The organism is Streptomyces sp. NRRL S-646, from assembly GCF_000720765.1.
In the GTDB taxonomy this organism is placed as follows: domain Bacteria; phylum Actinomycetota; class Actinomycetes; order Streptomycetales; family Streptomycetaceae; genus Streptomyces.
This window is the reverse complement of sequence record NZ_JODC01000032.1, coordinates 1-57,671: the sequence shown is the minus strand read 5'-3', so window position 1 is coordinate 57,671 and position 57,671 is coordinate 1. Positions and strand designations below refer to the sequence as shown.

47 protein-coding genes and 4 pseudogenes (1 of these 51 running past the window's edge) are annotated in these 57,671 nt (G+C 70.3%); 15 read left to right on the top strand and 36 right to left on the bottom strand.

Annotation, left to right across the window (positions count from 1 at the left end; all coding sequences use genetic code 11):
• Positions 1-2,748, top strand: the 3' portion of a protein-coding gene (locus tag IH68_RS60020; RefSeq protein ID WP_199932003.1) for a non-reducing end alpha-L-arabinofuranosidase family hydrolase. The gene continues 681 nt to the left of window position 1, outside the view; the window shows 2,748 of its 3,429 coding nt (coding positions 682-3,429); its start codon lies off the left edge, out of view; its stop codon occupies positions 2,746-2,748.
• A gap of 90 nt (positions 2,749-2,838) precedes the next feature.
• A complete protein-coding gene (locus tag IH68_RS0145425) occupies positions 2,839-4,485 on the top strand; it encodes a glycoside hydrolase family 27 protein (RefSeq protein ID WP_030948720.1) in 1,647 nt (548 codons plus the stop codon).
• A 160-nt stretch (positions 4,486-4,645) separates the two neighbouring features.
• Here the strand turns inward: IH68_RS0145425 and IH68_RS54510 are convergent, their stop codons facing one another.
• From IH68_RS54510 to IH68_RS0145355, 14 genes are all read right to left on the bottom strand, one after another.
• The gene (locus IH68_RS54510; RefSeq protein WP_078912907.1) at positions 4,646-6,028 is read right to left on the bottom strand and encodes a RodZ domain-containing protein; all 1,383 of its coding nucleotides are present in this window, start codon (positions 6,026-6,028) and stop codon (positions 4,646-4,648) included.
• A 125-nt stretch (positions 6,029-6,153) separates the two neighbouring features.
• Entirely contained in the window at positions 6,154-7,575 is a 1,422-nt protein-coding gene (locus IH68_RS0145415) for a DEAD/DEAH box helicase (RefSeq protein WP_030948715.1), read from the bottom strand.
• Between the two features lie 287 nt (positions 7,576-7,862).
• Positions 7,863-8,585 (bottom strand): FadR/GntR family transcriptional regulator, encoded by a 723-nt coding sequence (locus tag IH68_RS0145410; protein ID WP_030948711.1) that lies wholly within the window; start codon positions 8,583-8,585, stop codon positions 7,863-7,865.
• On the bottom strand, positions 8,576-9,589 hold the full coding sequence (locus IH68_RS0145405; RefSeq protein ID WP_037886356.1) for an aldo/keto reductase: 1,014 nt from the start codon (positions 9,587-9,589) through the stop codon (positions 8,576-8,578). The genes IH68_RS0145410 and IH68_RS0145405 overlap by 10 nt, the downstream gene beginning before the upstream one ends.
• A gap of 36 nt (positions 9,590-9,625) precedes the next feature.
• A complete protein-coding gene (locus tag IH68_RS0145400) occupies positions 9,626-10,663 on the bottom strand; it encodes a sugar kinase (protein ID WP_030948705.1) in 1,038 nt (345 codons plus the stop codon).
• Positions 10,660-11,292, bottom strand: a complete 633-nt coding sequence (locus IH68_RS0145395) for a bifunctional 4-hydroxy-2-oxoglutarate aldolase/2-dehydro-3-deoxy-phosphogluconate aldolase (RefSeq protein WP_030948703.1) — start codon at positions 11,290-11,292, stop codon at positions 10,660-10,662. Before IH68_RS0145395 ends, IH68_RS0145400 begins: the two co-directional genes overlap by 4 nt.
• Entirely contained in the window at positions 11,289-12,050 is a 762-nt protein-coding gene (locus IH68_RS0145390; protein ID WP_030948700.1) for an SDR family NAD(P)-dependent oxidoreductase, read from the bottom strand. Before IH68_RS0145390 ends, IH68_RS0145395 begins: the two co-directional genes overlap by 4 nt.
• Positions 12,047-13,090, bottom strand: a complete 1,044-nt coding sequence (locus IH68_RS0145385; RefSeq protein WP_030948696.1) for a (R,R)-butanediol dehydrogenase — start codon at positions 13,088-13,090, stop codon at positions 12,047-12,049. The genes IH68_RS0145390 and IH68_RS0145385 overlap by 4 nt, the downstream gene beginning before the upstream one ends.
• Positions 13,087-13,524 (bottom strand): RbsD/FucU domain-containing protein, encoded by a 438-nt coding sequence (locus tag IH68_RS0145380; protein ID WP_030051921.1) that lies wholly within the window; start codon positions 13,522-13,524, stop codon positions 13,087-13,089. The genes IH68_RS0145385 and IH68_RS0145380 overlap by 4 nt, the downstream gene beginning before the upstream one ends.
• Positions 13,515-14,417 carry an amidohydrolase family protein gene (locus IH68_RS0145375; RefSeq protein ID WP_030948692.1) on the bottom strand — a complete coding sequence of 301 codons (903 nt, stop codon included), beginning with the start codon at positions 14,415-14,417 and terminating at the stop codon, positions 13,515-13,517. The genes IH68_RS0145380 and IH68_RS0145375 overlap by 10 nt, the downstream gene beginning before the upstream one ends.
• Complete coding sequence (locus tag IH68_RS0145370; protein WP_030948690.1) at positions 14,410-15,744, bottom strand: L-fuconate dehydratase; 1,335 nt, start codon at positions 15,742-15,744, stop codon at positions 14,410-14,412. Before IH68_RS0145370 ends, IH68_RS0145375 begins: the two co-directional genes overlap by 8 nt.
• Before the next feature lie 95 nt (positions 15,745-15,839).
• A complete protein-coding gene (locus IH68_RS0145365; RefSeq protein ID WP_030948687.1) occupies positions 15,840-16,883 on the bottom strand; it encodes an ABC transporter permease in 1,044 nt (347 codons plus the stop codon).
• On the bottom strand, positions 16,876-18,438 hold the full coding sequence (locus IH68_RS0145360; RefSeq protein WP_030948684.1) for a sugar ABC transporter ATP-binding protein: 1,563 nt from the start codon (positions 18,436-18,438) through the stop codon (positions 16,876-16,878). The genes IH68_RS0145365 and IH68_RS0145360 overlap by 8 nt, the downstream gene beginning before the upstream one ends.
• Before the next feature lie 45 nt (positions 18,439-18,483).
• On the bottom strand, positions 18,484-19,548 hold the full coding sequence (locus IH68_RS0145355; protein ID WP_030948682.1) for a sugar ABC transporter substrate-binding protein: 1,065 nt from the start codon (positions 19,546-19,548) through the stop codon (positions 18,484-18,486).
• A gap of 433 nt (positions 19,549-19,981) precedes the next feature.
• On the opposite strand from IH68_RS0145355, the gene IH68_RS0145350 reads away from it, so the two are divergent.
• Both IH68_RS0145350 and IH68_RS0145345 read left to right on the top strand, forming a co-directional pair.
• Positions 19,982-22,213: an alpha-L-fucosidase gene (locus IH68_RS0145350; RefSeq protein WP_030948680.1), complete on the top strand. Its 2,232-nt coding sequence runs from the start codon at positions 19,982-19,984 to the stop codon at positions 22,211-22,213.
• Positions 22,214-22,387: 174 nt separating this feature from the next.
• The gene (locus tag IH68_RS0145345) at positions 22,388-23,341 is read left to right on the top strand and encodes an expansin EXLX1 family cellulose-binding protein (protein WP_051834058.1); all 954 of its coding nucleotides are present in this window, start codon (positions 22,388-22,390) and stop codon (positions 23,339-23,341) included.
• A 69-nt stretch (positions 23,342-23,410) separates the two neighbouring features.
• On the opposite strand, the gene trpC is transcribed toward IH68_RS0145345, so the two are convergent.
• Positions 23,411-24,196 carry an indole-3-glycerol phosphate synthase TrpC gene (trpC, locus tag IH68_RS0145340; protein WP_030948675.1) on the bottom strand — a complete coding sequence of 262 codons (786 nt, stop codon included), beginning with the start codon at positions 24,194-24,196 and terminating at the stop codon, positions 23,411-23,413.
• A gap of 461 nt (positions 24,197-24,657) precedes the next feature.
• On the opposite strand from trpC, the gene IH68_RS0145335 reads away from it, so the two are divergent.
• The 3 genes and pseudogenes from IH68_RS0145335 (at position 24,658) to IH68_RS0145330 (ending at position 28,029) form a co-directional block, all read left to right on the top strand.
• Positions 24,658-26,682, top strand: coding sequence for a non-reducing end alpha-L-arabinofuranosidase family hydrolase (locus IH68_RS0145335; RefSeq protein ID WP_030948672.1), 2,025 nt, complete (start codon positions 24,658-24,660; stop codon positions 26,680-26,682).
• Positions 26,683-26,707: 25 nt separating this feature from the next.
• Positions 26,708-26,854, top strand: a pseudogene (locus IH68_RS60015) (aldehyde dehydrogenase family protein); the annotation flags it as partial.
• Between the two features lie 275 nt (positions 26,855-27,129).
• Positions 27,130-28,029 (top strand): thermonuclease family protein, encoded by a 900-nt coding sequence (locus IH68_RS0145330; protein ID WP_234341809.1) that lies wholly within the window; start codon positions 27,130-27,132, stop codon positions 28,027-28,029.
• Positions 28,030-28,129: 100 nt separating this feature from the next.
• Here IH68_RS0145330 and IH68_RS52175 read toward each other — a convergent pair whose 3' ends face one another.
• Positions 28,130-28,780 (bottom strand): TetR/AcrR family transcriptional regulator, encoded by a 651-nt coding sequence (locus tag IH68_RS52175; RefSeq protein WP_078912906.1) that lies wholly within the window; start codon positions 28,778-28,780, stop codon positions 28,130-28,132.
• Positions 28,781-28,872: 92 nt separating this feature from the next.
• Between IH68_RS52175 and IH68_RS0145320 the strand changes: the two genes are divergently transcribed.
• Complete coding sequence (locus IH68_RS0145320; protein WP_030948663.1) at positions 28,873-29,934, top strand: oxygenase MpaB family protein; 1,062 nt, start codon at positions 28,873-28,875, stop codon at positions 29,932-29,934.
• 225 nt (positions 29,935-30,159) lie between these two features.
• Positions 30,160-30,513: a hypothetical protein gene (locus tag IH68_RS0145315; RefSeq protein ID WP_030948659.1), complete on the top strand. Its 354-nt coding sequence runs from the start codon at positions 30,160-30,162 to the stop codon at positions 30,511-30,513.
• 25 nt (positions 30,514-30,538) lie between these two features.
• Here the strand turns inward: IH68_RS0145315 and IH68_RS50930 are convergent.
• Positions 30,539-32,538, bottom strand: a pseudogene (locus IH68_RS50930) (hypothetical protein); the annotation flags it as partial.
• A 255-nt stretch (positions 32,539-32,793) separates the two neighbouring features.
• Here IH68_RS50930 and IH68_RS0145305 point away from each other — a divergent pair.
• Complete coding sequence (locus IH68_RS0145305) at positions 32,794-33,819, top strand: ArsR/SmtB family transcription factor (RefSeq protein WP_030948656.1); 1,026 nt, start codon at positions 32,794-32,796, stop codon at positions 33,817-33,819.
• 272 nt (positions 33,820-34,091) lie between these two features.
• A complete protein-coding gene (locus IH68_RS0145300) occupies positions 34,092-34,484 on the top strand; it encodes a hypothetical protein (RefSeq protein WP_051834068.1) in 393 nt (130 codons plus the stop codon).
• Between the two features lie 203 nt (positions 34,485-34,687).
• Here IH68_RS0145300 and IH68_RS0145295 read toward each other — a convergent pair.
• From IH68_RS0145295 to IH68_RS0145245, 11 genes and pseudogenes are all read right to left on the bottom strand, one after another.
• Positions 34,688-35,410, bottom strand: a pseudogene (locus tag IH68_RS0145295) (asparagine synthase-related protein); the annotation flags it as partial.
• A 31-nt stretch (positions 35,411-35,441) separates the two neighbouring features.
• Entirely contained in the window at positions 35,442-36,443 is a 1,002-nt protein-coding gene (locus IH68_RS0145290) for a LacI family DNA-binding transcriptional regulator (RefSeq protein ID WP_037886372.1), read from the bottom strand.
• 108 nt (positions 36,444-36,551) lie between these two features.
• A complete protein-coding gene (locus tag IH68_RS0145285; RefSeq protein ID WP_030948644.1) occupies positions 36,552-38,075 on the bottom strand; it encodes an alpha-N-arabinofuranosidase in 1,524 nt (507 codons plus the stop codon).
• A gap of 145 nt (positions 38,076-38,220) precedes the next feature.
• Complete coding sequence (locus IH68_RS0145280; RefSeq protein WP_030948641.1) at positions 38,221-39,099, bottom strand: potassium channel family protein; 879 nt, start codon at positions 39,097-39,099, stop codon at positions 38,221-38,223.
• Between the two features lie 386 nt (positions 39,100-39,485).
• Positions 39,486-40,346, bottom strand: coding sequence for an MOSC domain-containing protein (locus IH68_RS0145275; RefSeq protein ID WP_051834056.1), 861 nt, complete (start codon positions 40,344-40,346; stop codon positions 39,486-39,488).
• Positions 40,347-40,365: 19 nt separating this feature from the next.
• On the bottom strand, positions 40,366-41,034 hold the full coding sequence (locus IH68_RS0145270; protein WP_030948636.1) for an O-methyltransferase: 669 nt from the start codon (positions 41,032-41,034) through the stop codon (positions 40,366-40,368).
• Between the two features lie 76 nt (positions 41,035-41,110).
• Entirely contained in the window at positions 41,111-43,279 is a 2,169-nt protein-coding gene (gene helR, locus IH68_RS0145265; protein ID WP_030948633.1) for an RNA polymerase recycling motor ATPase HelR, read from the bottom strand.
• 181 nt (positions 43,280-43,460) lie between these two features.
• Complete coding sequence (locus IH68_RS50925) at positions 43,461-43,877, bottom strand: GNAT family N-acetyltransferase (RefSeq protein ID WP_234341802.1); 417 nt, start codon at positions 43,875-43,877, stop codon at positions 43,461-43,463.
• 153 nt (positions 43,878-44,030) lie between these two features.
• Positions 44,031-44,573, bottom strand: coding sequence for a hypothetical protein (locus IH68_RS0145255; protein WP_030948630.1), 543 nt, complete (start codon positions 44,571-44,573; stop codon positions 44,031-44,033).
• 231 nt (positions 44,574-44,804) lie between these two features.
• Positions 44,805-46,016: a 4-hydroxybenzoate 3-monooxygenase gene (locus tag IH68_RS0145250; RefSeq protein WP_051834055.1), complete on the bottom strand. Its 1,212-nt coding sequence runs from the start codon at positions 46,014-46,016 to the stop codon at positions 44,805-44,807.
• Between the two features lie 101 nt (positions 46,017-46,117).
• Complete coding sequence (locus IH68_RS0145245) at positions 46,118-46,705, bottom strand: rhodanese-like domain-containing protein (RefSeq protein ID WP_030948622.1); 588 nt, start codon at positions 46,703-46,705, stop codon at positions 46,118-46,120.
• Between the two features lie 107 nt (positions 46,706-46,812).
• On the opposite strand from IH68_RS0145245, the gene IH68_RS0145240 reads away from it, so the two are divergent.
• Positions 46,813-47,100 (top strand): metal-sensitive transcriptional regulator, encoded by a 288-nt coding sequence (locus tag IH68_RS0145240; RefSeq protein ID WP_030948619.1) that lies wholly within the window; start codon positions 46,813-46,815, stop codon positions 47,098-47,100.
• A gap of 24 nt (positions 47,101-47,124) precedes the next feature.
• Here IH68_RS0145240 and IH68_RS0145235 read toward each other — a convergent pair whose 3' ends face one another.
• From IH68_RS0145235 to IH68_RS0145225, 3 genes are read right to left on the bottom strand one after another with little or no spacing between them, the layout of a single operon-like run.
• Complete coding sequence (locus IH68_RS0145235; RefSeq protein ID WP_030948615.1) at positions 47,125-47,874, bottom strand: sulfite exporter TauE/SafE family protein; 750 nt, start codon at positions 47,872-47,874, stop codon at positions 47,125-47,127.
• Complete coding sequence (locus tag IH68_RS0145230; RefSeq protein ID WP_030948612.1) at positions 47,871-48,251, bottom strand: rhodanese-like domain-containing protein; 381 nt, start codon at positions 48,249-48,251, stop codon at positions 47,871-47,873. The genes IH68_RS0145235 and IH68_RS0145230 overlap by 4 nt, the downstream gene beginning before the upstream one ends.
• Positions 48,248-49,630 (bottom strand): MBL fold metallo-hydrolase, encoded by a 1,383-nt coding sequence (locus IH68_RS0145225; RefSeq protein WP_030948610.1) that lies wholly within the window; start codon positions 49,628-49,630, stop codon positions 48,248-48,250. Before IH68_RS0145225 ends, IH68_RS0145230 begins: the two co-directional genes overlap by 4 nt.
• A gap of 172 nt (positions 49,631-49,802) precedes the next feature.
• Between IH68_RS0145225 and IH68_RS0145220 the strand changes: the two genes are divergently transcribed.
• Complete coding sequence (locus tag IH68_RS0145220) at positions 49,803-50,279, top strand: tautomerase family protein (protein ID WP_030948607.1); 477 nt, start codon at positions 49,803-49,805, stop codon at positions 50,277-50,279.
• Positions 50,280-50,282: 3 nt separating this feature from the next.
• Here IH68_RS0145220 and IH68_RS0145215 read toward each other — a convergent pair whose 3' ends face one another.
• Entirely contained in the window at positions 50,283-50,867 is a 585-nt protein-coding gene (locus IH68_RS0145215) for a TetR/AcrR family transcriptional regulator (protein ID WP_030948602.1), read from the bottom strand.
• 112 nt (positions 50,868-50,979) lie between these two features.
• Here IH68_RS0145215 and IH68_RS0145210 point away from each other — a divergent pair, with 112 nt between their 5' ends.
• On the top strand, positions 50,980-51,420 hold the full coding sequence (locus IH68_RS0145210; RefSeq protein ID WP_030948599.1) for a tautomerase family protein: 441 nt from the start codon (positions 50,980-50,982) through the stop codon (positions 51,418-51,420).
• Positions 51,413-51,892 (top strand): annotated as a pseudogene (locus tag IH68_RS0145205) (alcohol dehydrogenase catalytic domain-containing protein); the annotation flags it as partial. The gene IH68_RS0145210 and the pseudogene IH68_RS0145205, both read left to right, overlap by 8 nt.
• A 59-nt stretch (positions 51,893-51,951) precedes the next feature.
• On the opposite strand, the gene IH68_RS0145200 reads toward IH68_RS0145205, so the two are convergent.
• The 4 genes from IH68_RS0145200 to IH68_RS0145185 all read right to left on the bottom strand — a co-directional run bounded on the left by IH68_RS0145200 (position 51,952) and on the right by IH68_RS0145185 (position 57,498).
• Entirely contained in the window at positions 51,952-53,508 is a 1,557-nt protein-coding gene (locus IH68_RS0145200; protein WP_030948593.1) for a serine/threonine-protein kinase, read from the bottom strand.
• 287 nt (positions 53,509-53,795) lie between these two features.
• A complete protein-coding gene (mshA, locus tag IH68_RS0145195; protein WP_420719036.1) occupies positions 53,796-55,133 on the bottom strand; it encodes a D-inositol-3-phosphate glycosyltransferase in 1,338 nt (445 codons plus the stop codon).
• A complete protein-coding gene (fdhD, locus tag IH68_RS0145190) occupies positions 55,130-55,975 on the bottom strand; it encodes a formate dehydrogenase accessory sulfurtransferase FdhD (RefSeq protein WP_030948589.1) in 846 nt (281 codons plus the stop codon). The genes mshA and fdhD overlap by 4 nt, the downstream gene beginning before the upstream one ends.
• Before the next feature lie 140 nt (positions 55,976-56,115).
• On the bottom strand, positions 56,116-57,498 hold the full coding sequence (locus tag IH68_RS0145185; protein WP_030948587.1) for an L-serine ammonia-lyase: 1,383 nt from the start codon (positions 57,496-57,498) through the stop codon (positions 56,116-56,118).
• Positions 57,499-57,671: the final 173 nt, after the last annotated feature.

The window sequence follows — 57,671 nt, the reverse complement described above, 5'->3', positions numbered from 1 at the left end:
CAGATGCAGGCCATGCTGGGAACCGAGTTCGGCGGCATGAACACCGTGCTGACCGATCTCTACCAGCAGACAGGCGACGCACGGTGGCTCAGCGTCGCCCAGCGGTTCGATCACGCCGCGGTGTTCGACCCCCTGGCGTCCGGCCAGGACCAGCTCAGTGGTCTGCACGCCAACACCCAGGTGCCCAAGTGGATCGGGGCCACCCGGGAGTACAAGGCCACCGGCACGAGCCGCTACCGGGACATCGCCACCAACGCCTGGAACTTCTGCGTCAATGCGCACACCTATGCCATCGGCGGCAACAGCCAGGCGGAGCACTTCCGCACCCCGAACGCCATCTCCGGCTACCTGAACAAGGACACCTGCGAAAGCTGCAACACCGTCAACATGCTCACCCTCACCCGAGAGCTGTTCGCGCTGGATCCGAACCGTGCCGCGCTGTTCGACTTCTACGAGCGGGCGTGGCTGAACCAGATGATCGGCCAGCAGAACCCGGCCGACGACCACGGCCACGTCACCTACTTCACCCCGCTCGACCCGGGAGGCCGCCGTGGTGTGGGCCCGGCTTGGGGCGGCGGCACCTGGAGCACCGACTACGGCACCTTCTGGTGCTGCCAGGGCACGGGCCTGGAGATGCACACCAGGCTGATGGACTCCATCTACTTCCACAGTGACGACACGCTGATCGTGAACATGTTCGTGCCCTCGGTGCTCAACTGGTCGGAGCGCGGCATCACGGTCACCCAGACCACGTCGTACCCCGTCAGCGACACCACGACCCTGCGAGTCACCGGCAATGTCGGCGGAACCTGGGCGATGCGCATCCGCATCCCGGGCTGGACCACCGGTGCCACCGTCAGCGTCAACGGCGTCGCGCAGAACATCACCGCCACGCCCGGCAGTTACGCCACCCTGAGCCGCTCGTGGACCTCCGGCGACACGGTCACCGTCCGTCTGCCCATGCGGGTCGGCATACGACCGGCCAACGACAACGCGAACGTCGCCGCGATCACCTACGGCCCGGTGGTCCTGTCCGGCAACTACGGCGACACCACGCTCAGTTCGCTCCCCACGCTGAACACGTCATCGGTCAAGCGGACCAGCGGCAGTTCGCTCGCCTTCACCGCCACCGCGGGCGGCTCCACCGTCAACCTGGGCCCGTTCCACGACGCGCACGGCGTCAACTACACCGTCTACTGGGACACTTCGGGCAATACCGTCCGTCTGGCCAACGTGGGCAGCGGCCTCGTGCTGGGCATCCAGAACATGTCCACGGCCGACGGTGGCCGCGCCCTGCAGTGGACCGACTCGGGCACCGCGGACCACGACTGGCAAATGATCACCGACGGAAACGCGGTCCGCTTCCGCAATGCCCACAGCGGCAAGGTGCTCGGCGTCCTGAACATGGCCGCAACAGACGGTGCGACCGTCCTGCAGTGGTCGGACAACGGCACCGCCGACCACAAGTGGACGCTGCTCGACCAGGGAGACGGAACCTACAAGATCCGCAACGTGAACAGCGGCAAGCTGCTCGCCATCGCGGGCAACTCCACCGCCGTCGGCGCGTTCGCGGTCCAGGACTCGGACGACGGCACCACCAAGTGCCTCGACGTCCCGGGCCACGCCACCACGGCCGGCACCAAGGTGGAGATCTGGTCCTGCAACGGCGGCACGAACCAGCAGTGGCGGGTGAATGCCGACGGCACGGTCGTCGGCGTGGAGTCCGGGCTGTGCCTGGACGTGTCGGGCGCCGCCACGGCCAACGGCACGGCGGTGCAGCTCTGGTCGTGCACCGGCGCCAGCAACCAGAAGTGGACCGGCCTGTCCGGCACGACCAACTCGTGTGCTCTTCCGTCGACGTACCGGTGGAGCTCGACGGGTCCGCTGGCACAGCCGGCGAACGGGTGGTACTCGCTGAAGGACTTCACCACCACGACGTACAACGGCAAGCACCTGGTCTACGCGACCTACTCCGACGGTAATTGGCACTCGATGGGCTTCAGCCCCTTCACGAACTGGTCGGACATGGCGACGGCCCCCCAGACCGCGATGAGCTCTTCCGCGGTGGCGCCCCAGCTGTTCTACTTCGCGCCCAAGAACATCTGGGTGCTGGCCTCTCTGGGATGGGGCACCCAGTGGCCCTTCACCTACCGCACGTCCAGCGACCCGACCAACCCCAACGGCTGGTCCGCGCCGCAGCCGCTGTTCACCGGCAGCACCCCCACCGGCGGTCCGATCGACCCGACCCTGATCGCCGACGACCAGAACATGTATCTGTTCTTCGCCAATGACGACGGCAGCATCTTCAAGTCGACCATGCCGATAGGGAACTTCCCGGGCAGCTTCGGCTCGTCCTCCACGACGGTCATGACCGACTCGGCGAAGAACCTGTTCGAGGCGCCGCAGGTCTACAAGGTCCAGGGCCAGAACCAGTACCTCATGATCGTCGAGGCCCGGGGTGCGACCGAGCAGCGCTTCTTCCGCTCGTTCACCGCCTCCAGCCTGAACGGTCCGTGGACCCCGCAGGCCGCCACCGAGTCCAACCCCTTCGCGGGCAAGGGCAACAGCGGCGCCACCTGGACCAACGACATCAGCCACGGCGACCTGGTCCGCAACAACCCCGACCAGACCATGACCATCGACCCCTGCAACCTGCAGCTCCTCTACCAGGGCAGGTCCCCCAGCTCGGACGGCACCTCCTACGAGAAACTGCCGTACCGGCCGGGCGTCCTCACTCTGCAGCGCTGACCCGTGCGCACATGACCACAGGCTTGTGACCGTGCCTGCCAGGCACGGTCACAAGCGGCTTCCGCTCCATCTCCCAGGAAGGAACCTTCCGTGGTTCCCATACACAGACGACTGCTGCGTCTCGTCGCTGCCACCGCGCTGACGCTCACCGCCTGCGTCACCGCCTCCGCCGGCACGACCGCCGAGGCCGCGCCGGGCAGCCCCGCGCTGACCCCGCCGCTGGGCTGGAACAGCTGGAACAGCTTCGGATGCGGTGTCAACGAGACGCAGGTCCGTCAGGCCGCCGACGCGATGGTGTCCTCGGGCATGAAGGACGCCGGCTACCAGTACGTCGTCGTCGACGACTGCTGGTTCGACCCGCAGCGTGACAGCGCGGGCAACCTCCGGGCCGACCCGGCCAAGTTCCCCGGCGGGATGAAGGCGCTCGGGGACTACATCCACAGCAAGGGCCTGAAGTTCGGCATCTACGAGGCGCCCAACGAGCGCACGTGCGCACAGGGCGTGGGCACCTACCCCGGCTCCACCGGCAGCAAGGGCCACGAGGCCCAGGACGCCACCACGTTCGCCTCCTGGGGCGTGGACTACCTCAAGTACGACTGGTGCTCCTCCAGCGGCACCCTGGACCAACAGGTCGCGCAGTTCTCCCTCATGCGCGACGCGCTGCGCGCCACCGGCCGCCCGATCGTCTACAGCATCAACCCCAACAGCTTCCACGCCATCACCGGTGCCACCTACAACTGGGGCCAGGTCGCCGACCTGTGGCGGACGACCGAGGACCTGCTCGACATCTGGCAGAACGGCAACACCAACAGCTACCCGATGGGCGTCGGCAGCGTCCTCGACATCGACGCGCCGCTGGCCGCTCAGTCGGGTCCGGGCCACTGGAACGACCCCGACATGCTGGTCGTCGGCCGCCCCGGCCTGTCACTGACCGAGTCCCGCTCCCACTTCGCCCTGTGGTCGCTGCTCTCGGCCCCCCTCATCGCGGGCAACGACATCCGCACCATGTCCGCCGACGTGAGCGCGATCCTGCGCAACCCCCGCCTGCTGGCGGTGAACCAGGACCGGCTGGGCGCGGGCGGGCGCCGGGTACGCGACGACGGCGACACCGAGGTGTTCGCCAAGCCCCTGTCCGACGGCTCGGTCGCGGTCGGCCTGTTCAACCGGGGAAGCGGCACCGCGACCATCACCACCACGGCCGCCCAAGTCGGCCTGTCGGGCGGGCCGTTCACCCTGACGGACCTGTGGACCGGCAGTACGTCGAGCACCTCCGGCCAGATATCGGCGAGCGTCCCGGCGCACGGTGTCGCCGTGTTCAAGGTGACCGGTGGCAGCCCGCTGGCCTCCACCACGGCACGCCTGCGCGGTACCGGCTCCGGCCGCTGCCTGGACGTGGATCGCGCCTCCACCGCGGCCGGGACGACGACGCTGATCTGGGACTGCCACACCGCCGCCAACCAGCTGTGGACCACGTGGGCCGGAGGCGAGATCCGCGTCTACGGCGACAAGTGCCTCGACGCCTCCAACCAGGGCACCAGCAACGGCACGCCGGTCATCATCTGGCCCTGCAACGGCCAGGACAACCAGAAGTGGACCATGCAGGCCGACGGGTCGATCCGCAACGTCCACGCCGGGCTGTGCCTGGACGCCCAGCAAGCGGGTACCGCCAACGGAACCCCGCTCATTCTGTGGACCTGCAGCGGCCAGAACAACCAGAAGTGGACCACGCTCCCGTAACCCGCCCCCCAGCCGCGCAGGCAGATGTCCGACGGGAAGAGGGGCAGTCCCACGACAGCAGGCCAAGCTGCGGGGGCTGCCCCTTCCCGCGCCGGGACCGGGACTTCGACCGCCTCGCCGCAGTCACCGGCCAGGCGCTCCACTCGCAGGTCGCGTCCGCCTAGTCGTCTCTGCCGTAGGTGAGACGTTGGACCTGGCCGGCCTCGAAGTCGTCAGTGACCTCCTTGCCGTTGACCACGAGCCCGACGGCGGAGGCGTCGCCAAGGACCAGGGTGATCCGGTTCTTGTCCGTGAAGTTCTTGGTCTCGCCGTTGTGCAGCAGTCCGTCGAACAGCACTCGGCCGTCGTGGTCCTTCGCCGAGATCCAGCTCTGGCCGCTCTTGGCGGTCACCCCGACGGTGACCCGGTCCCTGGGGGCTGCGCTCACCCGGGACGATCCCGGCGTGGAAGGCGGAGCGGAGGCCTGCGATGTGGACCGCCGGGTGTCCGAAGCGGTTGCGGAGGGTCCACCGGCCTTGTTGTCGTCCCCGTGCCGGGTGAGGGCGAGGATGGCGCCCACCAGCGCGCTCGTCACGGCCGCGGCCACGATCAGCAGGGTGATCACGCGGCGCGTGCGCGAGCCTCCGGCCGGGGCGGGCAGCGGAGGCTCGTCGGCGCGGCCGGGATCGGCGAGAGGCACGACCGGGACGGGCGGCGCGACGCGCGGCGGGTCGGGCGTGGCGAGCGCGAGCGTGGTCGGGTCCGGGGCCGGGTCCGCGCTGAGCGAGACCAGGAGCGCCTCGAGCGTGGGACGGCCGGCCGGATCCTTCGACAGGCAGGCGGCGACCACCGACCGCAACTGCTCCGGCAGCGCGGAGAGATCCGCAGGCTCGTGCACCGACCGGTACATCAGCCCCAGGGGCGTGCCGGTGCCGAAGGCGCTGCCTCCGGCCGCCGAGACGAGCACGGCCCCGAGCGCGAACACATCGGCGGCACCGTCGACTTCGTCGCCCTGCGCCTGCTCGGGCGCGAGGTATCCGGGAGTGCCGAAGGCCGCCCCGGTGGCGGTCAGCCGGGTGGACTCCACGGCCCGCGCGATGCCGAAGTCGAGGACGCGTGGGCCGTCGTCGGCCATGATGATGTTGCCCGGCTTCAGATCGCGGTGTACGAGCCCGCAGGCGTGGACGGCTTGGAGCGCCTCGGCGAGCGCTGCACCGAGGGACCTCAACTCCCCTTCGCCCATGGGACCTTGACCTCTGATCAGCTCTGCGAGGGTCGGTCCGGGGACGTACGCGGTCGCCAGCCAGGGCGCCTCCGCGTCGGGATCGGCGTCCACGACCGGAGCCGTGTGGAAACCGCCGACTTTGCGGGCGGCCTCGACCTCTGCGCGGAACCGTTCGCGGAAGTGCGGGTCGGCCGCAAGCTCCGGGCGGGCCACCTTCACCGCGACGGCCCGACCGCCCCGCGACCGGGCGAGGTAGACCGTCCCCATACCGCCCGCGCCCAGCTCTCGCTCGACGGTGTAGACACCGATCCGCCGCGGCAGGTCCGCGCCGTTCCCCATCGCCTGCACGCCTCCCCCTGCGCATGGTCACCCGTGCGCGACGCCGGCCGGTGCACCCCGGCCGATTTCCGCTCCCGCGTATACGCCCAGCAGCGTAGACGAAGATACGGCCCGGGAAGCCGGGCTCAGCCGCCGCGCCGCACCCGGGCCGCCTTGCGGGCCTCCGCGAGCTTGCGGGCCTCGTTGCTCTTCCGGGACGGCCTGCCACCTGAGCCGCTCTGCGCGTCCTTGGTGCTGCCCAGGCCGCGGAACGGGGCGTTGTGGTTCTTGGCGCGCGCTACGGCCGGACCTCCGTCGAGCGGCTTTCCGGAGGGGGCCTTGGCGCCGGTGATCCGGCTCAGCTCCGCCTCGCCGGACCGCACGGTGGTGACCTTGGCGGCGACGTCGGCATCCGCCATGACCTGGCTCGTCTCACGGCGCTGTCCCGACAGGACGAGTGTCACGACGGTGCCGGAGCGGCCGGCCCGGGCCGTGCGGCCCGCGCGGTGGAGATAGTCCTTCGGGTCGGTGGCCGGGTCGACGTTGACCACGAGGTCGAGGTCGTCGACGTGCAGGCCGCGTGCCGCGACGTTCGTCGCCACCAGCGCGGTGACCTGCCCGTTCTTGAACTGGGCCAGGGTCCGGGTGCGCTGCGGCTGGGACTTCCCGCTGTGCAGGGCGGCGGCAGCCACGCCGCTGGCCCGCAGATGCCGGGTGAGCTGGTCGACGCCGTGCTTGGTGTCCAGGAACAGCAGGACGCGGCCGTCCCGCGCGGCGATCTCCGTCGTCACGGCGTACCGGTCCGGGCCGTGCACGACGAAGACGTGGTGCTCGATCGCGGAGACCGCGCTGGACGAGGGATCCACGGAGTGGACGGCGGGGTCGCGCAGGTAGCGCTGCACCAGCTGGTCGACGTCGCGGTCGAGGGTGGCGGAGAACAACATCCGCTGCCCGTCCGGACGCACCTGGTCCAGGATCTCGGTGACCTGCGGGAGGAAGCCCATGTCACACATCTGGTCGGCCTCGTCCAGGACCGTGATGCGCACCCGTCCCAGTCGGCAGCCCTTGCGCTCGATGAGGTCGTGCAGCCGACCGGGCGTGGCGACGACGATCTCTGCGCCGTCCCGCAGCGCGGCGGCCTGCCGTCCGATGGACACTCCGCCCACCACGGTCGCGAGCCGCAGCCGCAGCGTCTCGGCGTAGGGCGTGAGCGCCTCACCGACCTGCTGCGCCAGCTCCCTGGTGGGCACCAGCACGAGTGCCAGCGGCTCCTTGGGCTGCGCGCGCCGCCCGGCCGTCCGCGCGAGCATCCCCAGGCCGAAGGCGAGCGTCTTGCCGGATCCCGTGCGGCCCCGGCCCAGGACGTCCCGTCCCGCGAGGGCGTTCGGCAGCGCCGCCGCCTGGATGGGGAAGGGCACCGTCACACCGCGCTCGTCGAGCGCCCGCAGAACCTCGGCCGGCAGCCCCAGTTGAGCGAAGGACGACGCCGTGGGCAGCGCCGAAGTGGCGCCCGACGCCTGGGACACATGGTCCTGCTGCCGGGCATCGGCACGTGCTGATTCGCTCACAGAAAGCCTTCCTCCAAAGGGACCGTACCGAGGAAGGCGCGGCGAGGACGCGGCCACCGGTCAGGGACACCGAAGGGTGCACCGACACAGTGACGCTGCAAACGCGCAACGCTAGCACAGAGTGCGCCGCCCGGTCTCCCGCGGCCGCGCCGCTCAGCCGAGGAACGACAGCCGGACCCGCCGGCCTTGCCTGGACCTTCTGGACGCCCGGCCACGTCGACGTCAGCCGTCCAGCGGAAGGCCGATCACTCGCGCTGAGGGATCGGCGGGGGCGGGCAGTCAGTACGTCACTTCCGCGCCGTCGTCCCGAAGGGCAGGGGTTCGCGCGAGCGCAGGTGTTCCCGCAGCCACTGCTCGGTGTTGCTCACGTGCAGCAGTGCGGCGGCCTGGCTGAGGGCGGCGTCACGGGTGGACAGGGCGTTGAAGATCGCCTCGTGCTCGGCGAGGGTGCGGCCCGCGGCCCTGTCGTCGACGAGACCGCGCCAGATGCGGGCGCGCAGGGTGCGGCCGGAGATCCCTTCCAGGAGGGTCAGGAGGGTCTCGTTGCCCGTGGCCGAGACGACGGCACGGTGGAAGGCCGCGTCGTGGGCGTTGAGCTGTTCGACGTCGTCGCGGGCCTCGCGCATCGCGTCCAAGTGCCGCTTCACTTCGGCCAGTTGGGCGTCGGAAATCCGGGTGGCGGCGAGGGCCGTGGCGAGCGGTTCGAGGAGCCGCCGTACCTCCATGAGGTCCTGCAGGGCGACCGAGTCGCCCTGCAGCAGTTCCACCGCGCCGCCGAGCCCCTCCAGGAGCAGGCTCGGCTGCAGGCTGGTCACATACGTGCCGTCGCCGCGCCGGACCTCCAGTACGCGGGCGACGGCCAGTGCCTTGACCGCTTCGCGGGCGAGGTTGCGGGAGAGCCCCAACTGGGCGGCCAGGTCCGGCTCCGGCGGGAGCTTCGAGCCCGGCGGCAGCGCGCCGGTGCGGATCAACTCCCGGATCTGCTCGATTGCCTTGTCCGTCAGAGACACCGCGCATCCCTCCCGCCACCGCGCCCCACGAGCGCGTCCGACCTGATCAGCCCCTGAGTGCGGAGATCGTCCCAGAGGGCGTCCGGGACGCGCTGATCATGGAGTTCCACGTTTCGTCCGACCTGTTCCGCAGTCCGCATGCCGAGGGTGACGTTGATGATACTGGGATGCGTGTGCGGGAAGGCGATCGCGGCGGCGGGCAGGCTGGTCCCGTGCGCCTCGCAGACGTCGGCGATCGTCCGGGCGCGGGCGACCAGAGCGGGTGGGGCGTCCGCGTAGTCGTACTTCATGCCCTCGGCGGGCCGGTCGCGGGAGAGCAGTCCCGAGTTGAAGACACCCACCGCCACCACGCTCTTGCCCAGTTCCCGCGCGGCGGGCAGGACGTCGTCCAGCGCCGACTGGTCCAGGAGCGTGTAGCGCCCGGCCAGCATCACCACGTCGGCGGCGGTCTCGCGCAGGAAGCGGGCGAGCATCGCCGACTGGTTCATGCCTGCGCCGATCGCGCCGATCACGCCGTGGTCGCGCAATTCCGCGAGGGTGGGCATGGCCTCCTCGGCGGCCTGCCGCCAGTGGTCGTCGGGGTCGTGCAGGTAGACGATGTCGAGGCGGTCCAGGCCGGTGCGCTCCAGCGTGTCCTCGATGGAGCGCAGGACGCCGTCCCGGCTGAAGTCCCACTGCCGACGCAGGTCGTCCCGTACGACGAAGCCCTCCGTGTCGACTCCGCCCGGTTCCTCGTTGGGCACGAGCAACCGGCCCACCTTGGAGGAGACGACGTACTCGTCCCTCGGGCGCCCTCTCAGAGCTGCGCCCAGGCGGCGCTCGGAGAGGCCGAGGCCGTAGTGCGGCGCGGTGTCGAAGTACCGTATGCCTGCCTCCCAGGCCGCGTCGACGGCGGCCGTCGCCTCCTCCACCGGGGTCACCCGGTACAGGTTGCCGATCACGGAGGCCCCGAAGCCGAGATCGCTGAGGGCGACGGACGTGTTCTGGATCGTCCCTTGGTGCAAGACGTGCTCCTGGAGTGACGGGTGGTGGGGCGCAGGTCAGCGTCTGACGTGGGCCGAGCCGCCCGCGACGAGCGCCTCGACCTCGGCGAGCGAGGCCATGGACACGTCTCCGGGCGTGGTCATGGTGAGCGCACCGTGGGCGGTGCCGTAGGCCAGGGCCCGTTCCAGGCCGGTGCCGCCCAGCAGTCCGTGGATCAGACCGGCGGCGAAGGCGTCGCCGGAGCCGATGCGGTCCAGGACGTGCAGGCCGGGCATCCGCGGGCCCGTGACGAAGCCCGTTTCGGCGGACCAGGCGGCCGAGGACCAGTCGTTGACTCCGGCCGAGGGAACCTCGCGCAGGGTCGTCGCCAGTACTTTCGCCGCGGGCAGCAGGTCGGCCACCTCCGCGAGCGCGTCCGCCACCTCGTCGGCCCCGAGGCGCTTCTGTCCTGGGTGGGTGCCGGCCAGGCCGAGGGCGCCCACCACGACGTCGGCCTGCCGGGCGAGCCGCAGGTCGACCTCGCGTGCCCGTTCGGCGCCGCCCCGGCCGGCCCAGAGGCTGGGGCGGTGGTTGGGGTCGTAGGAGACGGTGACCCCGTGACGGCGGGCCGCGGCCATGGCCTCGTCCGCGACGTCCACCGTGGTGTCGGACAGGCCGGCGAAGATGCCGCCGGTGTGGAACCAGCGCACCCCGGCCGAGAACACCGACTCCCAGTCCACGTCCCCTTTGCGCAGCTGGGAGACGGCGGTGTGCGCGCGGTCGCTGACGCCCAGCGCGCCGCGGATGCCGTAGCCGCGTTCGACGAAGTTCAGGCCGTTGCGGGCGGTGCGGCCGATGCCGTCGTCGGGCACCCAGCGGATCAGCGAGGTGTCGACTCCGCCTTGGAGGATCAGGTCCTCGACGAGCCGGCCCACGGCGTTGTCGGCGAGGGCGGTCACGACGGCGGTGCGCAGGCCGAAGCAGCGGCGCAGTCCGCGGACGACGTTGTACTCGCCGCCGCCTTCCCAGACCTGGAAGGTGCGGGCGGTGCGGATGCGTCCCTCGCCCGGGTCGAAGCGCAGCATGACCTCGCCGAGGGCCAGCACGTCGGTCACCTCATGCTCCTTTCCACCGCGTCGGCGGTCAGCCGGCGGATCTCCTCGTGGTCGCCGCGCTCCAGGTGGTCGGCGGTGGCCATCCAGCTGCCGCCGACGGCGAGCACCGCCGGATCGGCGAGGTAGGCGGCCATGCGGTACGCGTCGATCCCGCCCGTCGGGACGAAGCGCACCCGGGGGAAGGGGGCCGCGAGCGCGCGCAGCGTGCGCAGGCCGCCGAGCGGCTCGGCGGGGAAGAGCTTGACGGTGTCGAGACCCGACTTCAGTGCGCGCATCAGCTCGGTGGCGGAGGCGATGCCCGGCACGACCGGGACCCCCAGCTCACCGCACTTCGCGACGACCTCCTCGTCGAAGCCGGGCGAGACCACGAAGCGGGCCCCGGCAGCCACGGCCCGCTCCACCTGTTCGGGGGTGAGCACCGTGCCGGCGCCGACGACGAGGCCACCGTGGGCGGCCATCGTCTTGAGTACCTGCTCGGCGCCCGGGGTGCGGAAGGTGACCTCGGCGCACCGGGCGCCGCCCGCCGCGAGCGCGTCGGCCAGCGGGCCGGCGGTCGCGGGGGACGGCACGGTCAGCACCGGCAGGAGGCGGGCTCCGTCCAGTACGGAAGCCAGGTCGGTGCCGCTCATCGGCCCAGCCATCCGCCGTCCACGGGCAGGACGACGCCGTGGACGTAGGCGGCGGCCTCGGAGGCGAGGAACACCGTGGCGCCCGCCAGGTCGTCGGCGTCCCCCCAGCGGCCGGCCGGGATGCGGTCCAGGATCGCTCGGCTGCGCACCGGATCGTCCTGCAGCGCCTGGGTGTTGTCGGTGGCGATGTAGCCCGGCGCGATGGCGTTGACGTTGATGCCGTGCGGGGCCCACTCGTTGGCCAGGGCCTTGGTCAGGCCGGCGATGCCGTGCTTGGCGGCGGTGTAGCCGGGGACGGTGATGCCGCCCTGGAAGCTGAGCAGCGAGGCGGTGAAGATGATCTTTCCCTGGCCGCGGGTCACCATGGTCGTGCCGACCGCACGGGTCAGCGTGAACTGCGCATTGAGGTTGACCTGGAGCACCAACTCCCAGTCCTCGTCGGCATGTTCGGCGGCCGGAGCGCGGCGGATCGTGCCCGCGTTGTTGACCAGGATGTCCACCGGCCGTTCGCGCCCTGCCAGCTCCGCGCCCAGGGCCCGCACGGCCTCGGCGTCGGCGAAGTCGGTCCGGATCGCCTCGAAGGTACGGCAGGCGGCGTGGACGTCCTTCTCCACCGCGCTGCCGGACTCCTCCAGTGACGCGCTGACGCCGATGACGTCCGCGCCGGCCTCGGCGAGTGCGCGGGCCATGGCCCGGCCGATGCCGCGCCGGGCGCCGGTGACGACGGCGAGCTTTCCGCTGAGGTCGAAGGCGGTCATAGGGCGGCTCCCTGAGTGTCGTCGGTGCAGTCCACGAGGATCTTCATCACGTCGCCGCCACCCTCCAGCGCCTCGAAGGCGGCGGGCGCCTCGGTGAGCGGCACGACCTTGCTGATCAGCCGCTCGGCCGGGATGGTGCCGTCCGCGACCAGTGCCACTGCGCGCTCGAAGTCACCGCGGTCGTACAACCGGGCGCCGACGAGGGTGAGTTCGCGCCAGAAGAAGCGGTGCAGGTTGATCTCGCGGGGGCGGGGGTGGATGGCGACGAGGCAGAGACGGCCCCGCACTCCCAGCACGTCGACCGCCGTGTCCACGCCGCCCGCCGCGCCGGACACCTCGAAGGCGACGTCCGCGCCCGCATCCCCCGTCCACTCCCGCACGAGCTCCGGCACGTCGTCGTCGGCCGGGTTCCAGGACGTCAGTCCCAACTCCTCGGCGAGCAGCCGACGGTGGGCGTTCAGCTCCACGATCCGCACGTCGGCGCCCGCGGACCGTGCGACCAGTGCGATGAGGATGCCGACGGGGCCGCCGCCGACCACGACGGCCTTCTCGCCGTCCTTCACGGCTGCCCGGCCCACGTCGTGCATGGCGACCGCCGTCGGTTCGACGAGTGCGGCCCGGTCCAGGGGCAGGGTCTCGGGCAGCCGTATCAGGGTGGAGGCGGGGACGGTCCAGCGCTGCTGCATCGCGCCCGGGGAGTCGATGCCGATGAAGTCGAGGTGCTGGCAGACGTGTTGGTGGCCGGCACGGCAGGCCGGGCAGGTGTCGTCCCAGCGCAGCGGCATCACGGTGACCGCGTCGCCGGGCCGCCAGCCCTCGACGTCCGGGCCGACGCCTACGACGCGGCCGGACATCTCGTGTCCCAGGACGGCGGGCGCGGCCACCCGGGCGTCCATGTCGCCGTGGAAGATGTGCAGGTCGGTGCCGCAGATGCCGACGTAGGCGGGGGCGAGTTCCACCTCGCCGGGGCCGGGCGGCGCAGTGCGTGCGGGGGCGGTGTCCAGGGTGCGGGCGGACGTGTAGCGGACGGCGAGTGTCATCGTGTCGTCAGGGTCCCTTCAGCGCGGACGCCGATGGTCAGCAGCAGGTTGGCGTAGGTGCGGGTGTCGGCGGTGACGATCGCCAGTGCCAGGTCGGGCGAGCGGGCGGCGTCGTAGAACTCGAAGCGGCCGAGCGTGTCGACCGGGAGGGGCGCCAGCATCGAGCGGTACTCGGCGATGGCGGGCGGCTCCGGTTCGCCCTCGGGCGGCACCATCACGTGCGCCGCCTCGACGGGCAGGGCGCGCAGCAGGACGTCGAGCACGGTGGTGACGTCGAGCAGGCCGGGGGCGAGGTTGAGGTGGACGGTTCTGGCGCGCTCGCCGGTGGCGGTGCTCGCGGGGTAGTGGCCGTCGGCGAGCAGTACGCGGGCGCCGTGGCCGGCTCCGGCCAGGGATTCGAGGATGCCGGGGTGCAGCAGTTCGGTCAGGAGCACGGCGTCGCCTTGTTCGTCGGGGCGGGGGGCAGGTGGTAGAAGGCGGTCGCGGTGCCGGCGAGCACCGCGCGGGTCTCCGTTTCGGAGCAGTCGTCCAGGAGTTCCTCGACGGTGGCGGCCCAGCGGTTCCAGCCTCCGGCGAGGACGCAGACGGGCCAGTCGGAGCCGAACATCAGCCGGTCGGGACCGAATGCGGAGAGCAGGACGTCCCACACCGGGCGGATGTCGTCGGCGGTCCACTTCTCGTGGTCGGCCTCCGTGGCCAGACCCGACACCTTGCAGTGGACCTGCGGATGCCCGGCCAGTTGCCGCAACTGCCGTTCCCAGTCGGCCAGTTCCCGCCGTGCGACGGAGGGCTTGCCCGCATGGTCAAGGACGAGCGGCAGCTCCGGCAGCCGTTCCGCGAGGCGGATCGCCTGCGGGAGCTGGTGGGTGCGGACCAGCACGTCGTATCCGAGACCGCGTTCCGCAACCGCCCGCAACCCCCGCTCGACGTCCGGGCGTTGGAGCCACCGCGGATCGGACTCGCCCTCCACGACGTGCCGTACGGCCCGCAGGTACCGGCCTGCGGGCCAGGCACGCAGGCCGTCGAGTACGTCGCCGATGTCGGGGGACGTCAGGTCCGCCCAGCCGACCACGGCGCCGATCAGCGGATCGCTTTCGGCCAGGGCGAGGAGGTCACGGGTCTCGGGCCCGGAGGCGATGCACTGCACGACCACCGTGCTCGTCAGTCGCCGTCCGGCGATCGGCCGGGTCGCGGCCGAGCGCAGGGCATGCGAGCTGAAGTTGCGGCGGATCGGCTCGTGACCGGGCTCGTCCAGCCAGGGCTGCGGCCTGAGGTCCAGGTCCCACATATGGTGGTGGGCGTCGACGAGGGCCGGGGTGTCAGACACGGGCGGTCCAGACGGGGCCGTCGGGGTAGGCGTACTCCTTGAGGGACTCGGCGTGCATCTGCGCGCTCAGGCCCGGCAGCGTCGGCGCCAGGTAGTGGCCGCGGGCGATGCGTACCGGGTCGACGAAGTGCTCGTGCAGGTGGTCGACGTACTCGATGACGCGGTCCTCTGTGGTGCCGGAGACGGCGACGTAGTCGAACATCGACAGGTGCTGCACCATCTCGCACAGGCCCACGCCGCCCGCGTGCGGGCAGACCGGCACGCCGAACTTGGCGGCCAGCAGCAGGATCGCGATGTTCTCGCCCACGCCACCGACCCGTGCGGAGTCGATCTGCACGATGTCGACCGCGCCGGCCTGCAGGAGCTGTTTGAAGACGACCCGGTTGGCGATGTGCTCGCCGGTGGCGACCTTGATGGGGGCGACCGCCTTCCGGACCGCGGCATGGCCGAGGATGTCGTCCGGGGAGGTGGGTTCCTCGATCCAGTACGGGTCGTACGGGGCCAGGGCCTGCATCCAGTCGATGGCGGGCTGCACGTCCCATCTCTGGTTGGCGTCGACGGCGATGCGGATGTCCGGGCCGACCGTCTCGCGGGCGGTGCGCATGCGCCGTATGTCGTCCTGCAGGTCCGCGCCGACCTTCAGCTTGATCTGAGTGAAGCCGTCGGCGACGGCCTCGCGGGCCAGGCGGGCCAGCTTCTCGTCGGAGTAGCCGAGCCAGCCGGGGGTGGTGGTGTAGGCGGGGTAGCCCCTCTCGAGCAGGTGGGCGATGCGCTGTGCGCGGCCGGGCTCGGCGCGGCGCAGGATCTCAAGGGCCTCCTCGGGGGTGAGGGCGTCGGAGAGCCAGCGGAAGTCGACCTGCGCGACCAGCTCCTCGGGGGACATCTCGCCGAGGAAGCGCCATACGGGCTTGCCGGCGCGCTTGGCGGCCAGGTCCCAGGCGGCGTTGACGACGGCGCCGGTGGCCATGTGGATGGCGCCCTTCTCCGGGCCGAGCCAGCGCAGTTGGGGGTCGTGGACGAGGGTGCGGGAGAAGGCGCCGAGGTCGGTGCAGACTTGTTCGACCGAGAGGCCGACCACGTGCGGGGCGAGGGCGGCGATGGCGGCGGCCTGCACGTCGTTGCCGCGGCCGGTGGTGAAGGCCAGGGCGTGGCCCTCCAGTCCGTCGGAGGCGTCGGTGCGCAGGACGACGTAGGCGGCGGAGTAGTCGGGTTCGGGGTTCATCGCGTCCGACCCGTCCAGGTGCTCGGACGTCGGGAAACGCACGTCCAGTACGTCCAGGGCGGTGATGCGGGCAGAGGCCGGTGAAGCGGACAGGGCGGATGACATGGCGGCAACTCCTGTGAGGGCAGGGGCGATACGGCCCCTTGCGACGAGATGGCGGTGCGGCGGAGGGTGCCGGGCGGCCGGGCGGGCCGCCCGGTTCACTCCTGGACCTTGCCGCCCGTGATGCGTGAGATGGCGAGGGCGACCAGGATGATCAGGCCGTTGAGAGCGCCGATCCACTGCGCGGGGACGCCCGCCAGCGTGAGCACGTTCTGGATCATGAAGAGCAGCAGGATGCCGCAGAAGGCCCCGAACATGGTGCCCTTGCCGCCGTTGAGGCTGATGCCGCCGATGACGGCGGCGGCGAAGACGGTGAAGATGTAGCCATTGCCCTGCGCGGAGGCGACCGAGGCCAGGCGTCCGGAGAGCATCAGCCCGGCGAGGGCGGCGAGCAGACTGCCCGTGACGATGACGATCCACAGCACCCGGTCGGTGCGGATGCCGGCGGCCTTCGCGGCGTCGACGTTGCCGCCGATGGCGTACAGGGAGCGGCCGAAGCTGGTCCAGCCGAGCACCACGATCGCGACGGCGAACAGCGCCAGGCAGATCCAGATGGACGCGGGCATCCCGAACCATTCGGCGGTGCCGGGGTAGAGCATCGACTGCGGCAGCTGGAAGAAGGTCTGGCCGCCGGAGATACCGGTGAGGACACCGCGCAGCACGATCAGCATGCCGAGCGTGACGATGAAGCCGTTGAGGCCGAAGCGGATGATCAGCAGCGAGTTGACGACGCCGACGAGCGCGCCCACGGCGAGGGTGACGGGGATGGCCCAGGCGCCGGGGAGCAGCCCGAGTCCGTGTCCGGCGCCGGCCGGGACGACCAGCCAGGCCGCGACGCCGGGCGCCAGGCCCATTGTGGACTCCAGGGAGAGGTCCATCTTCTTGACGATCAGGATCATCGTCTGGGCGAGGACCAGCAGGGCCATCTCGGACATGGTCTGCAGGACGTTGATGAGGTTGTCGGTCTGCAGGAACACCGGGTTGACGATCTGTCCGACGATCGCGATGACCACGATGGCCGGGACGAGCGCGAGGTCGCGCAGCCGGGCCAGGGGTATCCGGCCGCCGAGCAGCGCGGTCCGCTTCGCCTCGGGCTCCGGGGCGCCCGCCGCGGCGGTGTCCACGAGGACGGTTTCAGGCATGGAGGTCCACTCCTTCCATCGCGGCCACGAGGTCGTGGTCGTGCCAGCCGCGGGCGATCTCTGAGGTCACACGGCCCTGGAACATCACCAGGACCCGGTCGCACATGCGCAGGTCGTCCAGTTCGTCGGAGGCGATGAGCACTCCGGTGCCGGTCTGCGCGGTCTCCTCGACCTTGCCGAGGAGGAACTCCTTGGAGCGCACGTCCACGCCCGCGGTCGGGTTGATCAGGACCAGCAGCCGGGGGTCGTTCGCGAGGGCGCGGGCCATGACGACCTTCTGCTGGTTGCCTCCGGAGAGAGAGGAGACGGGCAGGTCGGGGCCGGGGGTCTTGATCGCCAGGTTCTCGATCATGCCCTCGGCGAGCCGGTCCCGGCGGGTGCGGCTGAGGAAGCCGTTCGGACCGAGCCGCTTCGGCACGGACAGCGTGGCGTTGTCGGCGATCGACATGTCGGGAACGAAGCCCTGGTGGTGCCGGTCCTGCGGGACGAACCCGGCGCCTGCGGCGAGCGCGGCGGGCACACTGCCCGGCCGGGGCCGACGCCCGGCGATCTCCACCTCCCCCGCCGCTGCCGCCCGCAGCCCCACGACGGTTTCGGCGACCTCGGTGCGGCCGCTGCCGGCGGCCCCCGCGAGGCCGACGATCTCGCCGGCGCCGATCTGGAAGCTGACGTCGTCGTACCCCTCGCCCTGCAGCGCGCGGATGTTCAGTGCGGCGGTGGCGCCGGGGTCGAGGGTGGCGGCCCGTTCCTCGCGCCGGTCGGCCGCTGCCTCGCCGGTCATGGCGGCGACGAGTTCGGCGCGCGGAAGGTCCGCGACCGGGGCGGTGACGATGTGCCGGGCGTCGCGGAACACGGTCACCATGTCGCAAATCTCGTAGATCTCCTGGAGGTGGTGGCTGATGAACAGGAAGGTGACGCCCTGGCGTTGCAGGTCGCGGATGCGGTCGAAGAGGCGGTTGATGGCCGCCCCGTCGAGCTGGGCGGTCGGCTCGTCGAGGATGATGAACCGGGCGCCGAAGGACAGCGCGCGGGCAATTTCGACGAACTGCCGCTGCTCGACGCTCAGTTCACTTGCGGGGGTCTGCGGGTCGACGTTCACCGACCAGGCCGACAGCAGATCCTGTGCGCGGCGGCGGGTGGCCCGCCAGCTGATGAGACGGCTCGATCCGTGGTCGTGCCGGTTCAGGAAGAGGTTCTCGGCGACGGTCAGCGTGGGGATGATCGTCGACTTCTGGTAGACGCAGGCCACGCGCCGGCGCCAGGCGTCGCGGTCGCCGAGCCGGGGGGCCGGCTCGCCGCCGAAGGTCACCGTTCCCTCGTCGGGGGCCTGAAGGCCGGTGAGGACGGAGACCAGCGTCGATTTGCCGGCTCCGTTGCGGCCGACGAGCGCGTGGGTCTCGCCGGGCCTGATGGTGATCCGGGCGCCGTTCAGGGCCACCGTCGGACCGAATCGTTTGACCATGCCCGTCGCCTCGACGACGGGCGGGGCTGCGGGGGCCCGCCCGTCGTCCGCCGGGGCGGGCGCGGGGGTGACTGCTCGCTCCCCGTCGCTCATCTCAACCGCCTTGTTCTCGTGGGCCGTTGTGTTCCGGAGGAGGGATCAGCCGAGGTTATTGCCCCACAGCGACTTGTCGTCGCTCTTGACACTGGGCACGCCGCCGTAGGTGGCACCGTCGGCGGTGACGAGCGGGGCGGAGAGCTGGTCCTCCAGCACGCCCTCGCGGACCTGGATGATGGTGCTGTCGTGGTCGGTCTTGCCGGGCTTGAACGTCTTCCCGTCGATGGCGGCCTTGAGGTAGTACAGGGCGTACTTGGCGTAGAGGTCGGCCGGCTGGGAGACGGTGGCGTCGATCTTGCCCTCGGCGATGGACTTGAGCTCCTCGGGGATGCCGTCGTTGGACACGATGAAGACGTGCTTCTTGTCCTTCGGGTCCACCAACAGGCCCTTCTGCTTGAGCACCTGGAGCGTGCCGGACAGGGCGAAGCTGGACTCCATGTAGACGCCCTTGATATCCGGGTTGGCGGTCAGGTCGGTCTGGAGCTTCTGCGCGGCGACCGCGCCGTCCCAGTTGGTGGCCTCGCCGAGCACCTTGATGCCGGGGTAGTTCTTCTTCATGCAGTCGTTGAACGCCTCGGTGCGGTCACGTCCGTTGATGGAGTCCAGGCCGCCCTCCAGCATGACGACCTTGCCCTTGCCGCCGAGCTTGGTGCCCAGGTACTGGCAGGCCTTCTCGCCGTAGGCGCGGTTGTCTGCGCGCACCACCATGAACACCTTGCCGGTGTCGGGGCGGGTGTCGACGGTGACGACGGGGATCTTCTTCGCCTCCAGCTGCGCGAGGGTGGGCGCGATGGCGGCGGTGTCCTGCGGGGCCATCGCGATGCCCTTGACGCCCTGGCTGATGAAAGTCTGCGCGTTGGCGGTGAGCTTGGCGACGTCGTTCTGCGAGTTGGTGGTCTTCAGGTCCAGGCCCAGCTGCTTGCCGTACTGGGGCGTGTACTTGATGTAGGAGTTCCAGAAGTCGGTGTCGGAGCGCGGGTAGTCGACGCCGACCAGCGGCTTGCCGCCCGACGACGCCGAGGTGGTGGAGCCGTCGCTGCACGCACTGAGCAGAGCCAGTGCGGACACGGCGGAGACGGCTGAACAGAGGGCGGTCCTGAGTCTCATCGATGCTTCCTCGCGCTCGTCCCTGGGCGGGAGATGTATCGCCTCGACGACATCTGTGTATCGCCGTGCGGTAGAGATGGGATGTTTATAGGCGCGACTCCGACGCGTTGTCCACCCCTCTGCTCAAACCATCAAGAAGTGGCAGCTCAGAACAGGTCCTCCAGGAGAGCGAGTGACAACCCGGAGACGAGATCCATCCCATCAATCGCTTCCATTGAACAGCTTGGATCGACCACGAAGGCTCCGACAGACATGCCATGTTTGGATGGCCTTAAATCGCCCCACAAGGTACACAACAGTGATGAACTGCCCTGCAGAACAGCGTCTTTCATCCCTGCACGCATGTTGACATCCCAGGGAGACATGGCCGACCTTCATGCGTAACAAGCGCCGCTCCACATTCCCCTGTCCTCTTCTGCACCAGGGATGTTCCATGTCAAGTTCGCTCAGCAGACGCCACTTCCTGGCCGGCGCCACCTGCGTGGCCGCTGCCGCCGTCGCGGGAGGTGTGTTCGGTGCCGGCACAGCCCAGGCGGCGCCCAGCACGTACACACCGGACTGGAACTCGGTCGACCAGCACCCGCCGGCCCCGGAGTGGTTCCAGGACGCGAAGTTCGGGATCTACTTCCACTGGGGCGTCTTCAGCGTCCCCGCGTACGACAGCGAGTGGTACCCGCGCAACATGTACCAGGCGGGCAGCAACGCCAACCAGCACCACGTCGCGACCTACGGTCAGCCCTCGGCATGGCCGTACCACAACTTCATCGACGGAGCGCGGGACCTGGCGGGCAACTTCGTGAAGTTCGCGCCGAAGCTGAAGTCGGCGGGCGGGAACTTCGACCCCAACGAGTGGGCGCAGCTGTTCGTCGACGCGGGCGCCAGGTTCGCCGGCCCGGTCGCCGAGCACCACGACGGCTTCTCGATGTGGGACAGCCAGGTCAACGAGTGGAACTCGGTGAACAAGGGCCCGGGGCTGAACCTGCTGCAGCTCTTCTCCACGGCCATCCGCGCCAAGGGCCTCAAGCTGCTGGTGGCCATGCACCACGCGTACCACTTCAACGGCTTCTACGAGTACGCCCCCGCCCAGACGGACCCGAGCCTCAAGAAGCTGTACGGGCAGCTGGGTTCGGCTGCGGAGAACCAGCTCTGGTACGACAAGCTCAAGGAGGTCGTCGACCGCGCCCAGCCCGACATCCTGTGGCAGGACTTCAAGCTGGACGCCGTCGACGAGACGCAGCGCCTGAACTTCCTGTCGTACTACTACAACCAGGCCAACAGCTGGGGCCGTGAGGTCGTCGCCACCTACAAGGACGGGTTCGACAACAAGGGCGAGGTCTTCGACTACGAGCGCGGCGGCCCGGCCGACATCACCGCGTCCTACTGGCTGACCGACGACAGCATCTCCAGCAGCAGCTGGTGCTACACCCAGGGCATCGGTTACTACAGCATCCAGCAGATGCTGCACTCGTTCATCGACCGGGTCAGCAAGAACGGCAACATGCTGCTGAACATAGCGCCGATGGCCGACGGCACCATCCCCCAGGCACAGAAGGACGTCCTGCTCGGCATCGGCGACCATCTGAAGCGCTTCGGTGAGTCGATCTACTCGACCCGCGCCTGGAGCGTGTACGGAGAGGGCCCGACGAAGATGGGCGGCGGCGCCTTCACCAATCCGACGGCCGGCACCGCGCAGGACATCCGCTTCACCCGCAACAAGGACAACAACGTCCTGTACGCCACCGTCCTGGGCTGGCCGGGCAGTTCGCTGACGATCAAGACACTCGGCTCCGGCAGCATCAACCTGTCGTCGCTGACCTCGGTGAAACTTCTCGGCTCCACCGCCGGAACCTACATCGACCTTCCGACGCCGGCCCAGAGCGCCTCCGGCCTCACGGTCACCCTGCCGTCCTCCGCGCCGTACAGCGCCAACGCCTATGTCCTGAAGCTCTCCTTCTCCGGCACCATCCCGGCCACGGCTCCGCTCGCCGGGGCCGTCGCGTTCGCGGACGTGAACTACTCCGGCAGCTCCGCCACGTTCGCCCTCGGCGACCACACCGCGGCCGACCTGACCGCGGCGGGAGTGGGCACGCGCAACATCTCCTCCCTCCGTCCGGCCCCCGGCTACCAGGTGATCGGCTACTCGGCAGACAACTTCACCGGCACCGCCTGGACGTTCACCGCCGACAACCCCGACCTCAGGGTCACCGGCAACAACGACCAGATCACCTCGCTGAGGGTCCAGTTCAACCCGTCGACGTACTTCCGGCTCACCAACGTCACCGACGGTCTCGCCCTGGACAGCGGCGGCAACGTCGCATCCGGATCGAACCTCAAGCAGTGGACCTGGGACGGCAGCTCCAACCTCCAGTGGCAGGCGGTCGATGTGGGCGGCGGCTACTACAAGCTGGTCAACCGCACCAACGGCATGGTCGCCGACGGCTGGGGCGCCACCGCCGACGGCTCCGCAGCCCAGCAGGCGCCGTGGAACGGCGGCTCCAACCAGCAGTGGAAGATCACCCCCCGGGGCGGCAACAGCTACTCGATCGCCAACCGCACCACCGGCCTGGTCCTCGACGGCGGCGGCAACGTCGCCTCGGGCTCCGTCACCAAGCAGTGGACCTACGGAGGCAGCACCAACCTGCTGTGGACCTTCACGGCGCTCTGATCCCCGGGACGTGTGAGCGGCTGCGGCGGCGTACTTCTCGTGCGCTGCCGCAGCCGCGTTCGGCTGGGAAGACTCGCATGGCCACCGACACGCCGAGAAAAACGTCGGCAACCTTTTCGCTGCCCGCGGCAACTGAGCAGTGCACCATCGGCTCGATCTTCCGAACGGACAGGTATGAAGACAGCGAGACAGGCCGCGCGGCAGCGCAGGCACAGAAGGCGACTCGTGCTGGGCACCACGTTGGCGCTGACCGCCGCGGGCGTTCTCGCCTACCTGGTCATGGGCGCGTTCCCGGGCCGCGGGACGGATGCAGGGCCTGTCGCGGCGACCCCCGCCACCACCAGCCAGGTGGGGGCCGCCACCTCGACCGAGTCGCGCGCCGCAACCACGTCGGCGTCCCCGTCCACGACCGGAACGCCGAAGCCGACGGCCACTGCGACCACCCCTTCGGCTCGTCCGTCGGCCAAGGCGACCCCGCGCTCCCGGCGCACGGCGCCCACCACGGCATCACTGGCAGGGCGGATTCGGCCCAGGATCACCTACAAGGGGGTCGCCACCGCCTATGAGGCGGGCGACGGAGACGGGGCCTGCCTGTTCGGCCCCAGCGACACCCTCATGATCGCGGCGATGAACACCACCGACTACGAGACGTCCAGGGCGTGCGGCGCGTACGTGCTCGTGCGCGCGGCCAACGGCGCCTCCGTCACCGTGCGGATCACCAACGAATGTCCGCTGCCCTGCGCACCCGGGCAACTCGACCTCAGCCAACAGGCCTTCGCCAAACTGGCCGACCTCAAGGTCGGACGGATACCGATCACCTGGCAGCTGCTGAGCCCCAGCACATCCGGCCCAATGTCCATCAGGTACAAGACCGGGTCCAGCCCCTATTGGTGCGGCATCCAGGTGATCGGTCACCGGAATCCGGTGGCGCGGCTGGAGGTCCGCACCCCGGGCGGCTGGCGACCGTTGCCGCGCACCGACTACAACTACTTCATTTCCGCCGACGGCAGCGGGTGCGGCGGCTCGATCAGAGTCACGGACATCTACGGGGAACGGCTGACCGTCAGCGGGATCGCGCTGCGGCCGAACGTCGTGCAGCCGACCTCGGTCCAGTTCGCCCGGCACTGATCGCGCCGGCGACACGGTCGATGGCTCGGCTCGGCATGTCCAAGCACGCCGCGGCCGAGCCGGCCGCCGTTACGCCCCGGCCGCCTCGATGAACTCGCGCACGGCGGTGCGCGGGTTTCCCGAGCGGACCAGTGCCTCGCCGACCAGGACCACGTCGGCTCCCCAACCGCGGTACTCCGCGACGTCCTCCGGGCCCGTCACCCCCGATTCCGCGACCCTGACCGTGCCTTCCGGGATGCCCGTCACGAGGTCGGCGAACACTTTGCGATCCACGTCCAGCGTTGTCAGGTCCCGCGCGTTGATGCCGAGGAGCTCGGCTCCTGCGGCAGCGGCACGCCGCACTTCCTCGGCCGTGTGCGCCTCCACGAGCGGCGTGAGACCCAACTCCTTGCACAGCCCCATCAGATCGGCGAGTTGGCCGTCGTCCAGCGACACGACCATGAGAAGGGCAAGGTCGGCGCCGTGTGCGCGGGCTTCCCACAGCTGGTAGGGGTCGACGATGAAGTCCTTGCGCAGGACGGGCACATCGACCCGGGCGCGTACGGCGTCGAGATCGGCGAGGGAGCCGCCGAAACGCCTGCGCTCGGTCAGCACGCTGATCGCTGCGGCACCACCGGCCGCGTACTGGGCCGCGAGGGATGCAGGGTCGGGGATGTCTGCCAGTGCCCCCTTGCTGGGGCTTTTCCGCTTCACCTCGGCGATGATGGACACCCCCGGAGCCCGGAAGGCGGGCAGCGGGTCGAGCGCGGGCGCCGCGTCCGCAGCCCGGGAGCGCAGCTCCACCAGCGGCGTCGCGCGCTTACGCTCCTCCAGATCTTCGCGAACTCCCGCGAGAATCCCATCAAGAACGCTCATCGTCTTCTCCTTGTCAGGTCGCTGGGATCGATCATGACGTGCGTCCCTGCCGCCCGGACGACCGGGTGCCGTGCCTTCGCCGCCGGCATCGCCCCAGCCGTCTTGAGGTCCGAACTTTCGCTGGTCATTCCGAAACTCGGGCGCCATGGATATTGACAGGCAATCGAACATGTCAACCCTCACCATCGAAGCAGCTTCACCTCGCAACCACCGACGTCGATCCAAAGTGGCACAAGTGCAGCATCCGGCAACTGGCCTGCAGCGTTCCAACATCAGAATTATTCGAATGTTTCGAAGCGGCTGACGAATCATGCGAGAGGTATTGACGGGCTTTACCGCGTCCCTATCATCCGAGATGCTCGGCAAGTCGACTGTTGTTCGACATTCCGCACGAGAACTCGCATCTCTGAATGTCATGCACGCGCCAATGATCACCCGCACCCGACCGTACGAGGAGAAAAATGAACCCGCTGAAGCGGCTCGGCCGTCGCCGAGCCTCGGTCTTAGGTCTGCTCGCCGTGGCCGCCCTGGTGACACCCGGGACCGCCGCCGGTGCGCCCGGCCCCGCGATCCAGGCATCCACGCTGGGTGCCCAGGCCGCACAGTCCGGGCGGTACTTCGGGACCGCCGTGGCCGCCGGACGGCTCGGCGACAGCACGTACAGCAGGATCCTGGACCGCGAGTTCAACGCGGTCACGCCCGAGAACGAGATGAAGTGGGACACGACCGAGCCGTCCCGCGGCTCGTTCAACTTCGGCCCCGCCGACCAGATCGTCAGCCACGCCGCGGCGCACGGTCAGCGGATGCGCGGCCACACCCTGGTCTGGCACTCCCAACTGCCCGGCTGGGTCGGTTCCATCAGGGACGCGAACACGCTGCGCAGCGTCATGAACAACCACATCACCACCGTCATGAACCACTACAAGGGCAGGATCTACTCCTGGGACGTGGTCAACGAGGCCTTCGCCGACGGCGGCAGCGGCCAGCACCGCTCCTCGGTGTTCCAGAACCTGCTGGGCGACGGCTTCATCGAGCAGGCCTTCCGCACCGCACGGTCGGCCGACCCGGCGGCCAAGCTCTGCTACAACGACTACAGCATCGAGAACTGGAGCGACGCCAAGACCCAAGGTGTCTACCGCATGGTGCGCGACTTCAAGGCGCGCGGTGTGCCCATCGACTGCGTCGGCTTCCAGTCCCACTTCGGCACCGGCGGACCGCCGTCGAGCTTCCAGACCACGCTGTCGAACTTCGCCGCGCTCGGCGTGGACGTACAGATCACCGAGCTGGACATCGCGCAGGCCTCGTCGACGGCGTACGCGAACACGGTGCGGGCCTGCATGAACGTGCCGCGGTGCAACGGCATCACCGTCTGGGGCATCCGCGACAGCGACTCCTGGCGCAGCGGGGAGAACCCCCTGCTGTTCGACCGCAACGGGAACAAGAAATCGGCCTACCAGGCGGTGCTGTCGGCGCTGGGCGGCACTCCCGCGACACAGCAGGCCACCGCCCCGTCGACCCGGTCCGCCACCGCGCTGCCCTCCCGCTTCTCGTGGAGCTCCGGCGGCCCGCTGATCGCACCCAAACCGGACGCCACCCACAACATCGCCGGAATCAAGGATCCGACGGTCGTCCGCTACAACGGCAAGTACCACGTGTTCGCCAGCGTCGCCAGCCCCTCCGGATACAGCCTGGTGTACCTGAACTTCAGTGACTGGTCCCAGGCAGGCTCGGCCACGCACCACTATCTGGACCGCACCGCCATCGGCACCGGATACCGGGCCGCACCCCAGGTCTTCTACTACGCGCCGCAGCGCCTGTGGTACCTCGTCTACCAGACCGGCAACGCCTCGTACTCCACCAACTCCGACATCAGCAATCCCAACGGGTGGAGCACCCCGCGCAACTTCTACTCGTCGATGCCGGACATCATCCGGCAGAACATCGGAGGCGGCTACTGGGTCGACATGTGGGTGATCTGCGACAGCGCCAACTGCTACCTGTTCTCCTCCGACGACAACGGGCACCTCTACCGCTCGCAGACGACCGTCGGCCAGTTCCCGAACGGCTTCACCAACACCGTCATCGCGGCCCAGGACTCCAACAAGTACGCCCTGTTCGAAGCGAGCAACGTGTACAAGGTGCAGGACAGCAACCAGTACCTCCTCCTCGTCGAGGCCATCGGCTCGGACGGGAAGCGCTACTTCCGCTCCTGGACCGCGAGCAGCCTCGCGGGCTCCTGGTCACCCCTGGCCGCGTCCGAGAGCAACCCGTTCGCCAGGGCGAGCAACGTGACGTTCCCCGCCGGCACCTGGACCCGGGACATCAGTCACGGCGAGATGATCCGCGCGGGCTACGACCAGACGCTCACGATCCCGGCCTGCAAGCTGCAGTACCTGTACCAGGGCAAGGACCCCAACGCCGGCGGTGACTACAACAGCCTGCCGTGGCGGCTGAGCCTGCTCACCCAGACCAATTCGACCTGCTGACCAAATGGGCCCCGCCGCTCGTGCGGGGCCCACACCGACCGTCGGTGCCCGGCTCGCCGAGCACCCGGACATCAACATGATCGCGCTGACCGGATCGGTCGGCAGCGGCCGCGCAGTCGCCCGGGCCGTCGCCGACAGCCTCAAGCGCGTACATCTCGAACTCGGCGGCAAGGCCCGGTGGCGATCTTCCCGGACGCCGACCTCGCGGCCGCCGCATCGTCTTCCCTGGGCGGAGTGCTCACGATCACGGACACCACGAGAAGTCCCTGCGCGACTTCGACTACCGCGCCAACCCGCGGGCGTCGAGACGAAGAGGCGCTGCTGGAAGCTGCTCCTGCCCGACCCGGCGGCCCGGGCCGCCCCGGCGGGGCTCCCGGCGCGAGATGCCCCCGACGCAGCACCGGGACATATACTGAACGTAATCGAAAAATACGCACAGTGATGCCCATGACGGGAGTCGCCATGCCCATGCTGCTCATCGAAGGCTCGTTCAAGGTGTCGGAGACGGCCAAGCCGGACGGCGACACCGTCCCGTTCATCCCGGACAACGTGGCCGACTGGAAGCTCGTACCCGGGTGTAAACCGATCCTGCCCGCGGCCGACGGCCACGCCAACATCCGGCTGGAAGGCATCGATGCGCTGGAGACCCACTACGGGGGCAGCTACGGACCGGACCAGCACCAGCCGATCGAGCTCGCGCACCAGGCCGCGGACGAGCTGCTGAAGTGGCTCGGCTTCACCAGCATCGTCCGCAAGGCGGACGAGACCGTCACCCTCACCCCCACCAGCGTGCCCGGCTTCATCCTCACCCGGGGCACCGACATCTACGGCCGCTGTGTGGCCCTTGTCGGCCGCGGCGCCCCGCCCGGCTGCACCGGCTACGAGATCAACGTCGACGACGCCCTGCTGAAGAAGACGGCCAACCACTACCTGCTCTCGCTCGGCCTGGTCTACCCGACCTTCTACACGGGCTTTCCCGTCTCTCTGCGCAATGTCCTCGCCGCAGCCGCCAAGCAGGCGCGCGAGTCCACGCCTCCGCTGGGCGTGTGGGCCAAGGACGTGACGCAGTCCGGAGTGAAGATCACCGGGATGGCCTCGCTCACGGCCGACGACGGGGCGGTCATCCTCCCGAAGCTGTTCCGCCGGCTGAAGGAGTATCTGGACCTCAACCCCACGGACCCGTCACTGACCTGCTTCCCGTCCTACCTGGGCGGAGGCGCGGACAAGTTCTACCTCCCGCCCGCCACGAAGCAGATCACCGGCCTGCAGCACGCGGTCGAGATCACCAACGGCAACACCGTGAAGATGACCCACCAGCCCGAGGAGATCATCTTCGACGAGAAGTGAACCCGGCCGGGAGCCAACTGCCCATGACCTCTCCACGTGAGCGATGCGCCCGTGGCCTGCTCAGGCGTCGCTGAGGTTACTGTGCTCCGCCGACATGCCGTCAACGCGTCGGCGGCCAGATGACACCGAGGATCACCTGCACTTGGTCGACCAGATGCGACGGATCGAATCTGCCGGGATCGGTGAGCGCGATACGGCCGAAGTGTTCGGCGCAGGCGACAAGGGCGTGGGCGAGGACCTGCGGGTCGAGTGCCGGGCCGCTCCTGTCGGCCAGGACGACGGAGATCCATTCCTCGACACGGAGCCGAAACCGCTCTCGGTCCGCTTCGATGCGGTCGCGGACGACGGTGGGCATGTTGCCGGGAGTCAGCAGGATCAGCCGCCAGGTGTCCGGGTCCTCGCGGAGCATCGCGGACATCCGACGCACGGCCTCGGAGACGTACGCAGCGGGGTCGCGCAGATCGGGCGTGCCGGGGATGGTCTCAAGCAGGCGTCCGAAGGCCCGCGCCTGCTGCCGGTCGAGCAGTGCGGTCAAGAGAGCGTCGAGGTTCTCGAAGGCGCCGTAGACCACCGACCGGGCGACATCGGCCCTCTTTGCGATGGCATCGATGGAGACCCGGTCGTAGCCGTCACTCACGATCACGGCGAGGGCCGCGTCGAGCAGCTGCTCGCGGCGTTCCGCGATCGGGACGCGCGGGGCGTAGGGGCGTCGCTTGCGTGGCCTGTCTTCCGAAGTTGCGGGTGCTGACACCTTGGCATCTTACGACATGCGTGTCTTAATTTAAGACAGTAGTGTCGTAATCGAGGGCGGCGTGCGCCCGGACGCGCATGAGGAGCGGCTCCATGGCGAAGTCGAAGCGGAGTGAGGTCGAACCGCACGAGGACTACGGCTTCTTCGGCCCGGGTTCGGTGGTCTGGAAGGTCTGGAGCTATCCGACGGCGCCGACGGTCGGTTTTCAGCGGGCCGTGGTGGTGGAGGAACTCGACCCACCGCTGGTGGCCGCCGTCCACGCGACCCAGGGCATCTACCGGCGCTCCCGCACCCGCTACGACCGCACCCTGCGCTACTTCGCGATGGTGGCCTTCGCCGGCTCCCGGGAGGTGTGCAAGGCCGCGGACGTCCTCGTGAAGGTCCACTCCAAGGCGATCGGCGAACTGCCCTACGGCGGCGGGACCTACGACGCCAACAACCCTGCCTCGCAGCTGTGGATCCAGCTCACCGGCTGGCACTCGATCCTCTACGCGTACGAGAAGTACGGCCCCGGGAAACTCACCGCGCAGGAGGAGAAGGAGTACTGGGAGGCATGTGCGGTCGCCGCGGAACTGCAGACCTGCTCGCCCGACGACATCCCCCGCAGCCGCGAAGGCGTCCGGGCCTACTTCGAACGTATGCGCCCGCGGCTGTCCGCCAGCCCGATCGCCCGGCAGGCGATGCACCACCTGCTTCGGAGCGAGCTCGTACTGCCGCCGACACCGTGGTGGGCGAAACCGGCGACTCTGGCTGTCGCGAGGGCACAGCGGATCGCCACGATCGCCACCATGCCGCGTTGGATGCGTGAGATGTCCGGGATCCGGCAGTCACGCCTCCTCGATCTGCTCATCGTGCCCGTCATGAAAACGGCCTTCGCGCTCGCCCACCTCAGCCCCAGGGCCGAACTGCGCCTGCTGGCGCGGCTCTCGCCCTCCACGGTTCCGGTGATCGCGCCGATCAAGCTCGGCATCCCTCCCCGCAAGGAGGAAGTGCTGGCGCCTGCGGAGGCCCGCACCCGCTACGGCTACGCCAAGCCCGCCGAAGCCCACCTCGAATTCCGGGCCCGGCAGGCCGCGCGCGTCTTCGACGACAGCAAGGCACCCAGCGACCAGGGGCTCATCGAGTCCCAGGAGATCCTGGGGCCGCTCTCATGACCTCGACGCGAGAGTCGACCGCGCCATCCTCAAATGTACTGCCGCACCCGAACATTTGAGTAAGTGCCCGAATAGGAAACCATATTTGGGACATCGCGGATTGGGGTGTAACGCGGCCAGGTCGGCAAGGCGCTGAAGAACAGAGGCGTGGGAAAACCTCGGACTGAATTCAGACGCCCCGGGCGACCGTGCCGACACGACACCTCATCAGATCGGAATTTCCTCGTGAGCAACACAGACCCGGTTTCCGGATACCAGACGTACAACCAGCCCTCGGGGCCGGACCGCTCCCTGCAACGTCAGGCCGCCGGTCGGCGCACGGCGCTGACGATCTGCACGATCGCCGACACGGCGGCAGGTCTGCTGGTCCTGTGGATCCTGCTGTTCCTGCTCGACGCGAACCTGGCGAATGTATTCGTCAAGTTCGTGCACGGAATGGCGGACTGGCTGGCCTGGTGGTCGCAGGACATTTTCACGATGGACACGGAAGGCCTGCGCGTCCTCCTCAATTATGGTCTCCCGGCCGTTCTGTATTTGCTGATCGGTCACGGAATCGCCGCACGGCTCAATCGCGCCTGACCTGAGCTCCCCGGCAACCGTCGCGTCACTCCTCGTCACGCAGCCGGGCCGCCAGGGAGGTCAGCGGCTCGCTCTCCTCGGTGTGGCCCAGGGCGGTCAGGTGGGAGATCGCCGCGTCGAGGCGGGTGAGGGCGGGGGCGGGGCGTTCCAGGTAGAGGCCCTCGACGGCACCCGCGAGGCGGATGCACTCGGCCCACTCGCCGGCGCGGCCGTCGTCCGTTCCCGGTTCGCCGAGCAGTGCGAGGGCCTTGTCCAGGGCTGCCAGGGCGTCCTCGTACTCGCCGGCGTAGGTGTTGACCCGTCCGTGTTCGTAAGCCAGGGCGGTGTCCAGGGAGCGGCAGTGGGCCTCGTATCCGGCGGTGCGGGCCTCGTCGGCGATCCGGCCGGCGTCGGCGAGGAAGGCGAGGGCGTCGGCCAGGCCGTCGGGGCCCTGCCGTTGGGCCTGGAGGCGGGCGAGTTCGCGCAGGCAGTTGCTGAGCTGCTCGTAGCGCGGGGCCCGGGCGTGGGCGGCGAGTGCCTGGTCCGCGGCCTCGCGGGCGCGGCCGAACTCGGCGGCCTCGCCGAGGAGTACGGCCGTCTCGGCGGCGATCATGGCATGGCTTCCCGGGTCGTCGTCCCAGTCGGCCGACTCGGCCGCGAGGGCGACGAACTCCGCCGTGGCGGCCTTGAGGTCCTCCCCGGTGTGCAGGGCGCGGGCGCGGGTCAGGCGCAGCTGGGCGACGAGCCGGTCGTCCACCTCTCCGGCCGCGATGTCCGGTTCGGCCGGCAGGGAGTCGAGCAGGGCGATGCAGTCCTCGACGCGGTCCAGGTCGAGGCTGATTCGGGCTGCGTTGCTGTAGGTGCAGTAGGCGTCCGTCCGGCTGCCGTGGCGAAGGTCCAGCTCCGCGGAGCGCGTCAGATGCCGCAGGGCCTCGTCGGGGCGCCCCAGGTGCATACAGGCCTCGGCCAGATCACCGTGGAGGCGGGTGGTGTCGACGGAGTCGGCCGGCCAGTCGCAGACCCTCGGTGAGGTCCGCGTGTGCGGCCTGCGCGTCCCGCAGGCCGAGTTGGAGGCGGCCGCGCAGGCCGAGTGTGCGGGGCAGATGCCAGGCGGGGCCGTGTGCCTTCAGCCGGTCGAGGAGGGCGTCGAGTCGGGTGACCGCGGCGGGCAGGTGGCCGGAGATGGCGTATGTGCTGGCCCGCAGCTGCAGGGCTCCGGAGATCTGCCCGACGATGTCGTGCCGGTTGGCGAAGGTGTGCAGCAGGTCCACCTCGGCGAGGACCGGTGCGACGTGCTCGTCGCTCCGTGACGTCTGCAGGCGCAGGGCGAGCGCGGTCGCCCGCAGTCGCAGCAGGCGGGCCTCCTGGTACGGGGCGAGGCCGGGCGTCTCCTCGTGCAGACGGACCATGGACGTGTGGGCGGCGGTCAGAGCGGCGGCCTTCGCCTCGGCCCCATCGGCTCCGTCCGTGGGGCTCTCCGCGGGGATCTCTGCCGTGGCGAGCAGAGCGCAGGCAAGGGCGAGCGCCGCGTCACCCGGCCGTCCGGCAGCGTCGTACAGGACCGCGGCCTCCTCGTGGAGCTCGGCGGCGACGGCGAATTCGTCCTTGTTGCCCGCCCGGTTCGCCTCGTCGGCCAGCAGGTCCGCGCAGTTGTACGAGCGGGCCCACGGCCGGGTCGTCGGGGTGGGTGTAGTCACGGGCGGCGACGAGCTTGCGCAGCCGCGCCCAGCAGGCCTGTGCGGTCGGGTGTTCCTGCTCGTCCAAGGCCCTTGCCCGGAGGATGAGTTCGGGCAGCGAGTCGGGGACGGCGGCGGGCGCGGCGACCGGGGCGACCGGGGCCATGTGGTCGAGGCTGCGGGGACGCAGGGTCAGTTCCAGTGCGTCCAGGAGCGGAGCACGGTCGAGGCGGGCCCGGCGGCGGTCGGTGTGGGCCGTGGTTCCGTTGCGGGCGTCGAAGCGGGCGGCGAGGTCGTCGGCGCGACCGCGCACCTCGGAGCGCAGGCCGGCCACCCTCCAGGTGCGGCCCGCGTAGCCGGCGGCGGGCACCGGGCGTGGTGACCGAACTCGGCCGGCCGCGGGCAAGCCCGCTTCTCCACCCGAAGGGTCCGGCAGCTCCTGGTGCTCACCCGCCCCGCAGCAGACGTCCGCCATGTGTGGCCGAATACAGCTGCATCCGGCCGATCTGCCCGGGCGTCCGTCTCAACGCAGCAACCAACCACGGTGCTTGTCAGTCGTCACCCATGATGACGCTCACCGCTCTCCACCCTCGGCCAACCCCCCACTGTCCGCGAATGAGGCCGCATGCTCCGTATCCATTTCACCACCCACGACTTACAGAACATCCGAATCTCACGCCGACCCGACCCGCTGTGGGAACTCGTCTGCGCCACCTGCCGGTTGGTCACACACCAGGGACCACTCGAGTTCGGGTCATGGCGTCACTCCGTCCGCGAACGCCTCGCCACGGACCCGGTGGCCGGCCGTGCCCTGCACACGCTGCAGACACTCGTCCCGCCCGTCGGGTACATCCCCGACTTCCTCACCCCGACCGTCCTGGAAGGGGGTCTGCCCGCGGCCCTGGAGGAAATACAAGCCACTCCTCCCGGCCGACTGCGGCACGAGTTGGGCAGGCTCGGCGCCGCGCGTCCCCTCCCCGGGTGGGCCACGACGCTGGGCCGACCGGGAGACCGCGGGCTGCGATCTCTGGCGAAGGCCCTGGAAATCTCCGCCACGACATTGCTCGAACCGCGCTGGGCCCACGCCCGCAGAGCCATCCGTGACGAGGTCGACCTGCGTTCTCGTGTCCTCCTCGACGGCGGTGTCCTGGCTCTGCTGGAGAGCCTGCGTCCGCTCGCCCGGTGGCGAGCGCCCGTCCTGGAAGTGGAGTATCCGACCCACCGCGACCTGCATCTGGAGGGCCGCGGGCTGCTTCTGGTCCCGTCCTACTTCTGCTGGCGCAGGCCCACCGCGCTGGCCGATCCGGCCCTCGGCCCGGTTCTCGTCTACCCGGTCACCGCACGGCCGCTCGACTCGATCACCCTCAACGACAACGGACTCGACCGTCTGCTGGGCCGCACCAGGGCCTCGGTCCTCGCCGAGGTGGCCCGCAGCGGTCCCCGGACCACCTCCGAAGTGGCGACGGCTGTCGGTATCGCCCTGCCCAGCGCCAGTTACCAGCTTGCCGTCCTCCGCGACGGGGGGCTGGTGGCAAGCCGGCGCGAGGGCCAGTACGTGCGGCACTCGGTGACGCTCATGGGCCACCGGCTCCTGGACGGAGAGGAAGGAGAGTTGCAGCAGATGGGGCAGACCGTCGGCGGCACCCCGTAGCGGGAGTGGCGGCTGTGGCGGCGGCTCCCGCACAGCCGCCGCGCACAGCCGTGCCTCCACCGAGGCAACTGTCCGCAAGCTGCCCGCAATTCGAGCACATTCGAAATGCTTCTCCCCCACCCCGCGCACGGGCGAACATCGTCGGCGGTGCGTGACCGCGAAGCACCGCGGCGACCGCACGAACCGCACCACTCGACCCAACGGGGGGAAACTTGAACCTGCTCCGCAATCACTGCAGCCGTCGCGCCGCAACCGCGGCCGTCACCCTTGTGATGGCGGGTGTCCTCGGAACCGCCGGAGCCACGGCCTCCAACGCCGAGACCGCGGCGCCCCAGACACAGCAGATCGCCTCGTCCGTCCTCGGCAGCGACTACAAGATCACTCTCACCGCGCTGCGCTCGACTCAGGACGAGTACGCCGCCTCGGTGCGGCTGCAGGTCTACACGCACGACAGCGGCAGGTGGAAGGAGTCCGACCGGGTCACGGTGGGCGATGTCGACGGATGGTACTGGTACCCGCTGACCGGCAGCCAGGCCGTCTGCGAGTTCACGACCGCGAGCACAGAGCCCGCGCCGGTCGCCGTCAGCCTGACGATCACCCCGTCCATCGGCTGCTCCCAGCCGGCGCACTACGTCGTCAAGCAGGGCAGGGTCTACGCCGGCTGAACCGTGCTACGGCCGCCCCCATCAGTTCAAGTACCGCCACGACATCGCCTACTTCCGGGCCGCGCCATTGCGACCGACTGCGTGGTCGATGCCCTCAACAACCACTGGTGAGCCAGAACAAGCCGGAGATCTGCGTCCAGTGGGGCTCTTCCGGGACGACTTCGACCAGTGCGGTGCCTGCCGTCGACCGGGGAGAAGGAGGCTCAGGCGAGCTCGATGTCCGGACGGTACATGTCCAGCCACACGGCCAGGTCCAGCGCGCGTTCCAGACCACGCCGTTCGGACTGCGTGTTCACGGGCCTGTCGCGGTGGGCGACGCGGTGGAGGCGGTCTCGGTCGACGAGGTCGAAGACGGGATGGGCGGGCTGGGCCAGCAGGTCCTTGGCCTGGTCCTGGAGTGCGGTGGCGTACCTGGGGTCCTGCGTGGACGGATAGGGGCTCTTGACCCTGTCGTACACCGACTTCGGGAGCAGATCGGCGGTCGCCTCGCGCAGCAGGCTCTTCTCCCTGCCGTCGAAGGACTTCAGCGACCAGGGCGTGTTGTAGACGTACTCCACCAGACGGTGGTCGCAGAACGGGACCCGGACCTCGAGGCCGACGGCCATGCTCGCGCGGTCCTTCCGGTCGAGCAGGACGCGGACGAAGCGGGTGAGGTGGAGATGGCAGATCTGCCGCATCCGGTACTCGAAGTCGCTCTCGCCGTCGAGGCGGTGGATGCCGCCGACGGCGGTGCGGTAGCCGTCGGCGACGTATCCGTCCAGGTCGAGGGAGGCGAGCAGGTCCGGGCGCAGGACCTCGGCGTCCTCGCCGAAGTGGCGGCGGAGGTTCACCAGCCAGGGGAAGGTGCCGCCGCTGCGGGCCTCCTCGTCGAAGAACTGCAGGTAACCGCCGAAGACCTCGTCGGCGGACTCGCCGGAAAGGGCGACGGGGGCGCCGGGTGCGGGCATGGCAGGGGTCTCAGCCGCCCGTCGACTCCCGGATCACCAGGGAGAAGCCGCCGACGACGTCCTGGTGCCGGGTCGGCGGCTGGGTCTGCTCGATGCGCCTGATCAGGAGGTCGACCGCACGCTCTGCCATACCGTCGTGGTCCGGATCGACGCTGGAGAGCGACGGGATGAAGAACTCGCTCTCCGACACATTGTCGAAGCCGATCACCTTCACCTCGTCGGGTACGCGCGTCCCGACGTCGGCCAGGCCCCGGAGCACGCCCATGGCGAGGGCGTCGGTCACGCAGAACACACCGTCGAAGTCGAGCCCGCTCTTCGCCATCTCCCGGGCCCGTTCGGCACCTTCGCGCATGCCGAGCCGGTCCACCTGCTGCACCAGGACGCGGTCCGCGGACAGGCCCGCGTCCTCCAAGGCCTTCCGGTAGCCCGTGATGCGGAGGCTGGAGGTGTCCACTTCCTCGACCGCCCCGCACACGATCGCGATACGCCGGCAGCCCCGCTCGATCAGATGCCGGGTGGCGGCGTGGGACGCGTCGAAGTTGGGCATGGCGACGTGGTCCACGGGGGCGCCGAAGATCCGGTCGCCGAGGATGACCACCGGGTGGTCCACCCTGAGCCGCTCGGCATCGCCCTGCCCCATGCCCGCGGCGCTCAGGATGAGCCCGTCGTAGAGCCGGTTGCGGGACAGGGACAGCGCGTCCAGCTCGTTGTCCCGAGAGGCGGTCTGCTCGATGCTCACCCTGAGGCCGCGTCGAGAGGCCGCGGCGATGATGGCGGCGGCCAGCAGCCCGTAGTAGGCGCTGTCCACCTCCGGAACGGCGAGGCCGATGGTTCCGGTACGGCCCTTGCGCAGATTGCGGGCCGCGACGTTGACCCGGTAGTCGAGCCGGGCCATGGCCTCGAGCACCTTCTCGCGCGTCGCGGGGCGGACGTTGGGATGGTCGTTGATGACGTTCGAGACGGTCATCGGTGAGACCCCGGCCGCCTTCGCCACGTCCTGGATCGTTGTCACCCTCACCCCTGGCCTGCCGTCCCGGAACCCACTCGCATGCTAAGCCGCACCCCGGCTGCGCAGGGCGGTGCAGGAGTGCGGCGGGGTCGTACTCGCGGTCGGGTCGTGTCAGACGAGCGGGGCGCTCAGCGTGACGAACGAGTGCGGCGGCAGCGTGAGCGTGAGCCCCTGGTCGGTGGCCTTGAGGGCGTCGAAGGGGCGCGGGGTGACCGTGTCCGGCGTGCCGGGCGTGTTGTGGTCCTGCAGCCGGTCGGCCGTCAGGATGCGGGCGCTCGGCTCGCCGACCGAGCGGCCGCGCAGGTCGAGCGTCACCTCCGCGGGCTCCTCCGCGTCCAGGTTGGACAGCGAGATCAGCACCGCCCCGTCCTTGACGCTGGCGGAGGTGGACAGGGTCTCCAGCTCCGTGTCGCCGACCGTGCGGCGCGGGGTGTCGCCGCGCAGATGGACGGTGAGTGAAGTGGCGTCCTGGTGACCCTTGTTCATCTCGAAGACGTGGTATGTGGGGGTCAGGACCAGGCTGTCGCCGTCGGTGAGGAGCATGGCCTGCAGGACGTTGACAGTCTGCGCGATGTTGGCCATGTACAGGCGCGCCGCGTGGCGGTGGAAGATGTCGAAGTGGGTGGAGGCCACCAGCGCGTCCCGCAGGGTGTTCTGCTGGAACAGGAAGCCCGGGTTCGTCCCCGGTTCGACGTCCCACCAGGTGCCCCACTCGTCCAGGACCAGCCCGACGGTGCGGCCCGGGTCGTAGACGTCCATCACGGTGGAGTGGCCGGTCAGGATGCGGTCGAGGCGGCGGGCCGCGACCATGGTGCGGTAGTGGTCGGCGGTGTCGAAGACGGTCGCGCTGCCCTTCGCCTCCCAGGGGCCGGCCAGCGTGTAGTAGTGGACGGACAGACCCTGGAAGAAGTTCTTCGGGGTGGCCTCGCAGCCGAAGCAGCTGATCTGCTGCATCAGCGTCTCGGTCCACTTGTAGTCGTCGTCGGATGCACCGGAGGCGATGCGGTAGAGCTTGTTGTCACCGTGGTCACGGCAGTAGGTGGCGTACTGACGGGCCAGGTCGGCGGAGTACTCGGCGCGCATGTTGCCGCCGCAGCCCCAGGTCTCGTTGCCGATGCCCCAGAACTTCACGCGCCACGGCTCCTCGCGGCCGTTGGCCTTGCGCAGCCGCACCATCGGGCTGTCGCCGTCGCGGGTGAGGTACTCGACCCACTCGCTCATCTCCCGCACCGTGCCGGAGCCGACGTTGCCGCTGATGTACGGCTCGGCGCCCAGCAACTCGCACAGCGCCATGAACTCGTGGGTGCCGAAGTGGTTGTTCTCCTCGACGTTGCCCCAGTGCGTGTTGACCATGCTAGGCCGCTGCTCGCGCGGGCCGATGCCGTCACGCCAGTGGTACTCGTCGGCGAAACAGCCGCCCGGCCAGCGCAGGTTGGGGATGTCCAGGGCACGCAGCGCCTGGACGACGTCGAGGCGGATACCGCCCTCGTTGGGTATCGGCGAGTCCTCCCCGACCCAGAAGCCGCCGTAGATGCAGCGGCCGAGATGCTCGGCGAAGTGACCGTAGAGGTGACGGCTGATCCTCGGGCCCTCGATGTCGAGGTTGATGACCGCGGTGGCGTTGGACACGGACATACTCCTGTGTCGAGTCGATGACGTGGGTGGGACCTGGGGGGCGCAACCGGTGCCGGGGAAATTGAGGCGAGTGCCGTACGGCAACCGCTTTCTTGTAGCGATACAAATGTAGCCGTCGCGGTCCTGCCTTCGCCATGGGATGTGCTCAGGCCCGTGTCACATCGCGGTCGTGGTCGGCCGCGTACGCGGCGAAGACCTCCGTCGTTGTGCCGCCCGTGTGCAGAAAGCGCTGGTCGAGAATGGTGGCGAGGTCGTCCAGCGCGCCCGCGAGCAGGTCCGCGGTCAGTCGCACGTCCGGCCGTCGGGCCGCCTGCCCTCGCCGGGCAAGAGCTACGGCGTAGCCGAGGATGGCTGCCAGGGAGGAGTGGTCCTCGCCGTCGTGGAAGTAGTAGGCCTCGGCGTACTGGGTGAAGTCGATGCGCACTCGTACGACCTCGGTGGCCAGGCTGTCCAGCAGTGCCGCTCCGGCCACGCTGTCGATGTGTTCGGTCGTCGGGGCCGAGCGGTGCAGCAGCGCCAACCGGATGGCCAGGACCCTCCTACGGGTCAACGCGGGGTAGATCTCCAGCACCCAGGAGACCGTGGCCGTCAGGAGGGCGAAGCCGACGAGGGCCTCCAACGGAGAGACCAGGCGGAGCCAGCCGTCGCCGGGCGTGATGTCCCCCAGCCCGAGGGTGGCGACGGTGACCAGGGACAGGTAGACCGAGTCGAGCAGTGCGGGCTGCTGTGCCGCCCTGGAACCAGGCGTGAGTGTGAACGCGCCCGGCATGTGGGGCCAGTAGATGATCGCCCACCCCAGGATGATGATGACGGCCCAGAGTCCCACCACCGTCACCATGGCCAGCGGCCCGACGAGACCGACCACGCGGCGACGGACCCGGAGGCGCCGGGCCAGTCGCCACATGCTCGTCATGACGAGTCGGCTGATGCCTCCGTGGCGGGTGGGGTGCCAGAGCGTGTGGAACAGATCCCGCAGGACAGCCAGGACCAGTCCCACGCCGACCAGCGAGACCAGCCACTCCATCCACGTCTCCCACGGGCCTGTTCCGTGAGGCGCCTCGGCGGCCCCAGCGAATGGGAGCCTCGCACCTCCCGCCCGATTTTGCCCTGGTTTCAGCTGCTACGCCAAGGGTGGCAGCGGCACGGGGCAGCACGAGGTCGGCGAGGGTCGCGAGCGTGCAGGGACGCCGGGGCTCGGTGACGATGCACTCCGGACTCGTTCACCCAGGCGCTGACAGCGTCCGGCCGCCGGAGGGCACGGGCTGCCTGGTGACGGGAAGGGCCGTCACGCGGTCGGGTAGAACTTCGGCGGGTCGTCCGCGAGCCGGTGGCGGACGTGCGCTCCGCCGCCCCAGTTCTCGTAGGTGAAGCAGCCATCTGCCGTCGGTGGTCGGGGCGATGGTGGTCATGTCACCCAGGACGCCGGGCCAGGCGGTCCGCCGTGCGGAGTTCGGATTCGCCCCAGGCGGTGACGGTCACCTCGTCGTCGACGCGGATTCTGCCGGGCCGCAGCACGGAGAGTTTCGTGCCGAAGGCGACTCCGCCCTCGGCGGCCCGTCGGTAGGCGGCGAGCGTACGCAGGGGTTCGGGGCCGGCCCTCTTCGCCGACTCCTGCTCGACCAGGGTGACGGCGCAGCGGATGGCGAGCTTCGCATAGCCCAGCTCGGCCGTGCCCACGCTGAGGCCGCGGGCGCGGTCCTCGGTGTGCGGCTCGTCCCAGCCGTCGATCACGATGTTCGGGCGGAAACGGTTCACCGGCAGGGGTGCGGCACCGCGTTCGGCGAGCTTCTGGTTGAGCAGGTCGAGGGTGGAGCGGGAGAGGACGTGCAGGGCACAGCTGTCGGCGTAGCCGGAGGTGCCCGGGGTCCGGCCGTCGGTCACCCGGTGGTGGTCCGGCGGCACACGGACCAGGCGGCTGCGTGTGCCCAGTACGTCCGAGAGCCATTCGGCGACGGTGTCGCCCTGGTCGATGCCCTGGTAGGCGGTCCCGAACAGGTCCACCGGTCGGCGCGCACCCGAGGTGTCCACCGGGAGATCCAGCGACTCGGCGTCCGGCACGCGGAGCACAAGCCGTCCACCGTCTTCACTGATGGCGGGGCGGATCAGGGCCAGTCGTGGATCCCGGCGCTGCGTGCGGTACACGCCCGCTTCGCTGACGACCATGAAGGTACGGTCGTGCGCGAGACCGGCGGGCGTCAGCAGCGCCTCGCGGGCCGAGACTGCGGCACATCCTTTGACGGGGTAGTACGACAACTCGACGACGCGGGCCACGCCGTTGCCTCCGGCTCTGCTAGGCGGTGACGAGGGCGAGAGTGAAGCCGTCGTAGCCCTTGGCGCCGACGGTCTGGATGGTGGTGGCGGTGAGTCGGGGGTGCTGCGCGATCAGCTCGGTGAAGCGGCGGACGCCCTGGACGCGCGGATCCACGTCGGCGGGGTCGGTGACCGCACCGTCACGGACGACGTTGTCGCCGACGATGACGCTGCCCGGCCGGGTGAGCTTGAGCGCCCACTCCAAGTAGGCGGGATTGGAAGGCTTGTCGGCGTCGATGAAGACCAGGTCGAACGGTCCTGCCCCCTCGTCCGCCAGCCGGGGCAGAGCATCCAGGGCCTTGCCGACGCGCAGGTCGACGATGTGGTCGAGCCCGGCACGGGAGACATTGGCGGCGGCCACGGCGGCATGGTGCTCGTCGGCCTCCAGAGTGACCAGGCGTCCGTCGGCCGGCAGAGCCCGGGCGAGCCAGATCGTGCTGTAGCCGCCGAGGGTGCCGATCTCCAGGATCGAACGGGCGCCCTGGATCGTCGCCAGCAGGTTCAGCAGCTTGCCCTGGTTGGGGGCGACCTGATGCGGCGGCAGCCCTGCCGCCTCGCTGCCCGCGGCGGCCGCGAGCAGAGCTTCGTCCTCCTCGACCAGCAGGCCGTTGAAGTAGTCGTCGACGGCGGTCCAGGTCTGCTGAGTCACGGCAGGTTCCCCCTCGATATGCACTGAGTTCCTAAAGGGAACCTACTATGGATCGCCGACGGCCCGTCAAAGGTTTTCAGCTTGTGAGGATGACGAGTTGCTGCGTCGCCCGCGTCATGGCGACGTAACGGTCGACCGCTCCTTCGACGTCGGTGCCGAAGGCCTCCGGGTCGACGAGGACGACCAGGTCGAACTCGAGCCCCTTCGACAGTTCCGGGGTCAGCGACCGGACCCGGGACGTGGCCGGGAAGGTGGGATCGCCGATGACGCAGGCGATCCCCTTGGCATGCGCGGCGAGCCAGGTGTCCAGGATGGTGTCCAGCTCCGCGACGGAGCCGTGTACGACAGGGATGCCACTGCTGCGGATGGAGGTCGGCACGTTGGCGTCCGGGAGTACCGCCCGGATGACCGGCTCGGCCTCCGTCATGACCTCTTCCGGCGTGCGGTAGTTGATGCTCAGGGAGGCCACACCGACCCGGTCCAGCCCGATCCGTTCGAGCCGTTCCTGCCACGACTCCGTGAACCCGTGCCTGGCCTGAGCGCGGTCACCGACGATGGTGAAGCTCCGGGACGGGCAGCGCAGCAGCAGCATCTGCCATTCCGCGTCGGTCAGTTCCTGGGCCTCGTCCACGACGATGTGCGCGAACGGGCCGGCGAGCAGATCCGGTTCGACGGGGGTCAGTTCTGCTTCGTCGACCAGGCTGACCTTCGCGTCCTGGCCGCGCAACATCCTCACCAGGCCCTCGCCGTCATCACCGTCGGCACCGGAATCGGCCACCGCGTCGATGAGGTTGTCCACGACCTGCGCCATGCGTTCGCGCTGGGCCGCGATGACGGCCGCATGCCGGCGCTTGCGCAGGGCCGTCTCCGGATCGCCGAGCCGCTGCCGAGCGGCGTCCAGGAGCGGCAGATCGGACACCGTCCAGGCCTGGGCATCCGCCCGCTGCAGCTTGCGGACGTCCTCGCGACTCAGCCAGGGCGCGCACATCCGCAGATAGGCGGGCACCGACCACAGGTCTGAGACCAGGTCGGCCGCTTCGAGCAGCGGCCATGCCCGGTTGAGGGTCCCCACCAGCTCCTTGTCCTGGCGCAGCGCCCTGCGGAACTGCTTCGGCGGCAGGTCGTCGCCGTCGTATCTGTCCTGAAGGATCGTGACCAGCTTCTCCCAGATCTGATCACGCGCCTCGTTGTGCGGGGTGCCGGGTTCCGGCGCGTCGAACGCCTCGGCCCAGTCGGCGGCTGTCAGCCGGATGTCGGTCCAGTCGACGGTGACCGTCATCCCTTCGGCGGGCGGCTCCTCGTAGAACCGGACGGCTTTCTCGACTGCCTTCACCATCTCCGCGGACGACTTCAGACGGGCCACGTCGGGGTCGGTCTCGACGCCCGCGTCGGCTCCCTCCTCGACGAGGTCCCGCAGGATGCAGGTCTGCACGCCCTCCTCGCCGAGGCTCGGCAGGACGTCGGCGACATAGTCCAGGTAGGGCCGGTGCGGACCGACGAACAGCACGCCGCCCCGACGGTGACCGAGGCGGGGGTCGGAGTAGAGGAGGTGGGCGGAACGGTGCAGAGCGACGACGGTCTTGCCCGTGCCGGGACCGCCGTCGACGACGAGAGCGCCGCGGGATCCCGCCCGGATGATGGCGTCCTGGTCGGCCTGGATGGTGGCGAGCACGTCCCGCATGCGGGACGAACGGTTGCTGCCCAGGCTGGCGATGAACGCGGACTGGTCGTCGAGCGCGGCGCGCCCTTCGAGCCCGTCGGCGGTGAACACCTCGTCCCAGTAGTCGCTGATACGGCCGCGGGTCCAGCGATACCTGCGGCGGCTGGCCAGCCCCATCGGGTTGGCGTGGGTCGCGGCGAAGAACGGCTCGGCCGCGGGAGAGCGCCAGTCGAGCAGCAGTCGACGACCTGTACTGTCGGTGAGGCCGAGTCGTCCGATGTAGACCGGCTCGGGGTCGTCCGCGCCGACGATGTGTCCGAGACACAGGTCCAGGCCGAAGCGACGCAGGGCGCGCAGGCGACCGGTCAGCCGGTGCACCTCGATGTCCCGGTCCATCGCCTGCCGGCCGATGCCGCCGGGTTCCTTGAGCTCGGCGTCGAGACGGGCGGACAGTTCGGCGATCGTCTGCTCGAGGCTCTCCGCGATCGCCGCGAAGTGCTGTTCGTCGCCGGCGATCAGGGTCGGGGCGGCCTTGTGGGCGAGCCGGTCGGGCAGGTCGAACGCACGGGTGGTCGGAGGGGTCATGTCGCCAGACAGAACATGCACTTCGTGAAACTCCCATTTCCGCAGCTTGTGGCCTCGGCGTGCGATTGTGCGGCACGACCGGGGCCTTGCCGCAAGCCCCCCAGTGCGCTATAAGTTGAGAGTGGCAAGGAGTGAGTGACCTCCTTGCCTTTGTTTTTTCTGCCTGCCTTGAGCCGGGTGCTCAGGCCGGCTCGCCCCGCAGGATGCTGTAGCGCACGCCGTCACGCCACTGTCCGTCGCGGAAGGCGATGCTGCGCAGGACGCCCTCGCGGGTGAATCCGACCTTTTCCAGGGCGCGTTGTTCGGGGATGTTGCCCGCTTCGGTGTCCGCCTCGATGCGTACGACCGTTGTGTTCGCGAAGAGGTAGTGGACCAACTGCCGTTGCGCTTCGGTTCCGACGCCCTGTCCGCGGGCCTCCGGCAGCAGGTTGATGCCCATGTTCCAGTAGGTGGTGGTCCGGGTGGGCCTGACCTGCCGCCAGGCGACGAACCCCAGCCGCTCCGTGCCGCGCACCACCATCAGATGCCCTCCGTCGTCGCCGAGCAGACCGTTCTCCGCCCACTGGCGCCGCCAGCGCCCGGTGTCCGACCAGCCCACCACTGGAAGGGCACAACGGTCTCCGGATCGATGAGGAAGCGTTCCATGACAGGCAGGTCGGGCTCGGCCACCGGACGCAGCGCAACACCGTCGATGCTCATGGGCGCCACCCTACGGCGCGGCTCGACGGTTGTGGGCGCTCCGGGGACGGGGTCAACTCCGTTGCCCTGCCCAGCCGGTGAGGGCGACGACCTCGCGCGCGATGTCCCCGACGGTGCGTCCGTCCGTCATGACACGCACCGCCTCCGCCGGGGCCCGCCGGTCCAGGATCCGGGCCTTGCGGGCGCTGCCCTCCAGTTCCTGTTCCAGCTCCGAGCCGAGTTCCCGGCGGACCAGCCGCTCTCGGGCGGTGGCGTCGGAGGCGGTGAGCAGGACCCGTACGGCCCGTACCTCGGCCCCCATGGCGCGCTCGAACATGCCCGCCGCCTCAGGAAGCACACTCGTCGTGTTCGTGTAGATCAGCCGGCGACAGCCGCGCCGGGCGAAGTTCGCCCATACCGCGGTCAGATTGCTCTCGGTGATCTCGGCGCGATGCGGATCGCCTTCCGGGGCCGGGTGCACCTGCCCCATGAAGTCACCGTCGATGATCGCGTGGGCAACCGCCGCGGCCCGCAGCAGCGCCGACACCTCCCACCCGACCGTCGTCTTGCCGACTCCGGCCCGTCCTCCGATGAGCAGCACCTCCGCGTGATCCATGGGAAGCAGCGTGCCAGTTCGCAGTCGTCCGACGCGATCCGATATCGAGCGGCCGCCGAGGCCGGCGCTCACCAGGCCTGGCCTGTCCGACGGGTCGCGAGCGCACCCTCCCCGGGGAGTGCTCGGCGCCCCACCGGTGCACGAGCGCCTCCAGAGCGCGGCGCCGGTGTCCAGGGCGCCCAGAAGCCTGGCGAGCAGGGCCTGACCCGTCGGACAGGCCCCAGGCCGGCCCTAAGCCAGGTCCAGCCCCGTCATCAGCTCCGCAAAGGCGCGGGCCGCCGTGGGTGAGGTGAGGAGGCGGTCGAGGCGGGCGCGGGCCAGGTTGCGGTGGAAGGGGCCCAAGGCGGTGTCGTCGCCGGCGTCGTGGAGGGTGCGGGTGAGCCAGTGGGAGAACTCCTGGTCGTTCCAGACGCGGCGCAGACAGCGCTGCGAGTAGCTGCGCAGGGCGGTGTCGTCGTGGTCGCGGACGGAGTCCCGGACGGCTCGGGCGAAGACGTCGGCGTCGTAGAGGGCGAGGTTCATGCCCTTGCCGCCCATGGGCGAGACGATGTGGGCGGCGTCGCCGACGAGATGGAGGCGGCCGTACTGCATGGGGTCGTGGACGAGGCTGCGGAGGCGGAAGATCTCGCGGTCGGTGATCGGGCCGGCGGTGAGGTCGGGGTCGGCGAGCCGGGTGCGCAGGGCTTCCCAGACGCGGGTGTCGGGCCAGGCGTCGGGTTGGTCGTCGGGCGGGCACTGGACGTAGTAGCGGCTGGTGTGCGGGCCGCGGGGGAAGTGGGCGGCGAAGCCCTGCGGGCTGACGGCGAGGAGCGGGTGGGCCGGGGGCGGGGTGTCGGCGAGGACGGTGAGCCAGCCAATGCCGTGGTCGATCGCGTACGCGGTGAGGGCACCTTCCGGGACGGCGGTGCGGCTGATGCCGTGGTCGCCGTCGCAGCCGGCCACGAACGCGCAGGTGATGGTGCGGAGGGTGCCGTCGGCGGCGCGGTAGCGGACGGCCGGGCGGTCGCCGGTCAGGTCGTGCAGGGAGACGTCGGCGGCCTCGAAGCGCAGATCGCCGCCGTCGGCGAGGTATGCGGCGGTCAGCTTCTGGACCAGTACCTGCTGGGGGCACAGGCGGGCTCGGGGGCCTTCGGAGCCGTCGTTGTCGGAGACCAGGTGGCTTTCGCCGTCCACCCGGAGCTCCAGGATGCCGTCGTACGGGATGCCGCCAAGGACGCGGTCGACCAGCCCCCAGGAGTCGAACATCCGCACGGCGCGGGTTTCGACGATGCCGGCCCGCTGGCGCTGCGCCACGTACTCGCGGCTGCGGCGTTCCAGGACGATGCAGTCGATGCCGCTGCGTCGCAGCAGGTTGGCGACCGTCAGACCGGCCGGGCCCGCGCCGATCACGACGACGGTCGTGGATTCCGATGAATCGGCCAACTCCCTTGCGTTTTCGGCCACTTGACCACCTCCACTGTCAGCCTAGCGGAGCGGTTCCGGTCTCCGGGGGCCTGGCGCCCGGAGACCGGCAGCACCGAGGGAACGGGCTCGTCCTCGGGATGTCAGCCGCTGCGGAGCGCCGCCAGCGTGGCGTCGAGGTCGGACGGGCGGGGCCGGTTGTGCGGGAGCCTGCCGAGCAGGGCCGCCATGCCGCAGGTGTCGGTGACCGCGGAGAAGACCAGGCCGCCCGCTATCGCCGCCGAGACGAGCTGGAAGGCCGGGTGCACGAGGAGGCCGAGTGCCAGCCCCAGGAGTACCACCGTGCCCGCGGTGAAACGCACCTGGCGCTCCATGCCCCAGGCGGCCCGCCCCGTGTGGGCCGCCGGCCGGTGCAGGTCGTGTCCTGCGGCGGCCCAGGCGCCGGTGCCGCCGGTCAGCGTCGCCGACGGGATGCCCTGCTCGGCAAGGAGCTTGCAGGCGTTCTGCGAGCGGGTCCCGGAGGCACACACGATCAGGACGTCGCCGCGATCGGTGGCCTGGCGGATGTCGGGCAGGGCGCGGCGGATCTGGTCCAGGGGAATGTTGAGTGCGCCGGGCAGATGCCCGGAGGCGTACTCACCGGGGGTGCGCACATCGATGACCGTCAGCTGGTGGAGCAGGCCATGGACCTGGTGGGTGGCGAGGGCGGAGGGAAGAGGGGAAGCAGTCACGGCAGTTGTGATCCTTTGTGATTCGCTCTGATTTCGTCGGGGTTCGACGCCGTCCCGAACCGGGACGTACAGTACCCCTAGGGGTATACGTTGACGGAGGAGTCGTCGTGGACATGGAGCTCGCGGGTGCGGAACTGAAGGCGGTGCTGAACCGGCTGCGTCGCGCTCAGGGCCAGATCGCCGGTGTGATCCGGATGATCGAGGAGGGGCGTGACTGCGAGGACGTCATCACCCAGCTCTCCGCGGCCTCCCGGGCCCTGGACCGGGCGGGTTTCGCCATCATCGCCACCGGCCTGCAGCAGTGCCTGACCGACGTCGAGTCCGGCCGCAGGAACGGCGAGGACGTCGAGCAGATGCGTGCCCGCCTGGAGAAGCTGTTCCTGTCGCTGGCGTGAGGAGGCCGCACGCGTCGGCGGCCGTCACACGGCCGAGCCGATCAGCATGAAGCCGGCCACCCCCAGCAGCACCAGGGCGAAGATCCGCTGAAGCGCCTGCCCCGAGAGCTTCTCGGCGAGGCGTTTGCCGTCCCAGGCGCCGAGAACCGCGGCCCCGGCGAACGGTCCGATGACCGCCCAGTCCAGTCCGTCGGCGGTGCCCGCGCGCAGCGCGAGGGCGGCGACCGAGTTGAGGGTGATGACCAGCAGGCTCGTCCCCACCGCCGCCCGCATGCGCAGCCCGAGGACACCCACCAGGGCCGGTACGGCGAGGAAGCCGCCGCCAACCCCGAGGACTCCGGTGACCGCCCCGAGCCCGGCCCCCGCCGCGGCCGCCCGGCCGGGCCGGACCGCACGGACGGCGTCGGGCGTGCCGGGTCGCGGGCGCAGCATGCGCACCGCGGCGACCAGCGCCACCAGGGCGAAGGCCGCGGTGAGACCGGCGGCCGGCAACCGTGCCGCCACGAGCCCGCCGAGCATGGCGGGCCCGATGCCGGCGGCCGCGAACAGCAGTCCCGTGCGCCAGCGGACATGCCCCTCCCGGGCGTGCGCGGGCAGCGCGGTGGCCGTGGTGACGGCCACGATGACCAGGCTGGCGGTGGTGGCCGCGACCGGGGTGAAACCGAGCAGGTAGATCAGGGCGGGGACGGCCAGCACGCTGCCGCCTCCCCCGAGCGCGCCCAGCGCCACACCGATGACGGCACCGGACACCAGGGCGAGTACGAGAACGCTCACGTCACCGTTCCGCTCTCGCCCCGCCGGTCCACCATGGGCAGCCCCAGCCCGGCCCAGTCGAGCATCCCGCCGATGACGTCCACGGCGTCGGCGCCGCGTGCGGCCAGGAGTTCGGCCGCCTGCCGGGACCGGTTGCCCGAGCGGCAGATGACCACCAGGGGCCGGCCCGCCACCCGTTCGGGCAGTGCCGCACCGGCCGCCAGCGCGGACAGGGGGACGTGAACCGCGCCCGGGGCATGGCCCGCCTGCCACTCGTACGACTCACGGACGTCCAGCAGTACGGCGTCGCGCTCCGCCGGGACACCGTCCAGGTGTCCGGTGCACTCCGCGGCGCGCCGCGCATCGACCCGACCGGGCCCGCGCCTGACCAGGTTCAACGACACGGTCCGCTCCTCACGGTCAGTCCGGCCTTCTCTGCGGCGTCGAAGGCGTCGTCGACGGCGACGACGTCCCGGCCGGCGGCATGCAGCAGGGATGCCGCGATGGCGGCGCGCATACCGCCGGCGCAGTGCACCCACACCTGGCCATCGGGGACCTCGCCGAGCCGTCGGTGCAGGTCATGGACGGGGATGTGGACGGCTCCCTCCACCCAGCCGCCGGTGCGTTCGCTCTCCCGCCGGACGTCGAGCACCACCACGCGGCCGTGCCCTCCGCGCCGGCGGTCCGCGAGGTCGGCGAACTTCGCGCGCGGGAAGGACACCGGGGTCTCGTCCGCGCGCACCCATCCGGACGGATCACCGGTCGCCGCGGCGGCCGGGCGGTCGATGCCCACCCGGGCCAACTCGCGCTGTGCGGCGAGGAGTTGTCCGGCCGACTCGGCCAGCAGGGTCAGCGGCCTGCCCCAAGGGATCAGCCACGCCAGATAGGTGGCGAGCTGCCCCTCGGCCTCGAAGTTGACGGAGCCGGCGACATGCCCTTCGGCGAAGGCCACTCGGTTGCGCAGGTCCACCACCCACTCCCCCGCCGCGAGCCGGGCAGCGATCTCGTCGGCGTCGGCGACGGCGGGCGGGGTGAGGTCGAGGGGCGCGGGTCCCGCGGCATTGGCGGGGCCCATGTGCACGTAGTAGGCGGGGACATCGTCCAGGCCGGCCAGCAGGTCGGCGACGAAGGTGTCCACATCGCGGGTGAGCGCCTCGTTGGACGCCTTCTCCTTGCCGATGGTCGTGTCCCCGGCCTCCGCCCGGGCCGAGGAGCAGAAGCTGCCGAAGCCGTGGGTGGGCAGCACCGGGGTCTCGTCGGGCAGTTCGGCCGCGAGGCGGCGGGCGGAGGCGTGCTGGGCGCGGGCGAGGCGCTCGGTCAGCCGCGGTTCGACCAGGTCGGGCCGTCCGACCGTGCCGATGAGCAGCGAGCCGCCGGTGAACACCGCAACCGCCGTGCCGTCCTCCTCCAGTACGTAGGAGGTGTGGTGCGGGGTGTGGCCGGGCGTCGCCAACGCGCGCAGAACCAGCCCGTCGTCGGTGTCCACCTCCGTGCGGTCCCCGTCGTCGACGGGCACCCGCTCGAAGGCGACCGTGGCGCCGGCCGGGACGAGATAGGCGGCGCCCGTGAGGCGGGCCAGCTCCAGGCCGCCGGTGACGTAGTCGTTGTGCACGTGGGTCTCGACCACATGCGATATCCGCACCCCCCGCCGCGCCGCCGCCGCGATCATCTGGTCGATGTCGCGCGGCGGATCCACCGCGACGGCCGTGAGCCTGCCGCCCGCCAGATAGCTCCGGTTGCCGAGGCCGGCCACTTCGATCGTGTCGACGAAGAACACGAGGCACTCCCTTCCATCCCGAAGTAATACCCCACGGGGTATGTATTTCGACAGTAGCACGAGTACCCCAGGGGGTATTTTGAAGCGAGCCGACGACCGAACCCACCTCCAAGACGCTCGTTATAGAACTGCTGTAAGGTCGCCCTATAACGATCGTCATAGGAGGTATGCAGTGACCGTCATCACCGTGAACGCCCCGCAGGGCCGCCTGAGCGTCGAACAGCGCCGCACGCTGGCCGAGACACTGACGGACGCGGTGCTCGTGCCCGAGGTCGGCCGCTTCGCACCGGCCGCCCGGGTCGGATTCCAGGTGCACTTCGTGGAGCGCGCGCCGGACATGATGGCCATCGGGGGCCGACTGCTGGCGGACGCCGGTCAGGAACTCGACGTGATGGTGATCGACGTGGCCGTCATGGACGGGGACTGGCACCGGGAGGTCAGAGCCGAGGTCATCGAACGCGTCCTCGCCGCACTGGCACAAGCCTGCGGCCTGCCGGAGCCGTCGCCCACCTGGTGGGTCAACTTCCGGGTCGTCGAGGAGGGCAGTTGGGGTTCCGGCGGCAAGGTCCTCTCCGTCCTCTCGCTCCTCGAGAGCGGCGTGTTCACCGAGGAGAAGGCCAAGGCGATCCGCGCGGCGATGGCCGCCTGAGCACTAACCGTCGAGCGCGCCCGCGATCAGCGGGTCGAGCTGCTGTGCCACCTGGTCCAGCGGCTGCATGCTGCGCTTGGCGCGGCACATGGCGATGGCACCCTCGACGGAGGCCACGATGAGGGCCGCCAGTCCCGGAGCCTGCTCGCTGTCGGCGCCGTGTTTGCGGAGGGCCTCGGCAAGGAGTCGCTCCCAGTCCTCGAAGGCCTCGGCCGCGGCGGTGAGGGCCGGTGGCGTCTCGTCGGCCGGCGGCTCCTCCACAGAGACGGCCAGCACCGGGCAGCCGGCCCGGAAGTCGCTCTCGACGACGATGCCGCGCCACAGGGACAGGAACGCGCGGAGGCCGGCGATCGGGCCCGCGTCCAGTTCCTTGCGCAGGACGCGGGACACCGCTCCCCCGGCGTACTGCACCGCCTCGGCGGCCAACTGCCCCTTGCCCTCGGGGAAGTAGTGGTATGTCGAGCCGAGGGGTGCCTTGGCGTGTTTGGCCAGCTCGCGGATGCTGGCGGCGTTCAGGCCGCGCCTGCTGATCAGGTCGGCCGCACCGGCCACGATGCGCTCACGCGACGGTGCGCTGGATTTGACCACGGCCGTGCTCCCTCTCCGAACCCCACTGGCTATAACGACCGCCATAGTCTAGCGTGACCCCCGCTTATAACGACTGTCATAAAACGTGCTGAGCAGCAGAGAGGACCTCGTCATGCCGATGATCCGGCTCACCGTCCCGTCCGGTTCGCTGACCGAGGAGGGCCGCAGGACCGTCCAGCGCGACCTGGCCGCCGTATTGCTTCGCTGGGAGGGAGCGCCCGACACCACGTTCTTCCGCGCCCAGGCCTGGAGCTACCTCGTCGAGCTGCCCGAAGGCGCGCAGACCACTGCCGAGGACGAGGCGCCTCGCTTCCTCGTGGACGTGACGGTTCCGCAGGGCGCGCTGTCCGAGCGGCGCAAGGCGGGTCTGGTCCAGGACGCCACCAAGACGGTGCTCGCGGCCTCCGGGCTGTCCGAGGCCGACGTCCTGCGGGTGTGGGTGCTGGTGCACGAGCAGCCCGACGGCACCTGGGGCGCGGGCGGCTCCGTCATCCGCCACGCCGACCTGGTCGCGCTCGCGCAGGGACAGAAGGGGCAGCAGGCCGATGCGTGAACTGACCTACGTCGCCCGGCACTCCGTGGAGTGGCGCGAGGCGCCCGACCCCAGAATCCAGTCCGACCGGGAGGCGATCGTCGCCCCCGTGGCCGCGACCTCCTGCGACGTCGACTCGGCGATCCTGGCCGGACACGCCACGCGGCGGCAGCCGCAAATCAAATACAGCGTCGACCCTCCCTTCGCCCTCGGCCACGAGTGCGTGGCCCGGGTCGTCGACACGGGCGACGCCGTCACTGGCGTCGCCCCCGGTGACCCGGTGGTCGTCCCGTGGTCCATCAACTGCGGCACGTGCGACCACTGCAGCGCCGGACTGACCGCGCACTGCACGGCCGTACCGCACATGGCCATGTACGGGGCGCCCATCGGCGGCAGCTGGGGCGGTCTCTTCTCCGACCTGGTGCGGGTGCCGTACGCGGACGCCATGCTCGTCCCGCTGCCGGACGGCCTCGACCCGGTCGCCATGGCCTCGGACCCCGAGCACGCCCGCGCCCTGTTCCCGGGCACATAGGTCTCATCGGCCCATCGGGCTCACGGCTGCTGTTCGGTGAACCCGTCCCTGACGTCGTCGAAGACCGGGCGGTAGGTGCCCCACTCGGCCTCCGGGGCCGACAGATAGATGTCGTACTCCCGGCCGCCCGCGGTGCCGTGGCCGAGGTCGATGGCGCGGAAGGCGCGGGCCCGGCCCTGGAAGGTGAACTCCCACACCGCCGCCGGTTTGCCCCGGAAGGTGGTCTCCTGCATGCGCAGCCTGCGGTAGACGGAGTAGTTGGCCTTGGTGTTCGCCTCGATGTCCTTGAAGTGGCCGACGGGGTTGGAGCCCGCGGGGTCCACCATGCCGATGGTGATTCCGGCGAGGCCGGTCGGGTCGGTGTAGGTGACCTCGTCGTCGCTCGACTGCTTCTTCGGCTTCCAGCCGTCCGGCACGGGGAAGGAGACGCCGAGCTGGTCGGCGTGGACCTGGTGGTAGCCGTCGGGGACGGGCGAGGGCGACGCGGACGGGGTGGGCGTGGTGACTGCGTGCGCTCCGTCCCGGTCGGACCGGTGCGACGACACGTACAGCGTGAGGGCGATGGCGGCCGCGGCCAGGACGGCCAGGACCGGCACGAGGACACGGCCTCTTCGGGCGCGACGGCGCCGGCGTGCGCTCCTGCCCGTCTGCGCCGGTGGGCTCGGCGGCGTCGCGGTGGTGTGGTGCGTGGTCGAGTCGTCGCCCTCCGGGCCTGTCGGCAGCGGGGCGGGGACGGCGGAGGACCGCTCGGTCGGCGGGCCGGTGGACCAGGTGGCCCGCAGTGCCCGTTCCGTCTGCTCCGCCGTGGGCCGGTCCTCGGGCTCCTTCGACAGCAGGGCCTCGATGAGCGGTTCCAGCGAACCGGCCTTCCGCATCGGCTCCAGCGGGTCGACGGCGATGGCGTACGCGGTCTCCATGGGGGTCTCGCGGCGGTACGGCGGACGCCCCTCCACCGCCTGGTACAGCGTCGCGCCCAGCGACCAGAGGTCCGAGGCCGGGCCGGGCTTGTGGCCGCGGATCCGTTCGGGGGCCATGAAGTCGATGGAGCCGATCATCTCCCCGGTCTGGGTGAGCGTCGAGGTCCCGGCGGTCTGCGCGATACCGAAGTCGGTCAGCACGACCCGGCCGCCGGGACCGAGCAGGACGTTGCCGGGCTTGATGTCGCGGTGCAGCACGCCGGCCGTGTGCGCGGCCCGTACCGCGGAGATCACACCGAGGCCGATGCGTGCCGCCTCCTCGGGCGGCAGCGTCCGGCCGCCGTCGAGGACGTCGGCGAGGGTGCCGGCGGGGACGTACTCCATGACGATGCACGGCTGCCCGTCGTCGTCTACGACGTCATGGACGACGACCACGTTGGGGTGCACGACCCTGGCGGCACTGCGCGCCTCGCGGCGGACGCGCTCGTACAGCGTGGTGATCTCGGCGTCGGACAGGTGCGGCGGTGTGTGCAGCCGTTTGAGTGCGACGTGCCGGGTGAGCTCCTCGTCCTCGGCGCGCCACACGGTGCCCATACCGCCGCGACCGATGCGCTCGACCAGCCGGTAGCGCCCGGCGACGAGCCGCCCTTCGTCCGACACAGCTTCGCCCTCCGCCTGCTCTGCCCCCTTTGCGTCACTTAGCCATGCACACTAACCGACGTTTTCGCACAACAGGCGTGTGGTTCGTGTTGATCGCGTCATAAGGGGGTCGTATCCGCCGACAGCGCCTCAACGCCCGTGCGGGCGCACACCCGCCGGACGGCTCGGGCGGGGTCGAAGGTGTCCCGCTGAACGGGGACGTGGAGCTCCCGCCGGGCCGCCAAGGACACGGGCCCCGACGCCTGGCGCCGGGGCGGAGCGGCAGGCGGGCGAGGTGATGGCCGACCTCAGCGGCACGCCTCGCGCACAGCCGCCGTGTACACCTGTGCCGTCGCCGCCGCGGCCGTGTCCCAGCCGAAGGAGCGGGCGTGGCGGGCCGCGGCCTCGCCCATGCGGGCGGAGAGCGCAGGATCGTCGGCGAAGCGGCGCAGCGCCCGCGCATAGTCGACCGGGTCGTGCCCCGGTACGAGTACGCCGCTCACGCCGTCCCGTACCGCCACCGGCAGACCGCCGACCGCGGCGGCGATCACCGGGGTGCCGCAGGCCTGTGCCTCGACGGCGACCAGGCCGAAGGACTCGCTGTAGGAGGGCATGACCAGGACGGATGCCGCCCGGTACCAGTCGGCGAGCTGGTCCTGGCCGACCGGTGGCCGGAACAGTACGACGTCGGAGATGCCGAGGCAGGCCGCCAGTTTCTGCAGACCCTCCGGCCTGGCCAGGCCGCTGCCGCTCGGCCCGCCCACGACGGGCACCACGATCCGCTCCCGCAGCTGCGGCCGCTCCTCCAGCAGCCGGGCCACCGCGCGGAGCAGGACGTCCGGTGCCTTCAGCGGCTGGATGCGGCCCGCGAACAGGGGGATGAGGGCGTGCGCCGGCAGTCCGAGGCGGGTGCGGGCCGCGGCGCGGCCTGCTTCCACTCCGGACGCCTCGGGCCGGAAGCGTTCCAGGTTGACGCCGGGGTGGACGACCGACACGCGGTCGGTGTCGGCGTCGTAGTGGTGGAGGAGTTCCTCCGCCTCCTTGTCGGTGTTCGCTATCAACCGGTCGGCGGCGCGGGCGACTTGGGTCTCGCCGAGTACGCGGTGCGCGGGTTCGGGGGTGTCGCCGTCTGCGAGGGAGGCGTTCTTGACCTTGGCCATGGTGTGCATGGCATGGACGAGCGGGACGCCCCAGCGCTCGGCGGTGAGCCGGCCGACCTGGCCGGAGAGCCAGTAGTGGGAGTGGACCAGGTCGTAGTGGCCGGGGTGCCGGCCGGCCCAGGCCTGGGTCACTCCGTGGGTGAAGGCGCACAGCTGCGCGGGCAGGTCCTCCTTGGCCAGGCCCTCGTACGGCCCGGCGGCCACGTGCCGCACCAGGACGCCGGGCGCGAGTTCGACGCTGGGCGGGAGGGCCGCGGAGGTGGCCCGGGTGAAGATCTCCACCTCGATGTCGATGGCGGCGAGGCGCTTGGCGAGCTCGACGATGTAGACGTTCATACCGCCCGCGTCGCCCGTGCCGGGCTGGTGCAGCGGTGAGGTGTGCACGCTGAGCATGGCGACACGGCGGGGGCGGCTGCGGGCGCCGGGCGGTCGCTGCCGGGGCGGGGGGAGGAGGGTGCCGCCGTGCAGCGGGGCGCGCCGGGTCACGCCGCGACCTCGGCGGTGAGGTCGATGCGCTGCTCGCCCGTGTACACGTTCATGGAGGTGCCGCGCAGGAAGCCCACGAGCGTGAGCCCGGTCTCCGCCGCCAGGTCCACCGCCAGGGAGGACGGTGCCGAGACCGCTGCCAGCAGCGGGATGCCCGCCATGACGGCCTTCTGCGCCAGCTCGAAGGAGGCCCGTCCGGACACCAGCAGAATGGTCTGGGACAGCGGGAGTCGGCCGGATTGGAGTGCGCGGCCGATCAACTTGTCGACGGCGTTGTGCCGGCCGACGTCCTCGCGCAGGTCCAGCAGTTCGCCCCCGGGTGAGAACAGTGCGGCGGCGTGCAGGCCGCCTGTCCGGTCGAACACCCGCTGGGCGGCGCGGAGTTGGTCGGGCAGGGCGGACAGCAGGGCGGGGGTGACGCGGATGGGGGATGTGTCGGCAATCGGCCATCGCGCGGTGGTCCGTACGGCGTCGAGGCTCGCCTTGCCGCACAGCCCGCAGGAGGACGTGGTGTAGACGTTCCGTTCGAGCGAGATGTCGGGCACGGGCACGCCGGGGGCCAGTTGCACGTCGACGACGTTGTACGTGTTCGAGCCGTCCGCGGTGGCGCCCGCGCAGTAGACGATGTTCGCGACCTCCTCGGCCCGGGCCAGGACTCCCTCGCTCACCAGGAACCCCGCGGCCAGGGCGAAGTCGTCGCCGGGCGTGCGCATGGTGATCGCCAGGGGTCTGCCGTTGAGGCGGATCTCCAGCGGTTCCTCCGCCACCAGCGTGTCGGGGCGCGTGCTGGTCGCTCCGTCGCGGATGCGCAGTACGCGTCGTCGTTCGGTGACACGTCCCATGGCCTCAACTCCTGGTTCCCGTACGGGGCGCTCCGGGGGGCGCGATGTGCCGTCCTTCGTCTGCGGCTGCGTCGTGGCTGGTCGCGCCCCACGGCGGAGCCGCAAGTCGACACAGCCCCGCGCCCCTTCGGGGCGCCTCCTCAGCACTCGATGACGTTGACGGCAAGCCCGCCCCGCGCTGTCTCCTTGTACTTGACCTTCATGTCGGCGCCGGTCTCCTTCATGGTCTTGATGACCTTGTCGAGGGAGACGTGGTGGCGGCCGTCGCCGCGCAGCGCCATGCGGGCGGCGGTCACGGCCTTGACCGCGGCCATGCCGTTGCGCTCGATGCAGGGGATCTGGACCAGGCCGCCTACGGGGTCGCAGGTGAGGCCGAGGTTGTGTTCCATGCCGATCTCCGCGGCGTTCTCCACCTGTTCGGGACTGCCGCCCAGTACCTCGGCGAGGCCGCCCGCCGCCATCGAGCAGGCCGAGCCGACCTCGCCCTGGCAGCCGACCTCGGCGCCGGAGATCGAGGCGTTCTCCTTGAAGAGCATGCCGATGGCGCCCGCCGCGAGGAGGAAGCGGACGATGCCGTCCTCGTCGGCGCCCGGCACGAAGTTGAGGTAGTAGTGCAGAACGGCCGGGATGATGCCCGCCGCGCCGTTCGTGGGCGCGGTGACGACCCGGCCGCCCGCCGCGTTCTCCTCGTTCACCGCCATCGCGTAGAGCGTGACCCACTCCATCGCACGGGCCAACGGGTCGCCCTCGCTGCGCAGTTGGCGGGCCGCGGCCGCGGCCCGGCGCCGTACCTTCAGACCGCCGGGAAGGATGCCCTCCAAGGCCAGGCCGCGCGACACACAGCCCTCCATGACCCGCCAGATCTCCAGCAGGCCCGTGCGGATCTCCTCCTCGGTGCGCCAGGCCTTCTCGTTCTCCAGCATCAGCGCGGAGATGGACAGGCCGGTCTCCCTCGCCAGCCGGAGCAGCTCGTCGCCCGTGCTGAAGGGGTGGGCAAGCTCCGTGTCGTCGAGCTTGATCCGGTCCGCCCCTACGGCGTCCTCGTCGACGACGAAGCCGCCGCCCACCGAGTAGTACGTCTTCTCCAGCAGCGGCACACCGTCGGCGTCGTAGGCGAAGAGGATCATGCCGTTGGCGTGGTACGGCAGCGAGCGACGGCGGTGCAGGACCAGCTGGGTCGAGACGTCGAAGCCGATCTCGTGGGCCGGGCCGATCTGGGCGCCGAGGAGGCGGATGCGCCCGGTGGCGCGGATGCGCTCGACGTCCAGGTCGGCCTGGGCGACGTCGACCGTGTGCGGCTCGTTGCCCTCCAGGCCGAGCAGCACCGCCTTGGGGGTGCCGTGGCCGTGGCCCGTCGCGCCGAGGGAACCGAACAGCTCCGCCCGTACCGCGGTGGTCTGGGCGAGCAGGCCGTCCTGCTTCAGCCGGGCGGCGAACATCGCGGCGGCGCGCATCGGGCCGACGGTGTGCGAACTGGACGGGCCGATGCCGATGGAGAACAGGTCGAAGACGCTGATTGCCACGCCATACTCCGGAGGATTGGCGGGGCGTGCCGACGCGGTTCACGGGCACGCCCCTGCGGGAGGGTTGTCGGTTACAGACCGGGGTAGAGCGGGTGCTTGTCGGCGAGGGCCTTGACCCGGGTCTTGAGTGCCTCGGCCTCGTAGGACGGCTTGAGTGCCTCGGCGATGACGTC

Bases quoted from the DNA above. Each gene is read 5' to 3' on its own strand.
- IH68_RS0145355 (WP_030948682.1), bottom strand. From the start codon at position 19,548: ATGAGACTCAGGACCGCCCTCTGTTCAGCCGTCTCCGCCGTGTCCGCA.
- IH68_RS0145305 (WP_030948656.1), top strand. From the start codon at position 32,794: ATGCTCCGTATCCATTTCACCACCCACGACTTACAGAACATCCGAATC.
- IH68_RS0145335 (WP_030948672.1), top strand. From the start codon at position 24,658: ATGAACCCGCTGAAGCGGCTCGGCCGTCGCCGAGCCTCGGTCTTAGGT.
- IH68_RS0145350 (WP_030948680.1), top strand. From the start codon at position 19,982: ATGTCAAGTTCGCTCAGCAGACGCCACTTCCTGGCCGGCGCCACCTGC.
- IH68_RS0145345 (WP_051834058.1), top strand. From the start codon at position 22,388: ATGAAGACAGCGAGACAGGCCGCGCGGCAGCGCAGGCACAGAAGGCGA.
- IH68_RS0145285 (WP_030948644.1), bottom strand. From the start codon at position 38,075: ATGTCCGTGTCCAACGCCACCGCGGTCATCAACCTCGACATCGAGGGC.
- IH68_RS0145330 (WP_234341809.1), top strand. From the start codon at position 27,130: ATGACGGGAGTCGCCATGCCCATGCTGCTCATCGAAGGCTCGTTCAAG.
- trpC (WP_030948675.1), bottom strand. From the start codon at position 24,196: ATGAGCGTTCTTGATGGGATTCTCGCGGGAGTTCGCGAAGATCTGGAG.
- IH68_RS0145365 (WP_030948687.1), bottom strand. From the start codon at position 16,883: ATGCCTGAAACCGTCCTCGTGGACACCGCCGCGGCGGGCGCCCCGGAG.
- IH68_RS0145210 (WP_030948599.1), top strand. From the start codon at position 50,980: ATGCCGATGATCCGGCTCACCGTCCCGTCCGGTTCGCTGACCGAGGAG.
- IH68_RS0145280 (WP_030948641.1), bottom strand. From the start codon at position 39,099: ATGGAGTGGCTGGTCTCGCTGGTCGGCGTGGGACTGGTCCTGGCTGTC.
- IH68_RS0145390 (WP_030948700.1), bottom strand. From the start codon at position 12,050: ATGACCGCCTTCGACCTCAGCGGAAAGCTCGCCGTCGTCACCGGCGCC.
- IH68_RS0145320 (WP_030948663.1), top strand. From the start codon at position 28,873: ATGGCGAAGTCGAAGCGGAGTGAGGTCGAACCGCACGAGGACTACGGC.
- IH68_RS0145360 (WP_030948684.1), bottom strand. From the start codon at position 18,438: ATGAGCGACGGGGAGCGAGCAGTCACCCCCGCGCCCGCCCCGGCGGAC.
- helR (WP_030948633.1), bottom strand. From the start codon at position 43,279: ATGACCCCTCCGACCACCCGTGCGTTCGACCTGCCCGACCGGCTCGCC.
- fdhD (WP_030948589.1), bottom strand. From the start codon at position 55,975: ATGGGACGTGTCACCGAACGACGACGCGTACTGCGCATCCGCGACGGA.
- IH68_RS0145385 (WP_030948696.1), bottom strand. From the start codon at position 13,090: ATGACACTCGCCGTCCGCTACACGTCCGCCCGCACCCTGGACACCGCC.
- IH68_RS0145370 (WP_030948690.1), bottom strand. From the start codon at position 15,744: ATGTCATCCGCCCTGTCCGCTTCACCGGCCTCTGCCCGCATCACCGCC.
- IH68_RS0145395 (WP_030948703.1), bottom strand. From the start codon at position 11,292: ATGAGCGGCACCGACCTGGCTTCCGTACTGGACGGAGCCCGCCTCCTG.
- IH68_RS54510 (WP_078912907.1), bottom strand. From the start codon at position 6,028: ATGGGGAACGGCGCGGACCTGCCGCGGCGGATCGGTGTCTACACCGTC.
- IH68_RS0145255 (WP_030948630.1), bottom strand. From the start codon at position 44,573: ATGGATCACGCGGAGGTGCTGCTCATCGGAGGACGGGCCGGAGTCGGC.
- IH68_RS0145300 (WP_051834068.1), top strand. From the start codon at position 34,092: ATGGCGGGTGTCCTCGGAACCGCCGGAGCCACGGCCTCCAACGCCGAG.